This window comes from Bombella sp. ESL0380 (assembly GCF_009725805.1).
GTDB lineage: Bacteria > Pseudomonadota > Alphaproteobacteria > Acetobacterales > Acetobacteraceae > Bombella > Bombella apis.
Genome location: NZ_WNIH01000008.1, coordinates 1 through 57671, shown reverse-complemented (window position 1 = coordinate 57671; position 57671 = coordinate 1). Strand labels below are relative to the sequence as shown.

The 57671-nt window shown below is 61.0% G+C and carries 41 protein-coding genes and 1 CRISPR repeat array (1 of these 42 running past the window's edge); of the genes, 21 read left to right on the top strand and 20 right to left on the bottom strand.

Annotated features, from left to right (window positions below; all coding sequences use genetic code 11):
- The 7 genes from GM608_RS08075 to GM608_RS08045 form a co-directional block, all read right to left on the bottom strand.
- A protein-coding gene (locus tag GM608_RS08075; RefSeq protein ID WP_333645362.1) for an aquaporin crosses the window boundary here: on the bottom strand, positions 1–763 show its 5' portion. 230 nt of this gene lie to the left of the window's left edge; 763 of the gene's 993 nt are visible here — the first part of the coding sequence; the start codon lies at positions 761–763; its stop codon lies beyond the left edge, outside the window.
- 83 nt (positions 764–846) lie between these two features.
- A complete protein-coding gene (radA, locus tag GM608_RS08070; protein ID WP_043559018.1) occupies positions 847–2253 on the bottom strand; it encodes a DNA repair protein RadA in 1407 nt (468 codons plus the stop codon).
- A gap of 1 nt (position 2254) precedes the next feature.
- Positions 2255–3091: an ABC transporter ATP-binding protein gene (locus GM608_RS08065; RefSeq protein ID WP_086431645.1), complete on the bottom strand. Its 837-nt coding sequence runs from the start codon at positions 3089–3091 to the stop codon at positions 2255–2257.
- Positions 3091–3876: an ABC transporter permease gene (locus GM608_RS08060; protein WP_043559016.1), complete on the bottom strand. Its 786-nt coding sequence runs from the start codon at positions 3874–3876 to the stop codon at positions 3091–3093. The genes GM608_RS08065 and GM608_RS08060 overlap by 1 nt, the downstream gene beginning before the upstream one ends.
- Positions 3877–3901: 25 nt before the next feature.
- Positions 3902–5032, bottom strand: coding sequence for a hypothetical protein (locus GM608_RS08055; protein WP_249109791.1), 1131 nt, complete (start codon positions 5030–5032; stop codon positions 3902–3904).
- 153 nt (positions 5033–5185) lie between these two features.
- Complete coding sequence (locus tag GM608_RS08050) at positions 5186–6532, bottom strand: UDP-glucose/GDP-mannose dehydrogenase family protein (RefSeq protein ID WP_249109794.1); 1347 nt, start codon at positions 6530–6532, stop codon at positions 5186–5188.
- Positions 6533–6620: 88 nt separating this feature from the next.
- Complete coding sequence (locus tag GM608_RS08045; protein WP_143539847.1) at positions 6621–8261, bottom strand: hypothetical protein; 1641 nt, start codon at positions 8259–8261, stop codon at positions 6621–6623.
- 289 nt (positions 8262–8550) lie between these two features.
- Here GM608_RS08045 and pstS point away from each other — a divergent pair, with 289 nt between their 5' ends.
- Positions 8551–9609 (top strand): phosphate ABC transporter substrate-binding protein PstS, encoded by a 1059-nt coding sequence (pstS, locus tag GM608_RS08040; protein WP_408863045.1) that lies wholly within the window; start codon positions 8551–8553, stop codon positions 9607–9609.
- Here the strand turns inward: pstS and GM608_RS08035 are convergent.
- Positions 9560–10114, bottom strand: coding sequence for a DUF2721 domain-containing protein (locus GM608_RS08035; RefSeq protein WP_227431483.1), 555 nt, complete (start codon positions 10112–10114; stop codon positions 9560–9562). The genes pstS and GM608_RS08035 overlap by 50 nt on opposite strands.
- A 232-nt stretch (positions 10115–10346) precedes the next feature.
- On the opposite strand from GM608_RS08035, the gene GM608_RS08030 reads away from it, so the two are divergent.
- The 5 genes from GM608_RS08030 (at position 10347) to mdoH (ending at position 17101) form a co-directional block, all read left to right on the top strand.
- Positions 10347–11135 carry a creatininase family protein gene (locus GM608_RS08030; RefSeq protein ID WP_086431643.1) on the top strand — a complete coding sequence of 263 codons (789 nt, stop codon included), beginning with the start codon at positions 10347–10349 and terminating at the stop codon, positions 11133–11135.
- Positions 11132–12412: a YncE family protein gene (locus GM608_RS08025; protein ID WP_227449731.1), complete on the top strand. Its 1281-nt coding sequence runs from the start codon at positions 11132–11134 to the stop codon at positions 12410–12412. The genes GM608_RS08030 and GM608_RS08025 overlap by 4 nt, the downstream gene beginning before the upstream one ends.
- A gap of 227 nt (positions 12413–12639) precedes the next feature.
- Entirely contained in the window at positions 12640–13644 is a 1005-nt protein-coding gene (locus GM608_RS08020) for a hypothetical protein (protein WP_333645361.1), read from the top strand.
- Between the two features lie 35 nt (positions 13645–13679).
- Complete coding sequence (locus GM608_RS08015; RefSeq protein WP_181005218.1) at positions 13680–14795, top strand: polysaccharide biosynthesis/export family protein; 1116 nt, start codon at positions 13680–13682, stop codon at positions 14793–14795.
- Positions 14792–17101: a glucans biosynthesis glucosyltransferase MdoH gene (gene mdoH, locus GM608_RS08010; protein WP_193599859.1), complete on the top strand. Its 2310-nt coding sequence runs from the start codon at positions 14792–14794 to the stop codon at positions 17099–17101. The genes GM608_RS08015 and mdoH overlap by 4 nt, the downstream gene beginning before the upstream one ends.
- A gap of 4 nt (positions 17102–17105) precedes the next feature.
- On the opposite strand, the gene GM608_RS08005 is transcribed toward mdoH, so the two are convergent.
- On the bottom strand, positions 17106–17759 hold the full coding sequence (locus tag GM608_RS08005) for an RDD family protein (protein WP_333645360.1): 654 nt from the start codon (positions 17757–17759) through the stop codon (positions 17106–17108).
- Between the two features lie 158 nt (positions 17760–17917).
- Here GM608_RS08005 and GM608_RS08000 point away from each other — a divergent pair, with 158 nt between their 5' ends.
- The 8 genes from GM608_RS08000 to GM608_RS07965 all read left to right on the top strand — a co-directional run bounded on the left by GM608_RS08000 (position 17918) and on the right by GM608_RS07965 (position 35070).
- The gene (locus tag GM608_RS08000) at positions 17918–20131 is read left to right on the top strand and encodes a protein-disulfide reductase DsbD domain-containing protein (RefSeq protein WP_333645359.1); all 2214 of its coding nucleotides are present in this window, start codon (positions 17918–17920) and stop codon (positions 20129–20131) included.
- 103 nt (positions 20132–20234) lie between these two features.
- Positions 20235–21194 (top strand): glycosyltransferase, encoded by a 960-nt coding sequence (locus GM608_RS07995; RefSeq protein WP_333645358.1) that lies wholly within the window; start codon positions 20235–20237, stop codon positions 21192–21194.
- A gap of 97 nt (positions 21195–21291) precedes the next feature.
- Positions 21292–22869, top strand: coding sequence for a class I adenylate-forming enzyme family protein (locus GM608_RS07990; RefSeq protein WP_248630753.1), 1578 nt, complete (start codon positions 21292–21294; stop codon positions 22867–22869).
- Between the two features lie 57 nt (positions 22870–22926).
- Positions 22927–29439, top strand: a complete 6513-nt coding sequence (locus tag GM608_RS07985) for a type I polyketide synthase (RefSeq protein ID WP_333645357.1) — start codon at positions 22927–22929, stop codon at positions 29437–29439.
- Positions 29436–31259 carry an AMP-binding protein gene (locus GM608_RS07980; RefSeq protein WP_154981044.1) on the top strand — a complete coding sequence of 608 codons (1824 nt, stop codon included), beginning with the start codon at positions 29436–29438 and terminating at the stop codon, positions 31257–31259. Before GM608_RS07985 ends, GM608_RS07980 begins: the two co-directional genes overlap by 4 nt.
- A 70-nt stretch (positions 31260–31329) precedes the next feature.
- Complete coding sequence (locus GM608_RS07975; RefSeq protein ID WP_043558991.1) at positions 31330–32499, top strand: autotransporter strand-loop-strand O-heptosyltransferase; 1170 nt, start codon at positions 31330–31332, stop codon at positions 32497–32499.
- The gene (locus GM608_RS07970) at positions 32496–34016 is read left to right on the top strand and encodes an autotransporter strand-loop-strand O-heptosyltransferase (protein WP_052348966.1); all 1521 of its coding nucleotides are present in this window, start codon (positions 32496–32498) and stop codon (positions 34014–34016) included. The genes GM608_RS07975 and GM608_RS07970 overlap by 4 nt, the downstream gene beginning before the upstream one ends.
- 109 nt (positions 34017–34125) lie before the next feature.
- Positions 34126–35070 (top strand): rhodanese-related sulfurtransferase, encoded by a 945-nt coding sequence (locus GM608_RS07965; RefSeq protein WP_333645356.1) that lies wholly within the window; start codon positions 34126–34128, stop codon positions 35068–35070.
- A 68-nt stretch (positions 35071–35138) separates the two neighbouring features.
- Here the strand turns inward: GM608_RS07965 and GM608_RS07960 are convergent, their stop codons facing one another.
- From GM608_RS07960 to uvrA, 4 genes are all read right to left on the bottom strand, one after another.
- Positions 35139–37304, bottom strand: a complete 2166-nt coding sequence (locus GM608_RS07960) for a TonB-dependent receptor domain-containing protein (protein ID WP_192848754.1) — start codon at positions 37302–37304, stop codon at positions 35139–35141.
- Positions 37305–37543: 239 nt separating this feature from the next.
- Positions 37544–38068, bottom strand: a complete 525-nt coding sequence (locus GM608_RS07955) for a DUF2946 domain-containing protein (protein WP_333645354.1) — start codon at positions 38066–38068, stop codon at positions 37544–37546.
- Positions 38069–38071: 3 nt separating this feature from the next.
- Entirely contained in the window at positions 38072–38410 is a 339-nt protein-coding gene (locus tag GM608_RS07950) for a multidrug efflux SMR transporter (protein WP_043558985.1), read from the bottom strand.
- A gap of 14 nt (positions 38411–38424) precedes the next feature.
- Complete coding sequence (gene uvrA, locus GM608_RS07945) at positions 38425–41361, bottom strand: excinuclease ABC subunit UvrA (protein WP_081562379.1); 2937 nt, start codon at positions 41359–41361, stop codon at positions 38425–38427.
- A 137-nt stretch (positions 41362–41498) separates the two neighbouring features.
- Here uvrA and ssb point away from each other — a divergent pair, with 137 nt between their 5' ends.
- Complete coding sequence (gene ssb, locus GM608_RS07940) at positions 41499–42065, top strand: single-stranded DNA-binding protein (protein ID WP_043558983.1); 567 nt, start codon at positions 41499–41501, stop codon at positions 42063–42065.
- A gap of 84 nt (positions 42066–42149) precedes the next feature.
- Positions 42150–42803, top strand: a complete 654-nt coding sequence (locus GM608_RS07935) for a hypothetical protein (protein ID WP_219811875.1) — start codon at positions 42150–42152, stop codon at positions 42801–42803.
- Here GM608_RS07935 and GM608_RS07930 read toward each other — a convergent pair whose 3' ends face one another.
- Complete coding sequence (locus GM608_RS07930) at positions 42804–43586, bottom strand: DUF421 domain-containing protein (RefSeq protein ID WP_081562378.1); 783 nt, start codon at positions 43584–43586, stop codon at positions 42804–42806. It lies immediately after the preceding gene.
- Between the two features lie 281 nt (positions 43587–43867).
- Between GM608_RS07930 and GM608_RS07925 the strand changes: the two genes are divergently transcribed.
- Both GM608_RS07925 and GM608_RS07920 read left to right on the top strand, forming a co-directional pair.
- Entirely contained in the window at positions 43868–44539 is a 672-nt protein-coding gene (locus GM608_RS07925) for an HAD family phosphatase (RefSeq protein WP_052348991.1), read from the top strand.
- 72 nt (positions 44540–44611) lie between these two features.
- Positions 44612–46075 (top strand): mannitol dehydrogenase family protein, encoded by a 1464-nt coding sequence (locus GM608_RS07920; RefSeq protein WP_081562377.1) that lies wholly within the window; start codon positions 44612–44614, stop codon positions 46073–46075.
- Between the two features lie 246 nt (positions 46076–46321).
- Positions 46322–47265: direct repeats of the CRISPR family, unit length 29 nt; unit sequence CTGTTCCCCGCCTACGCGGGGATGAACCG.
- A 48-nt stretch (positions 47266–47313) separates the two neighbouring features.
- Here GM608_RS07920 and GM608_RS07915 read toward each other — a convergent pair.
- The 3 genes from GM608_RS07915 to GM608_RS07905 all read right to left on the bottom strand — a co-directional run bounded on the left by GM608_RS07915 (position 47314) and on the right by GM608_RS07905 (position 50423).
- A complete protein-coding gene (locus tag GM608_RS07915) occupies positions 47314–48606 on the bottom strand; it encodes an alpha/beta hydrolase-fold protein (RefSeq protein WP_333645353.1) in 1293 nt (430 codons plus the stop codon).
- Positions 48607–48821: 215 nt separating this feature from the next.
- Positions 48822–49724: a dihydrodipicolinate synthase family protein gene (locus tag GM608_RS07910; RefSeq protein WP_333645352.1), complete on the bottom strand. Its 903-nt coding sequence runs from the start codon at positions 49722–49724 to the stop codon at positions 48822–48824.
- An 84-nt stretch (positions 49725–49808) separates the two neighbouring features.
- Positions 49809–50423, bottom strand: a complete 615-nt coding sequence (locus GM608_RS07905; RefSeq protein WP_333645351.1) for an AraC family transcriptional regulator — start codon at positions 50421–50423, stop codon at positions 49809–49811.
- 240 nt (positions 50424–50663) lie between these two features.
- Between GM608_RS07905 and GM608_RS07900 the strand changes: the two genes are divergently transcribed.
- The 3 genes from GM608_RS07900 (at position 50664) to GM608_RS07890 (ending at position 54164) form a co-directional block, all read left to right on the top strand.
- A complete protein-coding gene (locus GM608_RS07900; protein WP_086431560.1) occupies positions 50664–51257 on the top strand; it encodes a TetR/AcrR family transcriptional regulator in 594 nt (197 codons plus the stop codon).
- A gap of 221 nt (positions 51258–51478) precedes the next feature.
- Positions 51479–52639, top strand: a complete 1161-nt coding sequence (locus tag GM608_RS07895) for an iron-containing alcohol dehydrogenase (RefSeq protein WP_081562922.1) — start codon at positions 51479–51481, stop codon at positions 52637–52639.
- Between the two features lie 133 nt (positions 52640–52772).
- A complete protein-coding gene (locus tag GM608_RS07890) occupies positions 52773–54164 on the top strand; it encodes an NAD-dependent succinate-semialdehyde dehydrogenase (RefSeq protein WP_333645350.1) in 1392 nt (463 codons plus the stop codon).
- Between the two features lie 79 nt (positions 54165–54243).
- On the opposite strand, the gene GM608_RS07885 is transcribed toward GM608_RS07890, so the two are convergent.
- The 3 genes from GM608_RS07885 to GM608_RS07875 all read right to left on the bottom strand — a co-directional run bounded on the left by GM608_RS07885 (position 54244) and on the right by GM608_RS07875 (position 57660).
- Positions 54244–54792, bottom strand: a complete 549-nt coding sequence (locus tag GM608_RS07885; protein ID WP_192848720.1) for a cytochrome b — start codon at positions 54790–54792, stop codon at positions 54244–54246.
- Between the two features lie 3 nt (positions 54793–54795).
- Positions 54796–55890, bottom strand: coding sequence for a catalase (locus GM608_RS07880; protein ID WP_333645349.1), 1095 nt, complete (start codon positions 55888–55890; stop codon positions 54796–54798).
- Positions 55891–56025: 135 nt separating this feature from the next.
- On the bottom strand, positions 56026–57660 hold the full coding sequence (locus tag GM608_RS07875) for an efflux transporter outer membrane subunit (protein WP_333645395.1): 1635 nt from the start codon (positions 57658–57660) through the stop codon (positions 56026–56028).
- Positions 57661–57671: the final 11 nt, after the last annotated feature.

Here is a 57671-nt window from a genome sequence, read left to right as displayed (position 1 = left end):
GGGCCAGTGTCCGCATGAAATTCGTGCTGTTGCCGGAGAACCCGGCGATCAACGGGTTGGTGACGGCAAAATAGAAGGCGCAGATCCATGTCGTCAGATGCTGCAATTTCGGGCGTGAGGCCGTGAAATAGATGATCATGATCAGTCCCGCCGTGGCGATGGCTTCCATCAGGGCGGCAAGGCCGAGGCCGTAATTGCTGGAAGGGAATGTTCCGGCATAATTGATCTGGCTGACCATGGGCTGCCAGAAAGGCAGCAGCAGGCTGATCCCCAGGCAGGAAATGAGTGTCCCGCTGAAGGCCCCGACAAGTTGTGCCCCGAGATAACCCAGCGCATCTGGCCAACGGATTTTCTTCGTCAGGAAGAAGGCCAGCGTCACGGAGGGGTTGAGATGTGCACCGCTGACCTTGCCGAAGGGGGACAGTGTGGCGACTGTCCCTGCCAGCCCGAAGAACAGGCCGATCAGGACAGAGCGGATGATGGGATGCGGGGCCAGCATGGCCGCAAAGGGGGACCGGTCTGACGCCAGGATGGTGGTCGTGCTGATGCCGATGGTCAGCATGATGGCCGTGGCGATGGCCTCCATGGCATACAGTTTCCAGTGGAGGGGCTGGTCAGGGTGAGGTTTGCCAGCCAAGGGGCGGTCCACCAGTTCCCGGTGGGAAAACCGGATATGAGGCAGGTGGATATGGGGAAAGCGGACGTGGTGGGCGGCAAAACGCTTTTTATCGTCCGGCTGCGGAGGGGGAGAAGAGATGGTCATACGGCCTCTCTTGTGAACAGATGGAGGAATTACCCATCATGTTTCAGAATTGCTGGCGGGCCGGTCAAGACAATAAAGATGATTTAATCTTTTCCAGCCGGGGAAAAGCGGCGGACGAGGTCGCTCAGATGTCCCGTTTCAGCAATGGTGAGGGCGTGAGGGGCTTTGGGGCGGGCGTTGGCGGTACCTACATGGCGGGGGATGACTGCCTGCCGGAAGCCCAGCTTGGCAATTTCTTTCAGCCTGATGCCTGTCTGGCTGACCTGCCGGACTTCTCCGGAAAGACCGATCTCGCCAAAATAGGCTTCATCAGGGGCAGTGGGCTGGCCCGTGGCGGCGGAGATCAGGGCTGCGGCTACGGCAAGGTCGGCAGCCGGTTCGGTGACCTTCAGCCCGCCGGTGATGTTGAGGTGGACATCCAGGCTGCCTAGTTTCAGTCCGCAGCGCGCCTCCAGCACGGCCAGAACCATGTTCAGTCGGGAGCTGTCCCAGCCCAGTACGGCACGGCGGGCGGCTCCATCACCACTTTTGGCAGAAAGCAGGACCTGCACCTCCAGCAGGATGGGGCGTGTTCCCTCCAGCCCGGCAAAAACGGCAGAACCGGCAATATTGCCATGCCGTTCGGCCAGAAACAGGGCGGAAGGGTTGGGTACTTCCCGCAGGCCGGTATCGGTCATGGCGAAGACGCCGATCTCGTCCGTGGCTCCGAAACGGTTCTTGGCTGCCCGGAGAATGCGGAATTGATGGCCCCGGTCACCTTCAAAATACAGCACGGCATCGACCATATGTTCCAGCACACGGGGGCCGGCAAGGGCTCCTTCTTTCGTGACATGGCCGATGAGAATGAGGACAAACCCCAGTGTCTTGGCCAGACGGATCAGCTCGAAGGCACAGCTGCGGACCTGCGAGACCGAGCCGGGGGCACTGGCCACGCCTTCCAGCCACATGGTCTGGATGGAGTCGATGACGACGACCTGAAAAGCCCGTCTTTCTTCCAGCGAGGCCGTGATGTCATTGACATTGATGGAGGCGGCCAGCTCCAGCTGGTCCAGCGCCTTGGGGTCACGGTCCAGTTCCAGCCGCCGTGCCCGCAGGCGGATCTGGTCGATGGCCTCTTCCCCGGAGACATAGAGGACATTGTGCTGCGCTCTGGCGAGAGCGCAGGTCATCTGGAGCATGAGGGTGGATTTGCCGATGCCCGGGTCTCCGCCCACCAGCACGACCGAGCCGGGCACAAGCCCGCTGCCCAGCACCCGGTTCAGCTCCGCCATGTTCGTGTCCAGCCGGGCCGGAGGGGTGGCCTTGCCATCCAGCCGTGTCGTTTTCAGGCCCGCACCTTTTCGTGTGGTGGCGCTACGGCTGGGGGTGGCGGTTCTGGTTTCTTCCTCCAGAGTGTTCCACTCGCCGCACTGTTCGCAGCGGCCTGTCCATTTGGGGTATTGGGCCTGGCAGTTCTGGCAGACGAACAGGCTGGCAGGTTTCCGGGCCATGTCAGCGTTTTTCCGCAGGGTTGGCCGTCATGCCACTGGTGGGGATCGGGCCGTCCAGCCGCCCGTGGGTGAACTGATCGACAATCGGATTGCCACTGTGCATCAGCGTATTGGCCGGCCCCTGCCAGATGATCTTCCCCCCGTAGAGCATGGCGGCATGGTCGCCGATGCGGGTGACGGAGGTCATGTCATGGGTGATGGTCAGCGCCGTGGCCCCCCGCTGGGTGACGCAGCTGCTGATGAGACCATCGATTACGGCGGACATGATGGGGTCCAGCCCGGTCGTGGGTTCATCGAAGAAGAGGATGTCCGGTTGTCCGGCCAGGGCACGGGCCAGTCCGACACGTTTCTGCATGCCGCCGGAGAGCTCCGCCGGGTTGAGCGGAGCCACATGCGGTCCCAGCCCGACCTGTTCCAGCAGGCGCAGGGCTTCCTTCTCCTGCGTGGCCCGATCACGGCGCCGGCCATGGCTCTTGGCAGTGAGACCGAAAAGGACGTTGTCCATCACGCTCATGCTGTCAAACAGCGCAGCATTCTGGAACAGCATTCCGATCCGTTTCAGCAGGGTTCCACGTCGGCTGCGCGAGGCACCGATGATGTTCTCGCCATCAATCTCGATGGTGCCTTCATCAGGCTCGATCAATCCCAGGATGCAGCGTAACAGCAGGGACTTTCCGTTGCCGGATCCTCCGATGATGACTGTGGATTTCCCGGCTGGCACATCCAGATCAATCCCGTTGAGGATTGTCCGGTCTCCGAAGGATTTTCTCAGGCCACGGATGCGGAGGCGGGGCTGGCCAGACGGTGCTGCCGTCTGGGAAGAGGAGGAAGACGTCATCATGCGGTAAAGAAGAGATCCGTCAGCAGGTAGTCAAAGGCGAGAATCAGGATGGAGGAGGCGACGACGGTTGCTGTCGCCGCCCGGCCGACACCCTCGGCTCCACCCCGGCTGTTGTAGCCTTCGTAACAGCCCAGCAGGGTGATGAGAAATCCAAAGACAGCCGCCTTCAGCAGTCCGACCAGTACGTCATGGCTGTGCAGGGAGGCATGGGTGGCATGAATGTAGAGTGCGGGGCTGAAGCCAAGCTTCCCCACTGCAACGATGAAGCCCCCGGCAACGCCCAGGATGTCGGCGATCAGGACGAGGAACGGCAGGGCCAGGATACCTGCCACCAGGCGGGGCGTGACGAGATATTTGATTGGATCGGTTGCCAGTGTGTTCAGGGCGTCAATCTGGTCTGTGACCCTCATGGAGCCGATCTGTGCCGCAATGGCTGCCCCGATGCGGCCAGCCACCATGAGGCCTGCCAGAACTGGCCCCAGCTCTTTCGTGATGGACATGACCACGATGCCACCGACGGCATTCTGGGCATGGTACTGGCTGAAGCCGCTATAGGACTGCAAAGCGATGACGGCACCGGAAAATATGGCTGTCAGGGCCACGACAGGTAGCGAGAGAAAGCCGATCTCGACTAGGCAGGACAGAATGACCTGCCCGTAAACGGGCAGGCGGAAAATGCCTCCCAGCCCCCGCAGGGCGAACAGGCTGAGGGCCCCGGCATGGTGCAGGCCTCCCAGTATGCCACGGCCAAGAAAGATGAAGGGAAGGGATAGAGCTCTCACACGGTCTGCCTTTGTTCTCTGCCGGTCACCGCGATGGTGTGTTCTGCGGCCCTGCCGGGGTGCCTGCCTGCGGCGCCTGTGGGGCAGGCTGGGATGTAGCTGATGCCGGTGGTACGGGGGTGGGGGCCTGTGGAACGGGGCTGGACGCAGGGGGTGTTGCTGCCGGTGTGGCGGGGGGCGCAACAGCGGGCACTGCGGGCCGGACGGGTGTCCCCGCCGTCTGTCCGGCTGCTGTTCCAGCAGGAGGGGTGGATGTTCCGGCAGCCTGCTTCGGTACATGGGGAACGGCAGGATTGTTCAGCCCCTGTGCCTGGCCATCCGGCTGGGGGGGCTGGGCGGCAGGTGCCGGTCCTGCGGCCTGTTTTGCCGGGGTGGCCTCTGGCGGGCTGGCGTGGGTGATGTGCTTTGTTCCCCCATCCTGCACGGTGCCTGTCACCTTGCTGAGCGTGACGCTGGCAGCATCGCTGGTGGTGATGCTGGCATTGTTGACCGTGGCCATGATGGAGGCATCTGCCTGCTGGGAGGCATTCAGTGTCAGGCTGTCAATCTGCCCTTCGGTAATGGAAAGATGGCTGCTGTCGGACATCTGGGCCGAAAAGGCGGAGAGAAGGGCGGTATCCACCTCAAGGTGGCTCCCCCCTGTGGCATTGAGCTGTGCTGCACGGTTCAGCTGGTGGATGTGGGCCTGTGTCGTGCCGGAGATGGACATGTCCAGCGATTCCACACGGTCCACCTGAAGGGATGCATCATCCAGATTGCTTTCCAGCGTGGTGAGTGTGCCACTGATGGTGATGTGGGCCTGTGGGCTGTCATGCAATGTCAGCGCCGTGTCGCTGGAGAGGTGCAGGGTCAGCCGTCCGCCTTTTGGGCAGTTGTGCAGGGCGAGGCGGATATGGCTTTCCGTCCCGTCCCGGGTTGTCTGGATATCCGGGGTGAGGCCGGTAGCCTCTTCGACCACCACGCTGTCTTTCAGGGCGGCATCAGCCCGGATATGGACCTGCGCACAGGGCACGCTGAGGTCCAGCTCGTCCGCATGGAGGGGAGTGCGCACATCGGCTGCCAGAGCGCTGCTGGCCATCAGGGTTCCACCCAGCATGGCACCAAGGCACATGCCGCGCCCGAGCAACAGGGAAAGACAGGTCTGGACGTTACGCATGTTCACTCAGGAACTCCCGGCTACAAGAGATGGCAGGATTGTACCGCCTGCGGAAACGGACAGGGCGCAGGCCCTGTCAGCCTGCCCCCGTTCATGATTCCGTCATTGATGGCTACCATTATAGGCAGCCTGACCGCATGAGGATAGCCCGCTTTATGGGCAGGTATGTGGCGGCAGGGGGGCGCTGCCCAGACAGTGATAATGGAAGCCGGCTTCCAGCCATTCATCTTTCCGCCATATCTGCCGGTAGTCCAGCACGAGCCTGCCACGCATCCGGGGGGCGAGCTGGCCCGGGGTGAGAGCGGCAAAGGTGGGCCATTCTGTCAGGACCAGCAGCATGTCAGCCCCCTCGGCGGCCTGAAGAGGGGTGGCGGTGTAGGTGATGCCTTTTGGCAGCAGGGTGCAGGCTGTCTCCATGCCCTGCGGGTCATGGGCCCGCAGCGTGGCACCGGCCTCGTGCAGCAGGGGGAGGATGGTCAGGGCTGGGGCCTGCCGCATGTCGTCCGTATGGGCCTTGAAGGTGAGCCCCAGTACGGCGATGGTACAGCGTGTGATGTCACCCCCGGCCAGAGCAAGGATGCGCTCGGCAAGGCGGCGTTTGCGGGCCTCATTGGCTGCGATGGTGGTTTCGATGAGCTGCGTGGGGGTTCCGGCCTGTCGTGCGGAGGTTGCCAGAGCCTGCGTATCCTTGGGGAAGCAGGAACCACCATAGCCTGGCCCGGGTGTGAGAAAATGGGGGCCGATGCGGGGGTCCATCCCCATGCCACGGGTTACGTCGGCAATCTGGCCGCCTGTGGCTTCGCAGAGATCGGCCATCTCGTTGGCGAAAGTGACCTTCATGGCGAGGAAGGCATTGGCGGCGTATTTTGTCAGTTCCGCACTTTCCAGTCCCATGAAGAGCAGACGGCCCGCTGGCCCGGACAGGGGGGCGTAAAGTGTTTCCAGCAGGGTGCGGGCGGTGGAGGGGGCCCCCAGCTGTTCTTCCAGCCCGATGATGACGCGGTCCGGCTGCATGAAGTCGGCAATGGCGTGGCCTTCCCGCAGGAATTCGGGATTGGAGGCGATGTGAAAGGTCAGGTCGGGCCGGGCCTGCCGCACGATGGCGGCGACCTGCCGCCCTGTCCCGACCGGGACGGTGGATTTCGTGACGATCAGCAGGCCGTCAGGGGCATGGGTGGCAATGGCCCGTGCGGCGGCATGGACGTAACTCAGGTCAGCATGGCCGCTGCCCCGGCGGGTGGGTGTTCCCACAGCGATGAAGACGGCCCGGCTTTTCTGGAGGGCGGTGGCCAGATCACCAGAAAAGGCCAGCCGTCCCGCCTGCCGCTGTGCGGCAACCAGCTCTTCAAGCCCGGGTTCATAGATGGGCATGGTTCCGGTTTTCAGGCGGTCCAACCGTGCAGGATCATGCTCGATGACAGTTACATTCGCCCCGAAGGCCGCCAGGCAGGCCCCTGATACCAGCCCGACGTAACCGCCGCCAATCATGGTGATGTGCATGGGGTCTCCTTCGGGCTGGAAAGAATGGAACGATCATTCTGTTTCTGTCAGGTGCAGGCGGTGCTGGCTAGGGGAAACACATCACTCCTCAATTGAAGGGCTGGTAGCGGAGGGACATCAGGACCATGTCGGCGTCGCTTTTGGGTTTGCCCCCCACGCCGGAGAAGGCCTGCACATGGGTGTGGGAATACTGCCCCCCCACCAGCAGGGTGCCATAATCACCCTTGGCGGCCGTGTACCAGAACCCCCCGGTTGCCTGCGCCACTGTGCGGATGTTGCCGGAGGCAGCACAGTTGGTGGCGAGTTCTGTAAAGCAGCCCCGCATGTCGAAACCACGGTTGCCATAGCCGTAATGGCTGCCATCTTCATCAAAGGAACGGCGGCTGAGGACAGTTTCTGCCCCGGCATAGGAATAGAGTTTCAGGGTCTTGAGAGGGTTGCCATAGAGGCCGAGCAGCAGGTTGGCTTCCGGCAGAGGTGTGACGGCACCGTTACGCCCGTAGGTATAATCCGGCATGTTGGACGTGCCGTAGCGGCCCAGGCCCGTGCCGACAAGGCCGGAGGCCTGGAAATACAGTTTCCTGTTGATGAGGGGCAGGACCATGCCGCCCCCGCCTCCACCGGCGATGCGGGTATGGTTGCTTCCTCCTCCCAGCGTGCTGGTCCGGTCCCGGAAGAAGCGCATGACGCCAGTAAGTTCGTAATGGCCCCAGCCGGGGTCGGCAGCGATCTTGGCGATGAGGTCCGGTGCCGGGTCGGTCGTGTAGTAGGTGGAAGGGTTGTTGACGTTCGTGCCGGTCAGCCGGTCGGTTGTGGTGCAGTGTCTGGCAGCGTTGGAGCAGGGAGATACACCAGCCGGGACGGCACTGGGGTTTTCGATGGATAGGCCAGCAGCGTAACGTTCCTCCTTGCCGAAGGTTTTGACAGCACGGAACTGGGCGTTGCGTGTCCAGTTGAAGCCGGGGACGTATTGGGCCTCGATGACCATGGGGGTCTGTTCGTCACGGGCCAGCAGGCCCTTGTTGTAGAGCGTGATGAGAGACCAGCTCTGTCCACCCAGCAGGTACCAGCCATCTTCGTGGTTCTTCAGTTCACCATAAACGACACGGGCACGCAGGACGTAGGAGTTCGACTGGCGGGAGTTGGATGATGAGCCGGAACCCTGGAAATCCGTCTCCACATAGGCATCGGCTACCAGTTTCCGGGTCAGCATCCCTTCTGCCAGCAGGGCCAGCCGGCTCTGCCGCTCTGTCTGGTGGAATTCGCTCATGTGGGAGGCAGGCTGGTTATGCCAGGGAATGCCGTTATAGGCACTGGCAATATCGGCAGCACTGTTGCGGGAGCGCCAGACGCCTGCGGCCTCCAGATATCCCCCCAGAGTCAGGCGGATACCGCCAATCTGGAGCTGCCCCCGGCGCAGCGGGCTGTAAAGGTCTGGATGGGCGGGTGGAATGGCTGTCAGCTCGCCATAGGGGGTACTGGCCGTGCGGGAAGGGGTCAGGATGGCATTGTCACCAAGGCCGAATACATCGTCATGCCTGGTCCGGGAGGACGCCAGATGCCCCGCTGCGGCTGCCGGGCCAAGCAGCCTTTCCCGGGGGGCATAAGGGTCGGCCTCAATCAGTTCTCTCTGGCGGGCCAGTTCAGCACGGACACGCCGATTCTCGGCAGCCTGTTTCTGCTTCATGGCTTCGAGCTGGGCCTGCATGGCGTGTATCTGTTTTTCCATCAGGGCAATTGCATCATTGGTGCCGGCGGCATGGGCAGATGATGCGAAGTGTGATGCACTGTATGACAGAAATATTACTGTCATAAAACTGTAATGAAAGGGATTTATATTACATTTTTTTGTCAGTTTCACGAAAATCTCCCGCAGTCATCACATGGCTTCATGTCTATTTACTCATTTTTTTGTGTCAAAAAAGACTTTTCTTTGTCTTGTGGTATATTTTTATTGTCTGAAGCGTCGGCGAAGCTATAACGGCAGACAGGTGATCATTGCGTGTGCCGAGGGATTTATGCGTCCGACAGATAAACGTCTTCTCCGCTGGAAGAACTGCGGCAGGGCCTTCATGCTGGTGCTGCCCATTTCGTCAGCCCTGGCCGGGGTGGCCCGTGCGGAGGATGTGGAGATAACGGGCGCAGGGTCCAGCTTTGCTGCCCCCATCTATCAGAGCTGGAGCGTTCCGGCGGGAGAACAGGCAGGGCTTCAGGTCAATTATCAGACGGTCGGTTCCAGCGCCGGGCAGGATCAGGTCGTGGAACGTACGGTGGATTTTGGAGCATCCGACAAGCCGATGAGCCCGAACCGTCTGGCAGAGACGCATCTCTACCAGTTTCCGACCGTCATGAGTGGTGTGGTGCTGGTGGTCAATCTGCCCGGTGTTCCCGCCGGGGCATTGCGGCTGGACGGTCCGACACTGGCAGCCCTGTATGATGGTCGCATCACGGATTGGGACGACCCCCGCATCCAAGCTCTCAATCCCGGGGTGACGTTGCCGGATATGGGAGTTGTGGCCGTGCATCGGGCCGATGGTGCCGGGACGACCTATGTGTTCACATCCTACCTTTCCCGGACATCACCGGAGTGGGAGGCCCGTATCGGTGCAGGGACCCTTGTGGAGTGGGCTGGCGGTGCTGGAGCACGGGGCAATGACGGCATTGCCGCCCTTGTCCGTCAGACGGAAGGGAGCATCGGCTATGTGGAATATGCCTACGCCGCACAGAACCATCTGGGCATCGTGCAGATGAAGAATCATGATGGGCGGTTCGTGCTGCCATCCCTGAAGGGCTTCATTGACGCTGCCTCCGCAGCGGAATGGAAAGCGGAGGACCATTTTGCCGTCAATCTGCTGGACCAGCCCGGGGCGGAGAGTTGGCCCATCGTGTCAGCCACCTATGTTCTGGTGCCGGAAGATGCCGTGGACCGGCCCGAGGGGCAGGGTGTGAAGCGCTTCTTCAGCTGGGGGTTTGCCCATGGGGCAGAGATCAATGCCCGGCTGGGCTATGTGGGGCTGCCAAGCTCGGTCAGTGATGCCGTTTTGCGTGGCTGGCCTTCGAGCGCAGCAGGGAAGTAAGCAGGGAGACCTGCCCTTCATGCCGCAGGCCATGCCAGCTGAGGAGCGTATCGGCCAGAAAGGCCAGCAGGGCTGCCACGGTGCAGCCCAGTGCAGTGCCGAAGAGGGCCAGCAGCCAGAGTGATGTCGTGGCATCTCCCAGTGAGCCGACAAAGAGGGCGATGGCCGCACCGCAGGTCATGGCCCCGCCCAGCCCGTTGAGGATAATGGCAAGGTCCAGCACGACAATGCGGCGTGTCAGGCGTTTCTGGCGGGTTTTCAGCCGTTGCGGCGTGTCGTAGCTGTACTGGTGGTCCTGTTCGGAAGGAGGGGCGGCCAGCAGACGGTTGACATTGTCCAGATGGTCCGAGACACGGGCCAGCCTTGTATTGAAGATGTTGATCAGCGTGCCGATGCCGGAGAGCATGAAGACGGGGGTCAGGGCCATCTGGATGATGTGGGCGGCGTCGTCGATATTGTTCATCTGGGTAAGAAAGGGCAGGGTGTTCAGCAGGGGCACGGTCATGACGGTTCTGGTGGTTGTACGCCGGGACAGTATGCCGGATGAAGTCCGCTCAGGCCATGGGCCTGTGCAGGACCCGTATCCGGAACACCGGGGCCATGGGGGTGGGGTGATAATGCACAAGGGGCGCTGGATGAGCAACAGAACTGTGAAGGTGGTGGCCGGGTATCCGTGCTGGCCCCGGCTGCGACCGCTGGTCCTGCTGGCCTGCCTGGCCGGGCTGGTGGCTCCGGCCATGGCAGAAGAGCCGGAGGGGGTGTCTCCGGCCTGTCCGCCTGCGGTCCGGCAGGTGGAGCTGGCCTGCCAGAGCTGGACGGAGATTGACGCCGGCCTTAAAGCCGGGACCAGAACGGTCATTATCCCGGTTGGTGGTACGGAGCAGAGCGGGCCTTACATGGCAGTGGGCAAGCATGATGTGCGGGCCCGTGTTCTGGCGGACAGGATTGCCCGCAGGGTAGGGCAAACCCTGGTGGCCCCCGTGCTGGCCTATGTGCCGGAAGGCTCGACCCGGCCCCGCACAGGCCACATGCGGTTTGCCGGGACACTCTCCATTCCACCAGCCGTTTTTGCCGGGCTGGTGGAAGGAGCGGCGGAAAGCCTGAGGGCGCAGGGCTTCACCACCATTGTGCTGCTGGGGGACCATGGTGGTTATCAGGCCCAGCTGGCTGCTCTGGCACAGAGGCTGAACAGGCGCTGGGCTGGTGAAGGGGCGGCAAGGGTGCTGTATGTCGGAGCCTATTATGACGTCGTGGCCGGACAGTACGCAGATTACCTGCGCCGACAGGGCCATGGTGTGGCTTTGGGGAAACATGCCGACATAAGCGATACATCCCTCATGTTGGCCGTGGATCCGTCCCTTGTGCGGGAGGGGCTTCTGAGGCAGGCTGGAAAACCGGATTCTGCCGATGGTGTCTATGGTGGTGACCCGCGGCAGGCAACGGCTGAACTTGGCCGGGTCGGCACAGCCATGCAGGTGCAGGCCGCCGTTGAGGCCATTTCGTCTTTCAACAGGAGACACCCATGAGGCTCAAAATTTCGTTTCTGGCAATGGGGGCATTACTGGCTGCGGGGGCAGCGCAGGCCCAGCAGACGGCCAACCATCCTGACCCGCAGGATGAACCGATTGCTGCCGATTCGCCAAAGCCTTTTCCGGATGGTGATCCATCCGCCACGGCAAAGGCGCCACCTGCACCATCTGGTGCCGTGACGGAGCAGGCGCTGGTCGTACAGACCATTCCGGGCATGCCGCCCGTGCCGGACATTCACAACATTTACAGTGAAGCCAGCGGCCCGGACAAACTGTCCCCCGTCGTGGCGCATGATCTGGAGCGGATCTATGTGCCCAACCTGCGTGGCAACAGTGTCTCCGTGATCGACCCGAAGACCTACAAGGTCGTGGATACGTTCCCGGTGGGGCGGTCCCCCCAGCACGTCGTCCCCTCATGGGACCTGCGGACCCTGTGGGTGACCAACAACAGCGAGGGCCACACGGATGGCTCCCTGACACCGATCGACCCGCTGACAGGCAAGCCCGGCAAGGCCATTGCCGTGGATGACCCCTACAATATGTATTTCACACCGGACGGGCAGAATGCCATCGTTGTGGCAGAAGCCCATCGCCGTCTGGATTTCCGTGATCCGCACAGCATGGTGCTGAAAGGGTCTGTCGAGGCTCCGCTCTGTGAGGGCATCAATCATGCTGCCTTCTCGGCAGATGGGCGTTATGCGATCTTCACCTGCGAATTCGGGCGCTATCTGGCCAAGGTGGATACGGTCAACCGTACCCTTCTGGGGATGCTGAAACTCTCCAAGGGGGGGATGCCGCAGGATGTTCTCGCCGCACCGGATGGGCATAAATTCTATGTGGCCGACATGCATGCTGATGGCGTGTTCATCATTGATGGCGACAGCTTCAGGGAGACGGGTTTCATTCCCACGGGGCTGGGGACGCATGGGCTGTATCCGAGCCGTGATGCAAAGCTGCTTTATGTTGCCAACCGTGGGTCCCACATGGTGCATGGGCCACGCCACAGCAAGGGCAGTGTGTCCGTCGTGGATATGGCAACGGACAAGGTGTTGAAGACCTGGCCCATTCCCGGTGGTGGCAGCCCGGACATGGGCAATGTCAGTGCGGATGGCAGAACACTCTGGCTCTCCGGCCGTTTTGATGATGTCGTCTATGCCATTGATACGGAAAGCGGTGCCATGAAACAGATTCCTGTCGGGGCAGAACCGCATGGTCTGACAGTCTGGCCCCAGCCGGGTCGCTACAGCATTGGCCATACGGGCATCATGCGTTGAGAAACCAGACAGGGGTTACTCCCTCTCATGGAGCTTTTTCAGGAAAAGGAGGCTTTGGCCTCCTTTTTTTGTGTCTGGCTGCGGAGGGGGAGGAGAAAATGGTTTCTGTAAAGTTAATGTATTGTTAAAATAAGAAGGGGCGCATTGCGTCCAGTCATTATGGGATGCTCATCTCGACAGATGGTCTGCATGATTGTGTTTTCCTGACGGAAACGAAAGGAAGTGCCGTGCGTTTTCTCCTGCTGGTTCCCCTGCTGGTAACGCTGGCCTATTATGCGTTCCTCTCGCCAGTTCTTTACAGAACACAGACCGTCCTTGTCGTGGAGAAGCCCGATAGCAGGGGGAGTGGCGGGGGAGTTTTTACAGGCTCGGATGGCCGGAATGAGGGGAATTATCTCTTCCAGGCTTTCGTGCTGTCCTATGAGGAATTCAGGGCCCTCAGGGCGAACGTGAATCTTGCAGAGGCGTATGATTTCACAGATCCCGTCCAGAGTTTCGGGGGCGTTCTGTCGCTGTTTTCGCACGATGATCATGCTCTCTACCGCTATTATGACCGTTACATCGTGGATATTGATGTCGGGAAGAAGAATGGCCTCGTACAAATTACCCTCCGGGCCCCTTCTGCGGCTCTCGCCGAACGTCTGACAGGGCAGATACTTGGCGATGCCCGGGCCCGGCTGGCTCGCCTGAATGTCGAGCCGGATGATCTGTTGCTGCATGAGCATGAGGCCTCCATCAACAGGATCAGGCAGGTCATGGCTCATGATGAGCAGGTGATTGCCGACAATATCCTGTCTTCCGGCATTTATGAGGGCAGCGGCTTTTACGATACGGTGTTGAAGACGCAGTTCCGGCTGATGGCGGACCAGGCAGCCCTGAAGGGCAGGCAGGCGGCCCTTCAGGAGGATGTGGACCATGCCGCACAAGCCATGCACAGGGAGGTGATGGCCTATGAGGGCGAGCAGGAGGTTCTGCGCCAACGGAGCGTGACACCACGGCATGTCATTCTGGAAAATGATCGTCTGATTCGTGAGGTCAGGTCCCTTTCCAGTATTCTGGATGCCGAAATGGCCGCCTGTGAGACTGTCAGGACAAATGCCATCATGGGGCATTACTTCCTGAAAACCGTCAGCGGGCCTGTTGTGGAGGACACGCCTCTCAGACCGGCCTTCTGGTGGAGTAGCGCCATTGCGCTGGTCGCAGGGCTGGTCCTGTATGTTGCTCTGGCTTGATGATGAGGGGCCCGTTTTTCTGTTCTCTGGCGTTCATGGCCCTGCTGGTGCCGGTTCTGGCAGGGTGTGACCTGCCCAGTGGCGGCCCAGGCGTGAAGGAGCTGACAGCCCAGCCCCAGAGGCAGGACAGCAGGCGGCTTTTTTCTGGCCTTGTGATGCAGGACATTACCCTGAGAGAGGCCACGATCATGGCCGGGCAGATGCGGGAGGCAGAAAAGCTGCGGGTCCGGCAGGCCATATGGGCCATTGATGCGGGGCACAGCACCCGGGATCCAGTCATCCATGTGGGGGATGATCTCAGCGTGTCCATTCTTTCGTTTGCTGGAGGGGGAGACACGCCAGCCATCATGAAGCTGGGGCATTTTCCCGTATTGCGGGATGGCATGGTCACCCTGCCTTATGTGGGGGCTGTCCGGGTGGTGTCCCTGACCTATGCCAGCATCCAGCAGAAGCTGTCCCGCCTTTATGCGGCACAGCGTGTGTTCAGCCATCCGTCAGTCATCGTGCAGGAGGAAGCACCGGATGGCCGGTGGGAAGCTGATTCCGTACTTGTACTGGGTGAAGTGAAGACACCCGGGGAGGTGCGGTGGCAGCCTGGCGGGCTGATGTTGGCCCATGTTCTGGCGGAAGCCATGGGGGGAGGCCCGCCTGTGCCCGCCGGAGGGCCCAGTGATGGGCAGCCTGTGTCTGTTCGGCCTGAAACTGTGGTGTCTGTTGTCAGACATGGGCAGGTGGTTGGAGCTCTGCCGCTGGATGATGGGCTGGTGAATGACATTCATCTGGCCCCACATGACCGGGTGATCGTGAAGAAGGAGGCCTCCATCAGAATTCCGGTTCTGGGTGGGGGAGCATCACGGCCGGGTATCTATTCTTTCGGAACATGTCCGACACTGGCGGACATTCTGGCCATATCAGGCGGCCTGCAACGGGACGCCGCCTCCAGCCGGGCCATTTTCGTGCTGCGACGGGATCATGACACGCCTCATCTGTTGAAAATCCGTTTTGACCGGACCTACGGCCTGTTTGTCGCACAGAGTTTCCTGCTGGAGGATGGTGATGTCGTCTATGTCGCCGAGTCATCATGGGTGCCTTATTTCAAGGTTTTTTCCCTCATGCTTCAGGCGGGGGTTCTGGCCTCCATTGCCCGATGAACGGGCAGGAGGAAGAAGGGGCGATACCGTTTGATTTTTCTCCCTACAGGGACATTCTGGGAGGCGTGGATGGGGAGATCACGTCATTCGAGACCCTCAACCGGTTTCTGGAGCGGGAGGAAACTGATGGCGGTGCATCGGGCGATGGATTCAGACGGCTGCCTCTCCAGATCATGCGGTTTGATACGGACTGGAAGAAGATCATCCGCCATCTGGTCTGGCAGGCATGTCCCAAAGGGGGGCAGAGACAGCCGGGTTGGGTAAGAATCATGGCCCGACGGCGGCGGAAAATGCTGCTTGTCTCCCTGCTGGTGGCCGGTTTCATGTTCAGCCTGGCCAGTGGGACCCTGTTTCCCGATCTGGACGACCATGAAATCCTGCCATGCCTTTATGCGGCCCTGTATCTGCTGTTCACCTTTCTTGCGACATATGCCTTCGTGAAGATGGTTGTCGGTTACCGGCTGGCCCGCCGGGGGGCAGCGGGGAATCCTTGCCATCCGGCACACAGGGCCAGGGAGCCGGGGCCGGAAGAGCGCTGTGCCATTCTGTACCCCGTCCATCATGAGGAGATGCACCGGGTCGGGGCGGGCATGGCATCCCTGATCGAGACACTCAGCCAGGATGTGCCAGAGAAGCTCCACCATTATGACCTGTATCTGCTGTCGGACAGTACGGACGTACGACATGTCCTGACCGAACAGGCCACCCTCTATCATTTGAGGCAGCGTTATCCGGGTGTGACAGTCCGGTACCGGCGCAGGGCACACAATGCCAATGCCAAACTGGGCAACATCACGGACTTTCTTCGCCGGTGGGGACGGGATTATGCCTGTTTCTACGTGATGGATGCTGATTCCATCGTGTCGGGGGCCTGTGTCCATCAGTGTCTGGAAATGATGGCAGGCAACCCGCATGTCGGCATCATCCAGACCAGCCCGCTGCCTGTCCTGCGGCAATCCTTTTTCGGGCGGCTCATGCAGTTCAGCAGCCACCTCCAGGGAGCTGTCTTTCCCCAGGCGGTGGAGGCTCTTTCCATGGGGCATGGCAGCTATATCGGGCACAATGCCATCATACGGACGGATGCCTTCATCAAGCATTGCCTGTTGCCGGATTTTCCGGGGGAAAGGCCATGGGGCGGCAGGCCGCTCTCACACGATACTGCCGAGGCCGCCATGATGGGGCGGGCAGGCCATGAAGTCTGGTTTCTTGCGGATGTCAGGGGCAGTTATGAGGAGCTCCCGGCCAATCTTTCGGGCTTTCTGGCCCGTGAGAACAGATGGATGCAGGGCAATTTCCAGAATGTCCGCTTTCTGTCGGCAGACAGGGTTCAGGGGGTGCACAGGGAAACCCTGCTGATGGGGGCACTGGCCTATTTCATGGCGCCGCTCAGTGTTCTGTTCATGGTGTCATCCGTTTATACGCTGGCCCATCTGGAGGCGGGCATGGGGGCAGAGGGAACGGGGGAGCTGGAGAGTGTGAGGCTGGCCTTTGCCGGACTGTTCGTGCTGGCCATGATCTTCCTGCTGTCGCCAAGGCTGATTGCCCTGGCCGTTGCCATGCGGCGTCCTGTGGCCAGGCAGTATGGTGGTCGTGGCAGATTATTGCTCAGTTTCCTGCTGGAGATGCTGTTTGCCTTTCTGCTCAATCCGGTTCTCATGTGCTTCATCGTGAAGTTCCTGCTGGCCTGTTTCAGGCGGTCATCCGTCCGCTGGGCAGGGCAGCAGAGAGATGATGCCCCACTGACATTCCGGAGTTGCCTGCAGGATTACGGATGGTGTTCTGCCCTTGGTCTGGCGGGGGCCTGGGGGCTGGTGCAGGTGCTGGAGAAGCAGTTTGCTTACGGCGCTACCCTGCTGGATCATCTTTCAGAGGGAGTTCTGTCAGGGGAGGCGCTACTGGTCTGGTTTCTGCCGGTGATTGCCGGTCTCGTTCTGGCGCCTTTCACAGCATACCTGACCAGCCGGACATCAGCACTGGTCAATCGTTGCAGGTGGTTCCTCATCCCGGAAGAAGAGTCGGAACCCGCTGTCATCCGCTGCCTGAAGGCAGCTCTCGTGTGGCTTGGGAGCTGCTTTCCACCAGCGGATGGTGCCATCCTTCGCCATGCCTTGGAGAGTCCCCTGTTCTATGTGTCCCATTATCGGCAGATCCGTCATCGGCGGGCCGTGGCGGAAAGGCTTCTGCCAGCCATCAGGGCCGGGCATGAGCTGGACAGGCGCAGCCTGCTGCTTGCCCTGAATGAACGGGCGTGTTTCGTGGCGCTGGTGAAAGCCCATTTCCGGGCCCAGGGCTATTATGGCCTGTAGTCTTTCAGGGAGTGGCCGGTTTCTGCAGGGATGCGGGCGTCACGGTGCTGATGTTGTTCAGAATGGACGGGAAGAGCAGGTTTCCAACCATGGTGAGCGGGATTGAGACCAGAAACCACAGGATGGTGATTGTGACCGTGCGGGCGACGCTACTTTTCAGGGAGCGGACGACCGTGCCCATTTCTTCGTCCCAGAAAGTCGTTCCGGTGCGTCTGTAGCGTATGTAATGCATGAGGCCTGCCAGCGGTGACAGGACATCCATGCCCCCCATATAGGCGGCAACATAGATGAGATAGTTGCGTTTCAGGCAGGTGGAAAGATCGAGGGGGCGGCCATTGGTACGGTAGGGTTTGATGCCGAGGAGGCGCTTGCCCAGCGTATTGCCGAACCAGGTGCAGACAAGGGCATCCAGCACCATGGAGAGGGGAAAGATGAGCAGCAGGCTGGCGATGAGGGTATCCCAGCGTGGCATCATGGGGCTGAAGGATGCACTGCCGATTTTCTGCAATGTGGGAAATATGTCTTCCAGCTGGTGGATGGAACCATAGACTGGCAGCATGAGAAGGCTTCCGTAGATGTCCAGATCAATGCTGCGGGCTATCAGGCGGTTCCACGGGCCTGCTTTGGGATGGTCGGATGGGGCGGGATGTGTGGTCATGGCCTATCATGGTCTGTGAAAGAGTGAACTGGGGACGGTAGACAGCAATTATGTCTTTAAGACGGATATGGGCCAATGCTATGGGCCAGTGCTGCCTGCCCGGGGTACGGGGACAGGTTCCGGGGCTGTCTGGCAATCATGAAAGGGAGGGTAAGCGGATGGCGCGGCATATTGGCAGGATGATGATGGCTGTGTTTGCCATGGTGAGCGGGATGGTCTTTCTGGCCTCTCCTGTTCGGGCGGCGGAGAGCACACCGGTCGTGACCAGCCATACAACGGCTACCCTTGTCAGTGCGGTGGATGCTGTTGGGCAGGAGGAGAGTCAGGCTGACGGGGGCACGCTGCGGGTCGGGCTGAGGCTCCAGCTGAAGCCCGGCTGGCACACATACTGGCAGAATCCCGGTGATGCCGGTGAGGCGCCGCATGTCCATGTCATGGTGAGTGGCAGCCGGTCCGGCGGGACGGACACGGTCGCATGGCCCGTGCCGGAGCGCATTCCAGAGGGCGGGTTGATGGCCTATGCCTACCAGGGGGATGTGCTGCTGCCTGTGCGGGTTCCCCTCCAGGGGCGGGGGGCAGGTGCGGTGCAGGTCACGGCCCGTGCAGACTGGCTGGTCTGTGCGGATGTCTGCGTGCCCGAAAAAGGCGTCTTTTCCCTTGCATTGCCTGCTGTTGCCTCGGATGTCGTGCCGGATGCTGCCGAGGCAGCCCTGTTCCGTCGGGCTGATGCGGCCATGCCCCAGCCTTCCCCCTTTGAGGCCCGTCTTGGCCTCGATGGTCTGCTGACCCTGCATGGAGCTGGCCTTTCGCCCGATACGGTGCGGCAGGCCTGGTTTCTGCCACAGGAGGGCGGCGTGATCGCCCAGAATGCGCCGCAGCCCCTGTCTGTCCAGACCGGGCAGCTGGCTCTGACACTGAAGCCGGATTCCTACGCCCATCCGCCTTTCTGGCAGAAACCGCTGGCTGGTGTTGTCGTGCTGGTGGATGCTGCTGGCAGCCGGTCGGCCCTTCAGGTAACGGCGGTTCCAGTGTCTGGCGCCAGTCCGGCTGTTCCCGTCGTGGCTGCCACCGGGAACAGGGAACGGCCCGTCTGGAGCAGCCTGCTCTCGGCTTTTCTGGGGGGTGTCATTCTCAATCTCATGCCTTGCGTGTTTCCCGTGCTGGCCATGAAGATCCTCTCCTTTGCCCATATGGGGGGAGCTGGCTGGCGGACACGCTGGCGGAGTGCAGCCTTTTACACTCTGGGCATCATGGGCTGCTTTGCCCTTCTTGGTGCCCTGATGATGGCCCTGCGTTATGGAGGCTCTTCCGTGGGGTGGGGGTTCCAGTTCCAGTCTTCCGCTTTTGTTGTGGGGGTTGGCTGGCTGCTGTTTGTCATGGCGCTCAATCTGCTGGGTGTGTTCCAGATAACGGGGGGGCGCCTGGCCGGGCGGGCCGGGCAGATGGCCGCAGGGCATGGTCCGGCCAGTGATCTTCTGGCGGGCCTGTTGGCGGTGATCGTGGCCACGCCCTGTACGGCACCTTTCATGGGGGTCGCCATTGCTGTAGCACTGGGTGGGCCGATCTGGTCTGGCCTGCTGATCTTTCTCTCCATGGGGCTGGGGCTGGCAGCACCTTATGGCGTGCTGGCACTTGTGCCGGGACTGGCCCAGCGTCTGCCACGCCCCGGTGGCTGGATGGAACGTCTGAAACAGCTGCTGGCTTTTCCTTTGCTGGCCAGTTGCGTGTGGCTGCTCTGGGTGGCGGTGCTTCAGCGTGGGGGAGATGCAGTACTGCTGATGGCCGGAGGGGCCGTGCTTCTGGGGCTGGGGAGCTGGCTGTACGGGCTGGCGCAGCAGCGGGCCATGCTGGGGCAGGCACCCCGTTTCGTGCTGGGCTGCCGCCTGCTGGCCTTGCTGTGCCTGCTGGTCTGTCTTGCCGGGCTGGGGCGCAGTGTGGTGATGGATGATGAGTCTGGCTCTCCCGTCGCAGCCACCGGAAAGACCGGAGCAGCGATACAGGGACAGGATGGCCCTACCATTGAACCGTTTTCGGCAGAGCGTCTGGCTGCTCTGAGGGCCGCAGGGCAGCCAGTTTTTGTGGACATGACAGCCTCCTGGTGTGTGACCTGCATGGTCAATGAGCACGTGGCGCTGGATGTTCCGTCTGTCCGGCGGGCATTCCGGCAGCATGGCGTGACCATCCTGCGGGGCGACTGGACCCGCCGGGACGAGCGGATCACGGCGTTTCTTAGGGCCCATGATCGTGATGGGGTACCGCTATACCTGTATTATCCTTCTGGGGGAGCGGAGCAGGTGTTACCACAGATTCTTACACCCGGCCTTGTATTGGATGTGCTTTCACCTGCCGGGAAGCGTGGAAAGGAGGAATGATTCCAGAGGTATGATATTTACTTTTCATTAGTAAATTGTAAATATTCCAGTCATTCTCTACCCGTAGTGGGCAGGGTGCAGTGGTGGGCTGGGAGATTGACTGGTGGCGGGGCGAATCATTTTTCTGAACTGCTTCCCACGGGATCTCGTTTCTGGCGGCATCAAGACAGTCTACCGCCACGCTTTCCTGCTCCGTCAGGCGGGATTTCAGGCGCAGGTCCTGCAGTCTGAAGGCTTGCCGTCATGGTTGGGGCAGGAGATGCTGCCGCTGGTCTGCAGGGATGTGAAGGACCTTGCAGAAGAGGATATGGTCGTTTTTCCCGAAGTGCTGGATGGATGGTATGCGGACATGATCCGCCAGCCCATGGCCGGGAAGAAGATCATCTTCTGTCAGAATCCCTATTATTTCTTCACATACAGGCCATCAGTTGAAACATTGAGGGACTGGGGCGTGACGCAGGTTCTGGCTCCGGGGATGGAGGCAGCGCATCTGATCCAGCGGGTGCTGGGACTGGAGGCTGTTCCTGTCACATCACCCGTGGTGGATGGAGCTGTGTTCAGGCCACGGCAGAAAAAACTCCAGATCCTTTGTGCTGAGTGGAAATGGCCCCATCAGGGAGGGATACCAGCCTATGTCTGCCTGTTCCGTGACATGCTGTCGTTGAAGTATCCCCAGTTTTCCAACGTTCCGTGGATCCCTCTGAAAAAGAAGGGTGAGGCGGAGGTGGCGGCCCTCATGGGTGAGTCCGCTGTCTGTCTTGCTCTGGGACGGATGGAGGCTCTTGGCATCACGGCGTTGGAGGCCATGGCGGCAGGCTGCCTTGTCGTGGGGTATCATGGTGGTGGTGGGCGCGAGTACGCTACGCCGCAGAACGGGTTCTGGCATTCCCCGGAGGATATGGAAGGCATCGTGGACTCCCTGGCCATGGCGCTGGAGGGATATGTTTCCGGCAGTTCCGCTCTGCTGAAGATGGTGGAACAGGGGCGGTGTACGGCCCGGGCCTATGCGCCAGAGAGGGTCAGTGCGCAGATACGGCAGGTCTATGGATGTCTCTGCGGATGAGACTGCTGCTGGGGGCAGGAAAAAGCTGTACGGCAGGGATGTTTTCGTCACTCGTTAACGATATAAAAGACATTCATTAATCTATGGCGTCTTCTGGTTGTCAGAGAGACATGGATGGCGGCGGGTTTTCCGACAGGCCGCCTGGGAGGGTGAGACGATGCTGGACCGCTTTGTAGCTTACAATGCCCGGATGACAGGAGACGAGGTGGCGTTTGGCAGCCTGTCCCGGAAGCGGTCCTATGCCCTGCTGGAGGCAACGGTCAGCCGTCTGGCCCATGCGCTGGAGGGGCTGCGCTCCCTCAATCTTCGTCGTGTGGCCGTGCAGTGCCCCGATACATGGCGGCACTGGGCACTGACCCTGGCGCTTGGCCGGCTGGGGCTTGTATCTGCTTCCCTGTCCAATGGGGATGTTTCGGAGGAGGAGCTGGCCACCCTGCGCCCGGACCTCATCATCCTCCACGGTCCGGGCGGCCTGCTTCCCGGTGAGGGGCGTCTGGTCCTCGGTGAGGACTGGTTCAGCCGTGCCCTCGCCAATGTGGAGGATGATGATGCGTCCTGTTACTACCCGCCTGTCCCTGTGGAGCGGTCGGCCCCATGCCGTGCTGCCCTGGCCAGCGGGACAGGCCGGGAGCCACATCTGCTGGAGCTGAGCTTCGGTGAGGTGGAGGAGCAGCTGCACCGGATCATCTATCATGACATGGTGGAGTATTTTACCCGCATGGGCAGGGGCCAGAGCCGTATGGTGGGCAAGCCACAGCTGCTCTGCACGGTTGGCCCGCAATCCTTGAGCGGGTTTCTCATGATGGGGGCCGCCCTTGCAGGTGGCACCACGCTGCGGAGCAGCGATGCCCAGAATATCGGGACGGAAGTCATGCAGGCGCCTGCCCTCATGATCGTCATGACGCCGGTTCATCTCAGGCATCTTTTGCGTGCCCTGCCACCACAGGGGCGGCCCATGAGCCATATCTATCTCAGCATCGTGGGGGGCAGGCTGTCCGACAGTCTTCTGAAGGAGACCACAGAACGTTTCACGCCGCATGTTCAGGTTGTGTACGGGACGGATGAAAGCGGCCTGGTGGCGGCCATGCCTGCCGATCAGCGCAGGAGTGAGGATGATGTCGGTGCTCCCCTGCCGTGGGTGGATGTCGAGATCGTGGATGCCGGGGGCAACAGGGTACCGGCAGGAGAGGTGGGTGAGATCCGCATCCGTGGCGGTGGTGTTGTCCGGGGCTATGTGGATGACAACCCGGCAGCGGAACAGCGCTTCCGGGATGGCTGGTTTTACCCGGGAGACCGGGGCTTCATGTCAGCCAGAGGTGGGTTGCACCTGCGGGGGCGAATGGATGCGCTGGTAAATGCCGGTGGCGCCAAGTTCGACCTGGAGGTGGTGGAAGACATCCTGCGCTCCGAAACACGGATCAGGGACGTGGGTGTTTTCATGATGACGGACGGGCAGGGGCAGGAACGGTTTTATGCGGCCATCGTGTCTCATGAGTCGTTTGATGAGCAGGCCCTGTCTGCCCGCCTGCGGAAGCGTTACCCTGCACTGCCGCCGGTCGTCATGATCTGGGTGCCGGAAATCCCACGCACACAGGAGGGCCACGTGGACAGACGCAGGCTGGAAGCGACGCTGAAGGACTATATCCAGCGTGGGCTGCACAGAGGGCAGGCCTGACCTTTTCATGATGCAGGATAGCTGCTGGACCAACCGGGAACAGGAAACAGATCATTCATGAGCCAGACATACACTTCCGATGAAATCGCCATCATTGGTGTTGGCTGTATTCTGCCAGCCGGGCTGGGGGACAGGGATGCCCTCTGGCAGTTTCTGCTGGAGCGTCGGGATGGCTGCGTGCCTGTTCCTGATGACCGCTGGGGGCGCAGACGGTTCTATGACCCGGTTGACCAGACCCCGGGCAAGACGACCATGCAGTATGGTCATTTCGTAAGGCCGGAAGACCATCAGTTCGAGCCCCTGTTTTTTGGCATTTCTCCCCGTGAGGGGATGGTGATGGACATCCAGCAGCGTGTTCTGCTCGATGTGAGCTGGCGTGCCATGGAGAATGCCGGTGTGATTCCCCGTACGCTCGAGGGCAGCAGGACGGGTGTTTTCATGGGCAGCTTCACACAGGACCAGCTCGTCCAGTGTGGCAGCCCTTTCATGCAGTCGCAGATTCGTGACCAGTTTGCGGCGGTGTCTTCCTGCATGACCATGTATGCGGCCCGTCTTGCCCATGTGTTCGGGTTGCAGGGGCCAGCCATTGCCATGGATACAGCCTGTTCATCCTCGCTGGTGGCCATGCATCAGGCCTGCAACAGTCTGCGTCTTGGTGAGTGTGACGTGGCTCTGGCAGGTGGCGTGAACTTCATGGTGATCCCGCAGACGGCCATGCTCATGACCAAGGGCCATTTTCTGGCCAAGGATGGCCTGTCAAAATCTTTTGCGGCAGATGCGGATGGCTATGGGCGTGGTGAGGGCTGCGTGGTCCTCATGCTCAAGCGCCTGAAGGATGCCATGCGGGATGGGGATGACATACGGGGTGTCGTGTGCAGCTCCGGTGTGAACCAGGATGGCCGGACTCCGGTTCTGACCATGCCGGATGCCGGGGCGCAGGAGGCGTTGATCCGGGATGTGCTGCGTCGGGCGAATGTGGCAGCGCGGGATGTGGCCTATGTCGAGGCACATGGCACGGGGACGCCTGTTGGCGATCCGATCGAGGCCAAGGCCATTGCACGGGCCATCGGGCAGTACCAGCCGGAGGGAAGCAGCATTCTCGTTGGCTCGGTAAAGGCCAACCTGGGGCATATGGAAGCGGCAGCTGGTGCTGTGGCTGTTCTCAAGACCATGCTGTGTCTGGAACATGGCATGGTGCCCGGACAGGCGAACCTGAAGGAGCTGAACCCTGCCATTCCGTTCGAGGAGTATCGCGTACAGGTGGCGCAGGGAGAGGCCACGGCTCTGCCTGAGCGGGAAAAGCTGTATGCGGTTGTCAATTCCTTCGGTTATGGCGGGACGAATGCCGTGGCCCTGCTGCGCCGCCCGACCGAGGCGGAGCGGAAGGTGGCCCAGCGTCGGGCCGTGCGGGATCATCGGCTGAAAGGCGTTCGTCCGGTGGGTTTCATGCAGCGTGTGCCGCTGCTGCTCAGTACGTTTGCGGAGCCCTCGCTGGGCTATATGGCCAAAGCGTATGCCGAACGGCTGGAAGGTGGGCAGGCCGGGCATGGCCTGTGGGAGGCTCTCTGTTTCTCGGCAGCCCGGTACAGGGCACGGTTCCGGCAGCGGGCGGTGATCCTCCCGGCCCGGGGAGAGGATGAGATCCCCCAGGCCCATGAGGCCTTGCAGGCTTTGGCCGAAGGGCGGACCCATCCGGCCCTGTTCACGGGCAAGGCTGTTGTGGATGAGGCTGTAAAACCGGTTTTCCTTTTTTCCGGCATGGGGCCGCAATGGTGGGGGATGGGCCGTCATCTCCTGCGCAAGGGGCCGCCGGAGGTCCGTGCGCTGGCCCGGCGCTGTGATGAACTGTTCATGAAGATGGCAGGGTGGTCCCTGCGGGCTGAACTGCTGAAGCCGGAACAGAAATCCCGTATTCAGGAGACGGAAGTTGCCCAGCCTGCCATTTTCCTTGTGCAGATATGTCTGGCAGCTTTCTTTGCCCGGCATGGCGTAACGCCGGGCGCCATTGTCGGCCATAGCGTGGGAGAGGTGGCAGCGGCGCATGTCAGTGGGGCACTGACGCTGGAAGACGCCGTGACAGTCATTTATCACCGCAGCCGCCTTCAGGCGACGTTGGCAGGCCGGGGCACCATGCTGGCTGTCGGCATGGGCCGCAGCCTGCTGGAAGAACGGCTGGAGGCCTTCGGTGGCAGGCTCTCTGTGGCTGCCATCAATAGCAGTGAGTCCTGCACGGTGGCTGGCCCCCGTGATGACCTTGCCGTGCTGGAGGCAGACTGCCAGAGGGAAGGCGTGTTTGCCCGGTTCCTGAAGGTGGATGTGCCCTATCACAGTCCTGACATGGCTGCGATCGAGGCAGAGATGTTGTCCTCCCTGGCCCATCTCCAGCCCAGTGCTCCAGCGATTCCGCTCTATTCCACCGTTACGGGCAGGTTGTGGGACGATGGGGCGCTGCATGATGGTGCCTACTGGTACGCCAATGCCCGGGAGCCGGTCCTGTTCCATGAGGCCATACGGGCTTTGCTGCATGATGGTCACGTCATTTTCCTTGAGCTTGCGGCCCACCCGGTGCTGGGGGCATCCGTGACAGGCTGTGCTGGGGAGGGACGTCACGAGGTGGCTGTCATTCCGACATTGCGGCGCATGCAGGATGATGCAGAAGGGCTGTTGCGGGCCCTTGTCCGCCTGACACTCAGCGGGGCAGAGCCGGACTGGCGACATGTCCTGCGGCCGGAGCGGATGGAGCTGCCCTTCTACCGGTGGGAAGAAGGGGGAAAAATGTGGCTGGAGACCGAGGCCTCCCGCCGTGACCGCCTGGATACGCAGGTCCACCCCGTTCTCGGCGCGCCCAGTCTGCTGGAAAGCCGTGCCTGGAGGGCTGATATCGGCGTGGCCTCCATGGAATGGCTGATGGACCACAAGGTCCACGGTATGGCGCTCTTCCCGGCGGCTGCTTATGTCGAGGCTGCTCTTGCGGCTCATGCCCAGCTGGAGGCCAAAGCTCCGGCCGTGATCGAGGACATCACGATCAGCACACCGCTGGTCGTGCAGGAGGGGCAGGCGCCGGTTGTCATGTGGCGGTTTGACATGGCGACCCGCCGTCTCGTTTTTGACAGCGAGACCGTGGCCTGGAATGGGGACTGGCAGACACATGGGCAGGCCACCATCCTTCAGGCGGCTCCATGGTGTGCAGCATCGGAAAAGAACAGGAATTTTGATTTCGCAGCCCTGTGTGCGGGAACGGCCCATTTTGAAGGGAAAGAGGTTTACGAGGCTTTTGCCGCCATGGGGCTGGATTATGGACCAACCTTCCAGACCCTGCGGCACCTGTATCGTGGTGAAGGGTATTCCGTGGCGGAGATTGCCCTTGAGGATGGGCAGGCCGCCACGCTGGAGGAGTATCATCTGCACCCGGCACTGCTGGATGGTGCCATGCATGCTCTCATCGGGGCTTTCCCGTTTGAGGAGCAGAAGGACGTGTACGTTCCGGCGTCCATCGAGCGTATCAGCTATATGGGGCAGAAGGTCTCCCGGGCCCATGTGATGGTGACGCCAACCCGGCGGACCTGCCGCAAGATCGTGGCCGATCTGCGGCTTTTCACACCGGAGGGTGAGCTGCTCTGCGAGGTGATGGGCCTGTGCTGTCGCCGTGTGGCCCGTGGCGGGCATGAGGCGTCATCTGCGGCACGGCTGGTCTATGCGCCAAACTGGATGAGTGCGGAGCGACAGGTGCTGCTGAGCGAACCGCTGGCCATCACTCTGCTGGGTGAAGGTAATGGGCTGGTAGCCGGATTGGCAGACCTGCTGGAGGATAATGGTGCCGAGCTGACCGTCAGCTCCCGTCTGGATGGGGCTGATCTGGCGGAGCAGCTGGATCAGGAACCGTTCCTCGCCAGACAGCGGGCGTTGGTGCTGTTCCCGCATGGCGGGGATGATTACCAGCAGTGCCTTGATGATATGGCCGCCTGCGTGGCGCTGTTCCAGCGTGTGCCGACACGGGCACGCAAGCGGCGCCTGCCGGTCATCATCGTGACCCGTGGCGCTTATGGCAGGGATGGGCAGGCGCAGGCGCTCCAGCGGGCCTTCCATGGTCTGTTTCGTGGTGCTGCTGCTGAGCGTGTTCTGGACCTCGCCGTACGGTGTGTTGATGTTCCTGCCGAGGGCACAGAGGCCTTTCTGGAGGATATTGCGGCCGAACTCGTTCTTGAGGACACATCGGAGGATACGGTCTGGCTGCGTCAGGCTGATGGCGGGGCTGGCCATGGGGCGGCTCCAGCCGGGGAGATGGTGGAACGCATGGTCCAGCGGCTGGTATCTCCGCCACTGGAGCCCGATCCCCAGCCTGTTCCGCTGGAGCAGATCATGGGGGGACAGGATGATGGTACCGTCGGTGTCCGCCTCGAGGCCAGCCGGTCTGGGACACTGGATGGTGTCACATGGCAGGCTTTTGCCGTGCCGGAGCCGGGTCCGGGCGAAGTCAGGCTCCGTACCCGCATGGCCAGCCTCAACTTCAAGGATGTGCTGAAAGCCATGTCTCTCCTGCCGGAGAGCGTGACGGAAGGGACCTTCAGCGGCGATGCGCTCGGGCTGGAATGTGTGGTTGAGGTCGAGGCGGTTGGAGATGGGGTTGAGGACATGAAGCCGGGCGACATGCTCGCACTTGTCTATCCCGACAGTTTTGCATCCCGCCGCATCGTGAAGGCCAGTGAACTGGCCTATTGTGCCCTGCCCCTGTCGGAAGAGGCCCTGCCGTTCTCGCTGGAGCAGATTGCCGGTCTGCCGCTGGTGTTCGTGACAGCCTATTATACGCTGGTCCACCTGGCCCAGCTCCAGGAAGGGGAGAGTGTTCTCATCCATGCCGGGGCTGGTGGCGTGGGGCAGGCCGCCATCCAGATTGCCCAGCTGAAAAAGGCGGTGATCTATAGCACGGCAGGCAGCCAGGAGAAGCGGGATTATCTGCGTCAGCAGGGCTGTGCGGGTGTCTGGGACTCCCGGACGCTGGAATTCGTGGATGGCATCCGTGAGGCCACCAATGGCCGGGGGGTCGACGTGGTGCTGAATTCCCTGCCCGGTGAGGCGATGATCCACAGCCTGCGGCTCGTGGCGCCGATGGGGCGTTTTCTGGAGATCGGCAAGCGGGACATCGTGGAGCATCGGGCGTTGGAGCTGATGCCTTTCAATGAAAATCTGGCCTATTTCTCCTTCGACATGGATCGGATGATGCCGCACAGGAAACTGTATGGCGTCATGGACGAAATCCTGCTGCTGGCCCGTCAGGGGAAATTCTCCTTCCCGCAGACACGCATCTTCCCGGCCGCAGAAGCGTCCGAGGCCTTCCGCTACCTCATGTCATCCCGGCACATAGGCAAGATCATGCTCTCCTATGAGGACATGAGCGGCCTCAAGGCCCGCCCGCTGCCGCAGGTTCAGCCGGGATTCAGCCGCAGGGGGGCGTATCTGATCACTGGTGGCATGGGCGGATTTGGCCTCAAGACAGCAGAATATCTTCTGTCCCAGGGGGCAGGGGTGCTGCATCTGGCAGGGCGGTCCCTGCCGAAAGACCCGGAGCGTAAACAGGCCATCGCAATGCTGAAGAAGCTGGCCGAAAGTGTTGGCGGTGCGGTGGTGACCCATCGTCTGGATGTGACGGATCAGGAGGCTGTGCGTCGTCTGGTCAGGAAACTGGCCCGGGATGATGTGCCGCTGCGGGGTGTCTTCCATGCCGCCGGTGTGGTGGATGACCAGCTTCTCAGCAGGATGGATGCGGCGAATGTCGCCCATGTCATGGCACCCAAGGTATTGGGGGCCCAGGCGCTGGATGATGCCACCCGTGGGCTGGAGCTGGACCATTTCGTGCTGTACTCCTCCTTTACGGCAGAGATCGGCAATCTGGGGCAGAGCAGCTACATGGCAGCCAACAGCTACCTCAATGCCTTGGCTGAAAACCGGCGCCAGCAGGGGCTGCCCGCCATGGCGGTGGGCTGGGGAGCCATTGGGGATGTGGGGATGCTGACCGAGAGTGATGCTGCCGGTCGCATGTTTGATGTCGCTGGCATCAGAACCATGATGGCGGCGGACTCTCTGGCGTATCTGCCGGTGCTCTATGGCGTGGACCGCAGTGACGTGTCTCTGGTGGACCTCAACTGGGCGCAGGTGTTCGGGGCGCTGGCCTGGCTGAAAACTTCGGCACGCTTTACGCTGTTGCAGCAGGAAAGCCTCAAGGGAGGCATGTCGGGCTCGGTCCAGCTGCTGATGAGCATGCCGGAAAATGAGCGTCTGGATTATGTCCTGTTCCGTCTGAAACAGCAGCTTGGCTCCGTGTTGCAGGTTGAGCCGGAGACGATCGAGGACAGTGCCCGCCTTTCCGAGCTGGGGATTGACTCCCTCGCCGGCGTGGAACTTCAGACAGCCATCCGGTCGGAGTTTGGGGTGGATGTGTCCCTCGTGCTGCTGGCCCGTAACGAAACCATTCTCGAAATGGCCCGCAGCCTGCTGCGTCAGGCGGTAGTGATGGCCCAGCAGGGGGGCACGGTTGCTCTGGAAGGGGCACAGGCCGTCGGAGGGGAAGCATGATTCCCTGGACATGCCATATTGTCCGCCAGTCCGGTTATGTGGTCGAGTATTACGACAATGGGTTCAGCATACTGGACAGGTACGAAAGCAGACTGGATGAGATGCTGAGCTTCCGGGCGGAGGAGCGGCCTGATGAGCTTCAGTGCGTTGCACTGGACCAGACGCTGGAGGTTGCTGCGTCCCTGACATTCCGGCAGGCGCATGAGTGGGCATGCCGGGTGGCGGGACTGGTGAGCCGTTTCGTGCCGGAGCGGGGGCTGGTCCTGCTCTGTTTTGAGAATGAGGCGGCAGTTGTGGCGGGGTTTTTTGGCTGTGTTTATGCCAATACCGTGCCTGTGCTGGGTGTGTATCCCAGCATGGTGGGCAGTGTGGACCGCCTGTTTGACATTCTGGAGGATTCCGGTGCGGTCGCCGTTCTGGGGCCACGGGAGACCCTGATGGGGTTTCGGCGGCAGGCGGCGGGCCGTGCCCGCAAGGTGAAGTGGATTCCTGTTGAAGGAGCTGAAAGTGCCGAGCCGCTCCAGCGCCGCCATGCGGCAGACCTGGATGATACGGCGCTTGTGCAATATACGTCCGGCTCCATAGGGCGGCCCCGTGGTGTGAAGGTCACGCACCGCAATCTGGGGACGAACCTGCATCTGCTGGCCATCCGCAGTGACTTCTGGCTCAGCCGGCGTGGGCTGGTCTGGCTGCCTCTGTCGCACGATATGGGATTGGTAAGTCTCATGTTCGGCGTGGCGATGGGAGGCACGACATGGCTGATGAAACCGGAGCATTTCATCACCCGTCCGGAGCGCTGGGTGCAGGCGATGGACCGGTACCGTCTCAATTTCTCCATCGGTCCCAACTTTGCCTATGAGCTTCTGGCCCGGCATGTCCCGGATTCCGCCCTGGAAGGGCTGGACCTTTCCTGCTGGACACAGTCCGTCATCGGTGCGGAGATGATCGAACGGGGAACGGTGGAGCGGTTCTTCAGCCGGTATGGGCCGCTCGGGGTGAAGCCGTCCATTCTGCGGCCGGGTTATGGCATGGCTGAGACAACCCTCATGATCACCGGTGACAGCCGGGACGGTGAGGGCGTGTCTTTTGCCACGTTTTCCCGTGCCGGGCTGGCAGAAGGGCGGGTCGGCCCGCCCCGTGATGAGCATGACGAGCGTGTTCTCGCAGATTGTGGCCGTGTGATTGAGGAACACGCCGTTCTTGTCGTGGACCCGGAGACGGGAGACAGCCTGCCGGATGGTCGGGTGGGCGAGCTATGGCTGAGTGGCCCCTGCGTGACACCGGGGTATCTGAACCGGGAGCAGGAAAACAGGGAACGTTTCGTCACGGGGGCGGATGGTCGCACCTGGTTCCGCAGCCGGGATTCAGGCTTTCTCGTGAAGGGGCATCTGTTCGTGACAGGTCGCATGGAGAACAGCCTCCCTATTGGTGACCACCGCTATGACCCGGATGATCTGGCACAGGCTGTCCGGCAGGCCTGTCCTGTCTTTACCAGCCGGAGTGTGGCGGTTTTCCGGCATGAGGGCGTGTTGTGCGTCATGGGGGAGCTGTCCCTGGCACAGGCAAGGCAGGTGGCAGGGTACGAGAGGCTTCTGGCCGACATGGCCCAGGCCATAGGGCGGGTCTGCCCGGTCCGGCAGCTGCGCTGTGTTCTGGTGCGGCAGGGCGGCGTGTTTCGCACGCCAAGTGGCAAGATACGTCTTGCGGCTACAGCCGGGGCTTTTGCAGCGGGGCGTCTGCCCATCGTGGCAGAGCAGCTTTTTGGTCAGGAGGCACTGGAGAGGGTCGAGATTCTGGCCTGGGGAAAGACGCCGCTGTGATTGGTTATGATGGTGACGGGTGGAGAGGCGCCCGGGGGAGAAGGAAAGGCATGTATGCGAGTGTGTGGCCATGAGTGATAATGACAGGGTCGTTCTGACACAGGTTGGCCCCGAGGGCATCCGGTATGATTTCATGGATGGCTGTCGTGTCTGGGTGCCGGAGGGGGCCCGCTGGACGGTCAGCCTGCGTGATGTGGATACGGATACTGTCCTGTTCTTTCAGGAGATCAACGGGTCCGGCATGGTGCAGAGCCTCAAGCGTTACTATGTCCGGTTCGAGATCACCGTCTGCAAGGATGGCAGCGAGGTCTTTACCCATGTCTGCGACCTGAAGGACCGTGAAGTGCTCATCGTGATGCAGCTGGGCGGGCTGGGAGACCATATTGCCTGGGTAGGACAGGCCGCCGCCTTTGTGGAGGAGCATGGCTGCCGGGCAAGCTTTCTTGTGAACGGGGCTCTGATTTCCCTTTTTGAGGATGCTTATCCCCATATCCGCTTCATTGATGAAGAGGACGTGGGCGACAGGCAATATTACGCACGGTATAGGGTTCTGGTTTTCTTCGGGGACAGGGAATTCACCTGTCAGCCCAACGATTATCGGCAGACGGGTCTTTCCCATATGGGGGCTTACATTCTGGGACTGCCACCGCAGGACAGGAAACCACGTATTGTGGTGGATCCGGGCGGGCGCCCGATGGAGGAGCCCTATGTCTGCATCGGGGCGCAGGCTTCGGGTCTGAGCAAATACTGGAATAATCCCCGTGGCTGGTATGATCTGATCCGCTTTCTCAAGGAGAAGGGATACAAGGTGGTCTGCATTGACAAAGACCGTGTGGCAGGCCCTGTCACGGCGGTGCGGACCATTCCTCATGGTGCTCAGGACGAAACAGGTCCCCGCCCGCTGACAGAACGGGCCCGCTGGCTGAAACATGCCGAGTTTTTTGTGGGGACATCCTCCGGTCTGTCATGGCTGGCCTGGGCAGCCGGAGCCCGGGTGGTCATGATCAGTGGTTATACAGAGCCATATAACGAGTTTTATACGCCATACCGTGTCATCAACAGGCATGTCTGCAATGGTTGTGCCAATGATGTGAACATTGACCTGCAAGCGGAGGATCCTTTCTTCTGTCCTCATCATAAAGGCACGGAGAGGATGTTTGAGTGTTCACGCGGGATTTCCTTTACGCAGGTCAAAAAGGCCATTGAGCGGATTCCGGGTTTTGGAGAGCTGTCAGAATGACTGAAAAGAAAACGGAACGTGTTCTTCAGGATATCGTCGCTCTCAAGGCCCCTTCCTCGGCATCACGTCTGCCCTTTACGGAGGAGACGGCAGGTTCTGGCCTGGAGGAGCAGGGGGAACAACAGTCTGTTGTCTCCTCTCTTTCCGCTGCGGAGCTGCCATCCGTCCCATCCGGGGCAGGTGATGCGGGATCGTTGAAGGAAAAGGACGATGGCATCGAGAGGCTGCCCCATCTGCCTTTTCCTGCGCCTGCCATGGAGCCGACGCAGGGAGGTGACCACGGCCTTCGGTATGATTTCAACTTCGGCGTCCGGGTGAAGGTGCCGGAGGGTGAGCAGTGGCGGCTGCGTTTCTGGGACATGGATACGGATACCTGCCTGTATGACGGCAAGGTTGGTGGGGAATATGTTTCCTCCCGCAAAAAGTATTTCATGAACGTGCTGATCGAACTGTTCGATGGTGAAACGCTTGTCTGGACGCACGAATATGATGCACGGGGCAAGAAGGTCGCTGTCCTCATGCCGACAGGCACTCTGGGGGATCCGCTGGGCTGGGTCCCTTATGCCGACCGGTTCGGGCGTGATCATGACTGTGAAATGACCATCGTGACCAGTGAGGTGATCATCGACCTCATGGGGCCGGCCTATCCGCATGTCCGCTTCCTGAAGGAAGAGGAATTTGCGGATGTGAAGGACGAATTCTACGCCACCTATTACATCGGGCTGTTCTTTCATGATGTGGAACAGGCCTGGCAGCCGCGGGACTTCCGTGCCGTTGGCCTGCACAGGACAGCGGGGTGGATTCTTGGCGTGGATCCAACAGAGATCCGCCCCAAGGTGGTCATCGAGAAGGCTGATACCCGCCCGATCGAGGAGCCTTATGTCGTGGTGGCCGTGCAGGCTTCCTGTGCCTGCAAGATGTGGCAGAATCCATTCGGGTGGCTGGATACGGTCCAGTATCTGAAGAGGATGGGGTATCGGGTCATCTGTATCGACAAGGACCCGGTGGTCGGGCACAATATTACTTGGAACCACATACCCAATGGCGTGGAGGATGAAACAGGGGAGCGCCCGCTGGCAGAACGGGCCCGCTGGCTGAAACATGCCGAGTTTTTTGTCGGTCTGTCCTCCGGCCTGTCATGGCTGGCCTGGGCTACCGGTACGCCTGTCATCATGATCAGTGGTTTTACGGACCCGATCAACGAGTTCCATACGCCGTACCGGGTGTTCAGCAACCATGGCTGCAACAGTTGCTGGCACGATATCCGGACGCCCTTCCAGCATGACGATCATCTGTTCTGCCCCCGGCACAAAGGGACGGACAAGGCGTTTGAATGTACACGCAACATCAGCACATCGTATGTACTGTCCGTCATCAAGAAGCTGTGCAGGGATCATGGCTATGTGCCACCGGCTGTGGCCGCCGGGGAACCCTGGCCTGATGATGCAGAACGGGTCGCCATGGTGAAGGGAAATCTGCATTACGAGCACAGGCATGAGGTGTACTGGGAGCTTTGAGCCTTCCAGTGGCGGCCCGGCAGCGTCTCCTGTCTGCCGGAGGGTGCCATCTGCTGGTCAGCCTGCTAGAAGGGCGGTCAGGTTCCTTCTTTGCGAGAATGGTTGACTGATGACAGATACATCCCTGCCGGTCTGCGTGGCCGCCCTCTATCATTTCACGGCGTTTGAGGATCACAAGTCCCTGCGCCAGCCCCTTCTGGAGCTGTGCCAGAAGGAGGGCGTGAAAGGCAGCCTGCTGCTGGCCCGTGAGGGCATCAATGGCACGATCGCCGGGCCTGATGCAGGCATCGATGCCGTACTGGCCTACATCGACAGCCTGCCGGGCTGTGCCGGGTTCGATTACAAGAAGTCCCGGGCGAAGACGATGCCCTTCCTGCGGATGAAAGTGCGGCTGAAGAAAGAGATCGTCACGATGGGGCAGCCGGACATTGACCCCCATGTCTGCGTTGGCCGTTATGTCGAGCCGAAGGACTGGAATGCCCTGATCTCTGACCCTGATACGGTCGTGATGGACACACGCAACGACTATGAGGTGGCCATCGGCACCTTCCGGGGTGCCGTGGACCCGAACCTGAAGACATTCCGTGCCTTCCCGGAGTGGTTCCGCAACTGGCGGAAAGAGGTGGAGGCACAGGGCCGCACACCGAAGATCGCCATGTTCTGCACGGGGGGCATACGGTGCGAAAAATCTACCGCCTTTGCCCGGCAGGAAGGGGTGGAGGATGTGTACCATCTGAAAGGCGGCATCCTGAAATATCTGGAAGAGATTCCAGAGGAAGAAAGCCTGTGGGATGGCGAATGTTTCGTGTTCGACCAGCGTGTGTCGGTCGGGCATGGGCTGAAACTGGGCAGGTATGACCTCTGCCATGCCTGCCGTGCGCCCATCAGTGCGGAAGACAAGGAGTCGCTCCAGTATGAGGAAGGCGTGAGCTGCCCGCATTGTTACGGGCAGAGAACGGATGCCCAGCGGCAGCGTTACCGTGAACGCCAGCGTCAGGCGCAGCTGGCGGCAGAACGGGGACAGGCCCATCTGGGGGATGAGGCGCAGGGCTGACCGGCTTTTCAGCCCCGGTCTGCCGTGGAAAAGGCGTCCCCCGAAACGGGGTGACGCCTCCATCTTGTTCAGAAATGTTCCCGCAGGGTCAGGTTGACGGACCGGCCCATGCCCAGAACAGCCCCGGGAGGGCTGCCCGCCGTGCTGACGGCCCGGCCCCCCAGCGGCAGGGCGTAACGCTGGTTCAGCAGGTTGTCGAGGCTCACATCCAGCTGAAGATAGCGGGACCAGTGATACCCGGCTCCGAGATTGAACAGCGCATAGCCGGGTGTCCGGGGCTCGTTGCGGACCCAGTCCACCGTATGTTTGGCTTTGACAAGCACGACTTCCGCCATGCCGTGCCACGGGCCGAAATGCTCATGCAGGCGGATGGTCCCGTTGAGCGGCATCTGCTGGTACAGTCCCGAATGGGTCTTGAAGTCCTGCCCCCGCACCCAGTTCAGAGTGGCGGAGAGTTCCCCCGTGCCCCAGTGTGTATTGTCCCACAGGGTCGTCCGGCCAGAGGCGTTGATGCCGTAGCTCTGGGCATTGTGGTTGGCGAACTGGAGCAGGTTGAAACCCCGTGACAGGGCACCGATGCGCACGACGTTCATGTAATTGTGCGTGTAGGTGTAGAAAGGCTGGATCATGGCCTCCCACTGGTGGTCATCCGCATCGTGGAAGCGGAATGTCACGCTGGTGGTGTTGGCGACTTCAGGTTTCAGGTTCAGGTTGCCGACATAGCCGTTGCCATCACCAAACCAGTTGATCATCCGGGCCGTCATGCTGTCCCGGCTCCAGCCATAGCGTTCATACAGGTTGGGGGAGCGTGTCTTGCGGGCATAGCCGCCCTCAATGTTCAGATAGGCACTGGCCTTGTAGCGCACCAAGGCTGTGACATCGAAATTGTCATCCGTGCGGCCCCGGCGGGCACTGTTGAAGGCACGTGCGGCCGCCTGATTGGTGCTGCCCATGTTCATGCCAGACATACCCATGCCGGACATGCCCATATCCGACATGTGGCCCATGCTCATCATGTTCATGCCAGACATTCCTCCCATTCCCATGTCATTCATGGAGGAGAGGCCCTGATAGGGAGAGACCGGGCCGGTATTCATCATGATGACGTCGCTGCGCATGCCGAGTTCGGTGGAGAGGCGGGGCGTCCATTGGGCATTCCACTGGATGAAATGGCCAAGATGGTCCCGATGGGCACCGTTCAGGCTGTGGAACGTGCCCGGCCCCATCATCATGCTGCCCATGACGGGCGGCCACCAGTCATTGAGGCCATCATGACTGAAGGCACTGCCGATCTTGAGCTGATGGCGTCGCCCAAGCGGCATGGTGGCGACCAGACTGTAGCCTGCCGTCCGGCCATCGCTGTTCATGGGCATGCCGGTCGTGGCGCTGTGGCCGCCCTTGTCGGCCAGCATGTTCATGGCATGGGTCACACGCTGCCAGTAGCCCCGGGCCTCCAGCGTCCCCCAGCCGAAGGTGCCCACATATTTCCCGTTCACGAAGGTGGAGCGGTTGTTGGTCTCGTCCATGTACTGGTTGGGGAAACCCTCGTAGGGCGTGTCCTGCTGTCCGAATGTCAGGCTGAAGAGATGGTTCTTCAGTTTCAGGCCCGCCGTCACATCATGATTGAAGCTGAGATAGCTGCTGGAGAGAACCCGTCCGCCACGCCCTCCGGCGGTGTAATCGCTGGCATGGGTGTAGGAGCCGCTGTAGCGCAGGCTGAGCATGTCATTGGCAACCGTGATGGAACCACCGGCACCGGAGCCGCCGCCATTGCTGCGCCAGTCTTCTCTTCCATCGCCTGTCACGAGGATGTTGCCTTCCCGGGCGAACTGCGGGTCTTTCCGTTCCACGGAGATGGTGCCCCCCGTGCTGTCTCCGCCGAGGCTGACAGGCGTGATCCCGGCAATGGCCACGCTGTGGGACACTTCATCAAGGCTGATCTGCGAGAGGGCAGGATTCATGTGGTTGGGGCAGTCCGCCATCAGGGGCATTCCGTCCACGAATGTGGCGACCCGGTCATCCGCCATGCCGTTGAGAACGGGCAGGCTGGCGATGCCGCCCGTTCTGTAGCTGCTGTAACCCGGTACGTCCCGGAACAGGGCCGCTGTGTCGGCTGCCTGCGTGAAAGGGCGCCGGATGGCTGTGACGCTGATCTCTTCAGCCGGTCGGTTGCTGGAGGAGGCTGGGGCTTGGCCAGGCTTCAGGGAGGTGGGGACCTGCCGGATGGGCGACATCTGCGGCCTGTCCGGGGGGCTGGTCGTGGTCCCATGGCCGGGGAGGGAGGAGCCGGAGGCTGGCAGGGTCTGGGCGGTGGCCTGTCCGGCTGGCAGGATCACACCTCCCAGAAACAGGGTGGTCAGGGCCGGACGCACGATACGTCCACCCGTGCAACGGGGAAAAATAGACAAGAGTCATCCATTCTGAAGAAAACATGCGGAAAGGCCGACACGCAGCCTTCTTCAGGCCGGGTCGGTCAGGCGGATGCGTGGCTCAGGATGGTGACAGGTGGCCCACGGCTCGGTGGCCGCTGGCGGGTCGGTTCTGGCGGTGCCTGTGCGGGAGGAACCGCCTGCCATATCTGGCGGGCCAGCCGGGTGCAGCTCAGCAGGACGGCAAGGATGGTCAGTGCGAGCAGGACATGGTCCAGCAGGGGGCAGAGGGGACAGTCCAGCCCGTGATGGTGGTGCCCGCCAGAATGATGATGGTTCATCAGCAGGGGAGCTGATGGTGCTGTCGGGCTGTGGGGATGGCAGTGCGCCTGTGGTTCCACACCCTGCCCCATGGTGGCGACAGGTTCAGCCTCTGGCTGGTGGGGGGCGATGTCGATGCCTGTCAGCCGCAGGATGGCGGCCCGGGGGCTTTCATCGGGCAGGCTGGCGGCCGTGAGAAGGGTCTGTGCCCCGAATCCCAGCAGCATGACCAGTACCATGAGGAGGCGCAGCGGCGTCCAGCGGAACAGGGCAGAGGTCATCAGGCCGTGGGTGGAGAGAGCCTTCATGGGTCAGTGCCGGACTCCACCGGAGAGACAGGCCAGCAGCGTGCCCAGCATGATCAGCCCCACGCCCAGATAGGCCGTCAGGGACAGGGGCTGACGGAAGATGGTCACGCCGATGAGGACGATGCAGACGATCCCCACCCCGCACCAGACGGCATAGGCGATGCCAAGAGGGACGCATTTGAGGGCCTGTGCCAGACAGAAGAAGGCCGCTCCATAGAGCAGGAGCGAGCCGATGGTGGGCAGGGGCCTGCGGAACCCGTTGGAGATGTTGAGCAGGCTGGTTGCCAGAACCTCCAGCAGGATGGCCCCGAACAGGAAGAGCCAGGCAAGAAAAGGCGTCATGGCGACATCCTATATCAGGATTTCTTTTTTCTGCCACCTTCCCTGCCGGTACCCTGCTGCGGCGTGGCTGGTGCCGGGCCTGTTTTCCCGGCGGCCAGCATGGGGGCGAGGAACTGCCCGGTATGGCTTTTCTTGCAGGCGGCAATGTCTTCTGGCGTGCCGGTGGCGACAACCTGCCCACCGCCTGCACCGCCTTCCGGCCCGATATCGATCACCCAGTCCGCCGTCTTGATGAGATCAAGGTTGTGCTCGATGACCAGCACCGTATTGCCCTGTTCCACAAGGGCATGAAGGACATTCAGCAGCTTGTGGACGTCTTCGGTATGCAGGCCGGTGGTGGGTTCATCCAGCACGTAGAGGGTCCGGCCCGTGGCACGGCGGGCAAGTTCCTTGGCGAGCTTCACACGCTGGGCCTCACCACCGGAGAGGGTGGTGGCCTGCTGGCCGAGGGCTACATAGCCCAGCCCCACCTGCTGGAGGATGGAGAGACGGTCCGCAATGCGGGGCACGGCACTGAAGAACGGCACGGCCTCGTCCACTGTCATGGCCAGAACGTCGGCAATGGATTTGCCCTTGAACTTGATCTCCAGCGTTTCCCGGTTGTAGCGGGCCCCTTTGCAGGTATCGCAGGTGACGAACACATCCGGCAGGAAGTGCATCTCGATCTTCAGCACGCCGTCACCCTGGCAGGCCTCGCAGCGCCCTCCCTTGACGTTGAAGGAGAAACGTCCCGGCTTGTAGCCCCGTGCCTTGGCCTCCGGCAGTTCGGCGAACCAGTCCCGGATGGGGGCGAAGAGGTCCGTATAGGTGGCGGGGTTGGAGCGGGGTGTCCGCCCGATGGGGGACTGGTCGATCTCGATGATCTTGTCGAGCTGCTCGGTGCCTTCCAGCCGTCCATAAGGGAGGGGGACGGCAGCGGACTTCATGATCTGCCGGGCCAGCCCCTTGTAGAAGGTGTCGGTGATGAGCGTGGACTTGCCGCTGCCGGAAACTCCCGTCACGGCGATGAAGGTGCCGAGCGGGAACTTCACGCTGACATTCTTGAGGTTGTTTCCCTTTGCCCCGTGGATGCTCACCCAGCGTCTGCTCTTGCGGCGGGTGGCGGGGACGGGGATGCCCCGGCGGCCAGCCAGCCATGCGCCCGTCAGACTGTCGGGATTCTGGGCGACCTCTTCCGGCGTGCCGCAGGCGATGACGTGCCCGCCCTGTGTTCCGGCTCCCGGCCCCATGTCGATGAGGTAGTCCGCCTGCCGGATGGCATCCTCGTCATGTTCCACGACAAGGACGGTATTGCCGAGATTCCTCAGCCGCTCCAGCATGGTGAGCAGGCGGGCATTGTCCCGCTGGTGCAGCCCGATGGAGGGCTCATCCAGCACGTAGAGGACGCCCGTCAGGCCGGAGCCGATCTGCGAAGCCAGCCGGATGCGCTGGCTCTCCCCGCCGGAGAGCGTGCCGGAACTGCGGGAGAGGGTGAGATAGTCCAGCCCCACACGGTCGAGGAAATGCAGCCGCTCGGTGATTTCCTTGAGGATGCGCCGGGCGATCTCGGCCCGCTGGGGTGTCAGGCTGGCCTCCACGGTGCTGAACCAGGCAAGGGCCTCGCTGATGGTCAGGTCAGAGGCCTCGGCAATGTTGCTGTCATTGACCTTCACGCAGAGGGCTTCCGGCCGCAGGCGGGCACCGTGACAGGCCGGGCAGGGCATGGCGGACTGGTACCGGCCCAGGGCCTCCCGGACATGGACGCTGCTGCTCTGCGCCAGACGGCGTTGCAGATGGCTGATGATGCCTTCGAAAGGCCGGTGGATGGTGTGTGTCTTCCCCTTGCCATCCTGATAGGGGATGCTGACGGCTTCCGGCCCGCCATGCAGGAGGAACTGGCGTGAACTGTCCTTCAGCCTGTTCCATGGGGTGTCCAGCGTTTCCTCGCAATGGCGGGCCAGGGCGGCGAGGGTCTGGTCAAAGAGCGGGTCCTGCTCATTCCGCCACGGGGCAATGGCGCCTTCCCGCAGGGTCAGGCTGTCATCGGGGATGATGAGGTTGGGGTCGAAATGCGTTTCCGTACCCAGCCCGTCACAGGTCGGGCAGGCTCCCATCGGGGCGTTGAAGGAGAAGAGGCGGGGTTCCACACTTTCCAGCATGAAGCCGGATTCCGGGCAGGAATAGCGTGAGGAGAAGGAAGCCTTCAGCGGCTCACGGTCTTCCCCGCTGCGGAGGACTTCCTCGACAGAGGCTAGGCCGTCCGAGAGGTCCAGGGCGGTTTCAAAACTGTCGGCCAGCCGGGTTTCCACACCGTCCTTCAGCACCACACGGTCCACCACGACATCCACGTTGTGGCGTGTCTTGCGGTTCAGCTTCGGGGCGTCGCCGATCTCGTAGAGCGTGCCATCAATGCGTACACGGGCGAAGCCACGGCGGGTCAGCTCGGCCAGTTCCTTCGCACAGTCGCCCTTGCGGTCCCGCACGACCGGGGCCAGCAGCATGAGCCGTGTGCCGGCGGGCATGGCCATCACACGGTCCACCATCTGGCTGATGCTCTGGGCCTCGATGGGCAGGCCGGTAGCCGGGGAGTAGGGAACACCCGCCCGTGCCCAGAGCAGGCGCATGTAGTCGTGAATTTCGGTGATCGTGCCGACCGTCGAGCGTGGATTGCGGGAGGTTGTTTTCTGCTCAATGGAAATGGCCGGGGAGAGGCCCTCGATGGAATCAACATCCGGCTTGCCCATCAGTTCCAGAAACTGGCGGGCATAGGCGGAGAGGCTCTCCACATAGCGACGTTGCCCTTCGGCATAGATGGTGTCGAAGGCGAGGGAGGACTTGCCGGAGCCGGAAAGGCCCGTCAGCACGGTCAGCCTGTCCCGGGGGATGGTGACGTTGACGTTCCGCAGGTTGTGCGTACGGGCACCACGGACGATGATGTGGCTTGTGCTGGCAGGGCGGGCTGTGTCTGTCACGCTATGTCCTCATTACGGCCTTTGTGGCAGGTATGGATGCACGGGCGGTCCATCTGTGCAATATAGGCAATATGGGTACACGGTGCCAGAATCGAACCGTGGCAATGAAAAGTTCTTGAGAGAAGTGGAAAAAACGCATGGCAGGTAGCGTAAACAAGGTCATTCTGGTGGGAAATCTTGGGCGTGACCCGGAGGTCCGGAACACCCAGTCCGGCAGCAAGATCGTCAATCTGGCTATCGCTACCAGCGATACGTGGAACGACCGCAATACAGGAGAGCGGCGTGACCGTACGGAATGGCACCGTGTCGTCATTTTCAACGAGCGTGTCGGTGATGTGGCGGAACGTTATCTGCGCAAGGGCCGCAAGGTTTATATCGAAGGCGAGCTGCGTACCCGCAAGTGGACGGACCAGCAGGGCGTGGAGAAATACACGACCGAGGTTGTGATCGATCGCTTCCGTGGCAATCTTGTCCTGCTGGACAGCCAGCGTGGCGGTGGTGACGGTGGCGGCTATGGTGATGATGGTTATGACGGTGGTTATGGTGATGGCGGCAGCAACTGGGCTGGTGGCGGGTCCGCTCCGGCGGGCCGTGGCGGTGCCGGTGGTCGTGGTCAGCAGGGTGGCAACTTCGGTGGCGGTGCTGGCTGGGACAGTTCTTCCGGGCAGGGTGATCAGGCACTGGATGACGAGATTCCGTTCTGACCCTGTCCTTTCATGAGGCACGGTCCGGTGGGTGCCATCGGGTCGTGCAGGACAGGCAGGCAGCAGGCAGGGAACGGGTGGGACATGGGCGGAACGGGGAGCAGGCGTGCCGTAAGGTGGCGGGTGCAGGCTGGTGCCGTGCTGGTTGCGGCGGGAGGCCTGTTGGCTGGGTGTGCGGCAACGCCCCCGCAGCATCCCAATAATATCTGCGACATTTTTCAGGAAAAACGCAGCTGGTATCACACAGCCATGCGGCAGGAGGCCAAATGGCACATTCCTGCATCCGTTCCCATGGCCATCATGAATCAGGAATCAAGTTTCCGGGCCAATGCACGGACCAGACGGACCTACATACTCTGGATCATTCCGTGGGGGCATATCAGTACGGCTTACGGCTATGCCCAGGCCAAGAACGAGATATGGCGTGATTACCAGCGGCAGACTGGCGCCGGTGGCAGCCGGACAGATTATGCCGACGCTCTCAATTTCATGAACTGGTATATCACCAACAGCCGGAAGGTGGATGGCATCCCCGTCACGGACGCCACGAGGCAGTATCTGGCTTATCATGAGGGATGGACGGGGTATCGTCGCCGGACTTACGCCAGCAAGGGCTGGCTGGTGACGGTGGCCCGCAAGGTGGGCCACCGTGCCCGGCAGTATCAGCAGCAGTATGATGCCTGTCGGGACAGGCTCAAGGGCGGCTGGTGGGAAAATTTCTGGGACTGGCTGTTCTGATCAGCCGCCCTTCTGCGGGCTTGTCAGGCCGTTGGCCAGGGCCGCTGCCGCACCGGGGCTGTGAGGAGCCTTTTTTGGTGCACCATCCCGGTCATCATGCCGTGTGTGCGGGATGACGTTACCATCCATGAGCACGTAACGGAACTGGCCATCCTTGATCTCTGCCAGGAAGATGTCCTCCAGTTTTTCGATGTTCCGCTTTTTCATGTCTTCCATAAGGGCTTCTTCGGAGAGGCCAACATCTTCAAGGTCATCAGCACGGACAACCCCGTCATAATAGACGATCAGTGCAGGGAGTTTTTTCTTGTCCGTGATGGCAGTAATGGCGCCGCTCGGCTCGATCTGGGCAAAGTAAACATCATCAAAGGAATAAATACCCTGGATGTTGAGCTGGGAGGCAATGTTGAGCATGTCGATCTTGTTGTTCTTGTCACGGATGTTCTCCATAAGGAAGCGGCCATCCTTGATGATCGGAATCTGCCTGCCGATGGTCACGTTTCTGAACATGTTGATTTTTCTGCAGAAGCGTGTCAGGGTGAGCAGGATACCAACCCCGATGAGCAGGGCGATGACATATTCATGGAAGGATATGTTGGTCGTATAAAGGACGCCGCCAACGAGTCCGCCGAGGATGAAGTTGCCGACGAGGTCGATGGCGTTCATCTGGGAGACCTGGCTGCGGCCAGAGATGTTGAGATAAGCAATGATGATGGCGAAGCCGGTGACCAGCTTCAGGAACATCCAGATGTTGAGAGCCAGATTCGGAAAGAGTTGGTGAAGCATCGGGGAGAACCTTGCTATGGGGAAGAGGGGGCAGCGGGTGTCCCCCTGCTGCCGTGTAAGGGAGATGCACCTTTGTATGCAAGGCTATAAGGGGCATTAATATCTTTTCAAGATGTTGCGATCTTTTTCCTGCCTGTTACCCTTGAGGAAACAGAACAGACATCGAATTTTTCGGAGACCGAATCAGGTCAGGCAAACAAGGAGTATTCATGAGCAAGCACACGAATTTTCCGATCCCCGATCAGGCCCCTGCTGCGGTGCTGCCCACGGGGCGCCTTGATATGATCCTTTTTGACTGTGACGGTGTGCTGGTAGGGGGGGAGCATCTCTCCACAGCGCTCATGTCCGAAGATGCCCGCAGCCATGGCTGGGACATCAGTGATGAAGAAGGCAACAAGCTCTTCGGTGGTGGTGAGCTGGCCAAGATTGGTGAGATGATCGCCGAGAAGACAGGTGACAAGCTCCCGGACAACTGGGACATGATCATGCAGGACCGCATTGTGGAGATGATGCGGAAGAAGGCGAAGGAAGTGCCCGGTGCCACGAAGATGCTGCGTGATGTCGTCAACGAGATTCGCCTGCCGATCCGTGTTGGTTCCAACTCTTCCGAGGCAGAGATGGAGGCCAAATTTTCCAGCACAGGGTTGGACAAGATTCTGAAGGAAGAGCGCATCCATTCCGGCCGTGACCTGAACATGCCCAAGCCTCGCCCGGATATCTACCTGCACGGGGCGAAGCAGGAAGGGGTTGATCCGGCGCATTGCCTGGTGCTGGAAGATTCGGATGCCGGGGTCGAGGCTGCCCGCCGCGCCGGCATGGCCTGCGTGCTGCTGCGTGACCTTGACAAGCCTGCCCCGTCCTGGCCGGGCCTGCTGCGTATTGCCCATCTTGATGAGTTCGTGCCGCTGCTCAAGAAAATCATCGCTGCACAGGAAGAGCATCGCAAGGGCTGAGACATCCTTGCCTGCTGGAGGCCGGAGCCACGCTCCCGCCCGTTTTGTTCATGATCCTGCTGGAGACCTGTTATGCTGACATATGACAGCCTGAAATCCCTGCCGCAGAAGGTGGCTGGTCCTGCTTATGACGTCCGCAAGGTGACGTCAGGCATTGTGCATTTCGGGGTGGGCAATTTCTTCCGAGCCCATCTGGGATACTATGTGGACCGTGTTCTGGCCCTGCCGGACCAGCAGCATTGGGGCATCACAGGTGTCGGGTTGCGCTCCGGTGGGAACTCCGACAGGAAGGCCGAAGAGTTTCGGGCACAGGAGGGGCTGTACTCCCTGACGGAGATTGCCGCTGATGGCAAGGCGGAGATCCGTGTCATGGGATGTTTGAGGGATTATCTCCAGGCGCCTGATGAGCCGGAGACGGTTCTCGCCCTTCTGGCGGACAAGGCCACGAAGATCGTCTCCATGACCATTACGGAAGGCGGCTACAATATTGACGAGACAACAGGGGAGTTCCGTACGTCTCTGCCTGCCGTGCAGGAGGACCTTGCCAACCCGAAAAAGCCCAGCACCATCTTCGGTTTTGTGGTGGAAGGGCTGCGCCGCCGCCGTGAGGCGGGTCATGGTGGTTTGACTGTCATGTCCTGCGACAATCTGCGGCATAATGGCGATGTGTCCCGCAAGGCGTTTGTCGGGTATGCCCGGGCTGTGGATGCGGACCTTGCCGAGTGGATCGATCAGAACGTGACCTTCCCCAATGCGATGGTGGACCGCATCACGCCGTCTGTCTCTGATGAGGGTAAAGCCAAGCTGAATGAGCGCAGCGGATTGGACGATCTCCAGCCGCTTCTGTCTGAGGATTTCATCCAGTGGGTGATTGAGGATAAATTTGCGGCAGGTCGTCCCGCCTTTGATAAGGTCGGGGTGGAGTTTACCGATCAGGTCAGTGCCTATGAACATGCCAAGATCCGTATGCTCAATTCCAGCCATCTCATTCTCAGTGCTGCGGGCATGTTGCTGAATCTGGAACTTGTGGACCAGGTTCTGGGTGAACCACGTGTGCATAAGTTTGTGGATTCTGTTCTGGAAAAGGATGTGATCCCCACACTGAAGGCTCCGCCGGGTGTGGACCTGCATAAATATAAGGCGACACTTCTGACCCGCTTCTCCAACGCTGCCATGGCAGACCAGGTAGCCCGTATTGCCTCGGATGCAACATCCAAGGCGCAGGTGTTCTGGACGGAAACAGTGCGTGCCGTGCTGGAGGGTGGCCGGGAGCGGACCCGTATCGTGTACTGCATGGCCCTCCTGCTGGAGCTGCTGCGGGGCAGGAATGAAAAAGGCGAGAAAATTGCGCTTCAGGAGCCGTTCCTGACGGCAGAACAGTTGAACATTGCTGCCTCTGATGATTTTGAGGCTTCCATCGGTCTGCCTGCTTTCGACAGCTGGCGTGATCTTCTGACTCCAGAGATTAAGCAGGAGATTGTGCGTGATCGGGAGCTGATCCGTCAGAAGGGTGTTCTGGCCAGCCTGCCCGTGTGATGAGGCGATGATCCGTTGAAAATTGATTGTGTGTAGAGAAAGGGAGGCTCCGGCCTCCCTTTTTCATGTTTGCTGTCAATCTTGTGGATAAAATTTTCTGGAGTGGTTTTTGGCTGTTCAGCGTCTCAACTTTCTTCTGTAAGGGCCGGAGAGGACTTGCCTCGGCGAGGTCATTAAAATTATATTTAATTCGGTAAGTTCTTTGACAATTAAAAAAGACTTATAATACAAATGGTTGCAGGAAGTCTGTTCCCCGCCTACGCGGGGATGAACCGTACACGACCGAGGTGGTGATCACTCAGTACCGCTGTTCCCCGCCTACGCGGGGATGAACCGCATCCGAGATGAGATTGCGAACGTGGTGGGTGCTGTTCCCCGCCTACGCGGGGATGAACCGATAGCAGTAACCCGCCAAATCAAGGTCGGACACTGTTCCCCGCCTACGCGGGGATGAACCGCATTACTTACTTTGTGAGGCCCGGAATACCGGCTGTTCCCCGCCTACGCGGGGATGAACCGGCGGCCGTGCCGAATGGTGGAGAACTGCTGGACTGTTCCCCGCCTACGCGGGGATGAACCGCACCGAAAGGGCCGCTGCGACACCCGCCACGCCTGTTCCCCGCCTACGCGGGGATGAACCGCCGCAACCCTCCCTGCCCTGCGAACGGAGGCGCTGTTCCCCGCCTACGCGGGGATGAACCGCAATACCGTACAGAAACACGGCGCTGATACGCCTGTTCCCCGCCTACGCGGGGATGAACCGATACATTGGCGGCTCCCTTCTTCTGGTTCTGGCTGTTCCCCGCCTACGCGGGGATGAACCGTGCGCCATCTCACGAAACGCAACGAGACCATTCTGTTCCCCGCCTACGCGGGGATGAACCGGCATAAAAAAACCGCCTCATGGGCGGCTGGTACTGTTCCCCGCCTACGCGGGGATGAACCGCACCCAGCGGGAGCCAGCAGCGGGCGGCCGGACTGTTCCCCGCCTACGCGGGGATGAACCGGTGCTCGGGGGATAGGGTAGTGCCCTCCGGCGCTGTTCCCCGCCTACGCGGGGATGAACCGCCTCCACGACCGACGGCAGCATCCAGACCGGTCTGTTCCCCGCCTACGCGGGGATGAACCGTGGCGGCTACCACCACATCCCCTGCTGCCCTGCTGTTCCCCGCCTACGCGGGGACAAACTCGGTGCCAGACCGCCATCACTGGCCTGTACCGAACTGTTCGCCGGTGGGTCATGGGGTGGTTGGTGGCATATGTGGTCGCCAGAGCCATTCCAGAGCTTCGGGAAGGGTCTGTTCGATGGTGGGGCCATCCACATGCCGGGCATTGCGGGCAAAGACAAATTGGTAATCATAGCCCTTGTCGGCCAGCACGCGGGCCATGTTTTCCCCAGCCAGCACCCAGTCATGCATGCCATCAGGCATGGACGGAACGGGGTAGAACAGGTCCTGGTCGCCTACTTCGTACCAGATGTGCAGCGGGGCCAGTGGTGCCGCCGGGATGAGCGCCGCACCGGGATGGGGGGGTACGGCTTCCGGTGTTCCGGCCCATGGGGAGTGAAGCTGCCATCCCCCGCCGGGCAGGGCGGGGTCGTGCGGCCATTGCTGGTTGACCAGCGAAGGAGAGTAGGCCAGCACCCGGTGATAGAGGTTGGGCCGGAACCAGGCCATGGCAAAGGCCGCTGCCCCACTGGAGCTGAACCCCATGGTGGCCCGTTCCTCCGGGTTGCGGGAGAGAGTGAGGCTGGCCTTCTTCTCCACAAGAGGGAGGACATGCGCCTCTACCCAGTCGGCATAAGCGCCGGACATGGTGTCATATTCCCGCCCCCGTTCACTGCCCTGGGCGTCGCCACCCCCGGCTCCAACGCCAATGACAATCATGGGAGGGATACGTTTTTCTTTCAGCAGCCCGTCCACCATGGCGAAAAGATCCCGTCCCGGATAGAGGCCATTATTGCTGCCATCACCAAAGATGAGAAAGGGAAGGGGGCGGTCGGTCGGCGTGTTGGGGGGGATATAGACATCCACCGTGCGGGTCCAAGGGGCCGGGTGAGCTCCGGGAACGGTCAGATTGGATGGATCGCCCGGCACGCTTGTGGAGACATGCACCATGCCTGCTTCCCCTGTGCTGGTGGTGCAGGGGGCTGGGTCATCCCGTACAGTGCCGGGGCTGTAGCCACTGGTCGGGGATGAGGCCAGCGTGAAGCTGATGATCCGCCCCTCCGGGAGCTGTATGTTCTGCCACTGTGCAGGGAGTGTGTGGGAGGTGCCAAGAATGTAGTTGCCTGTTTTATCCACAGGCGGCAGGGCGTTGTCGGGCAGGTCAATGGCTTCAGGATAAAGTGGATCATGTGGATCATGTATCGGCATGGCGCCAGAGCCACTCAGGCCGGATGTGTCGATGAAGAAAGGTTTGTGTGGTGCGGTTGTATTGGCCTGTGGGGGCTGGAGGGCTTTCAGGGGGACGCAGTCAGCAGAGGCAGCCTGTGCCAGGGTGGGGGCTGAAATACCCAGTATCAGACTCATGAGCCCGGTGCAGAGGCTGTACCGGAAAAAATGGATTTTGGTGCTCCATCGGAGCGGTGAAGGGCTTGAGGCAGAAAAATGCATGGCAAACATCACGGAAGAAGAAATATGGGACACATCGTGTCAGACGCTACCATAATTTGCCTCATCTCCAAGCCCTGCTGTCCCGGAAATGATGGGCCTTGACCCAGGGATCAGAGGCCCATCCTGCTGGATCAGCCCGGCTGGTGGGTGTCGATCAGCGCGGCAAGTTTTTTTGCATCCTGCGGGGACACGCCCTGGAGCGGACGGGGGAGCGCACCGGGTCCAGCCAGCCCCATGATCGTCGCCGCAGAGGCGATCACACGCAGGGAGCCACCATAACGGGCACTCATCTCCCAGAAGGGGGCGAAGATGGCCTCGATGCGGGTTACATCTTCTCTCTGGCCAGTCAGGGCCGCATCCGTCAGCTGGCGGGCCAGATGGGGGAACAGGCCACCCCATTCGGAGTACCAGATGCGGGCGCCCTGCATCAGGGCACCGGCGGCGGTCGGATCACCGCTGATGCCGGGGGAGGTGCTGTCAGGCAGGGCAGGCAGCAGGCGTTTCATCCGGGCGGCAGCCTCTTCTGCCGTGGGGGAGCCGCTGGGGAGCTTGATGGAACGGACCTGCGGCAGCTGGCAGATGCGCTGCATCAGGGTATCGGAGAAATGGAACTGTGTCGTGCCGGGGGTGTCATAGACGACCAGCGGCACGGACACATGGCGGCTCACCGTTTCATACAGGGTGAAGACCTCTTCGTCCCGCAGGGGGAAGTAACTCATCGGGGGCAGCAGCAGGGCTTTGACACCGGCTTTCTGGGCATCTTCGGCCAGCAGCAGCGTGTCCCGCAGGTTGATGGCCCCGATGCTGACAAGAACCGGCGTCGTGCCAGCGTGGCTGACAGCCAGTCGGGCGATCTTTTCCCGTTCGTTCCGGGTCAGGAAGGCATAGCTGCCGGTGGAACCGAGGGCACCGATGGAATCGACTTTTGCCTCGACCAGCCGGGCGATCAGTGCGGCGAAGCGGGCCTCATCGGGTGCGTCCTGGTGCATGGGGGTGATGGGGAAGGCACTCAGCCCCGTGAAGGAAAATGTCATGGTCTGTCCTTTCCGTGTACGGTCCCGGCCATGATGGCGGGAAAAAGGCTGCGCCGTATAGAAGGAATGTGACAGGCCGTGGTTTCAGCGGGGCAGGGGGCCTGCCCGGTACCGGCCCGGTGTCGTGCCGAATGTCCGGCGGAAGAGGCGGCCCATGTGGCTCTGGTCGGCAAAGCCTGCCTCCATGGCGGCTTGAAGGCTGCTGACACCGGCCCGCAGCTGCGTTTTCACATGGTTGAGCTGCTGGAGCAGGCGGAATGTCTGTGGTGATAAGCCGTAATGACGTTGGAAACGGCGGGAATAGGCCTCCCGGCTCATGTTGGCCTGTTGGGCAAGACTCTGGATGGACGTCGTGAGCGACATGTCCTGCATGGGCAGGGGAAGGCGCGGTGGGGCGGCCAGATGGACATGGGACGGACGGTCACCAAGGCAGTGCTGGATGAGGGCGGCGCAGTCTGCCTGGTCCAGAGGGAGACCGGGTGTGAGATAGAGGTTCAGGCAGAGTGTCTGCCCGACACGGGCTGGATCGGCATCCTGCGAAACGTGGGGCGTACCCGCAGGAATGAGCAGGGCCTGCCCCGCCGTGAGGTGGACGGGCTGGCCAGCGATGAGAAAATGGCGACAGCCGGAGAGGATGAAGGCCAGCTGGTCTTCCTGATGGAAATGCAGCGGCAAGGCGAGCGTGGTGCCCCGGGCCATGCTCATTTCTTTCACGTCAGGATGGCCTGCCCGCCAGTAGTGCCACGGGGGGCCGGGAGGCATCAGGGAGGAGGAAAGAGGGAGCATGATGTGGTGCCGGGGCGTCGTCTGGTCCTTGATAGGGGGGGCAGGATAACCTGCCTTCCGGGGGAGCGTCCATCTGATCTGGAGGGCACCAAAAATAGAATGACCGGTCTATTCTTTGTGGACAGAACAGGTCTTTCCTGATAGGATTACAGCATGACAGTTGCAGAAAAGCATGAGCAGGCCCGTCGGCGTATTCTGGAATCTGCCCGCCCTCTCATTGGGCTGCGGGGGTTTTCTGCCGTGGGGCTGAGCCAGATTCTGGAGGCAGCTGGTATCCCCAAAGGCTCGTTCTATCATTATTTCGAGTCGAAAGAGCATTTCGGGGCTGCCCTTCTGGAGCTTTACAACGAGCAGTATCTGGTCAAGCTGGAAGCTCTCATTGCGCAGACGGGCAGGACCGGGTTTGAGAAACTGTCTCTGTATTGCCAGTGCTGGGTGGATGCCCAGCAGGATGGCTGCCTCAATGAGAAATGTCTTGTCGTCAAGCTGGCGGCGGAGGTGTCCGATCTTTCGGAGAGGATGCGGCTGATCCTTGCCGAAGGCACGACCCGGATCGTGGACTGTCTGGCCCGTATCGTCGAGGAGGGGCAGAAGGATGGTTCCATCACGAAGGCGCTGCCCGCCCGGTATCTGGCGTCTGCCGTGTATCAGACGTGGCTCGGAGCCACTCTGTTGGTCAAGGTCACGCACCAGCAGGCTCCGTTCGAGGAGGCTTTCGAGGCGACCCGTCATCTTGTGACAGTCTGAATCATCCCGGTTTCCTGTCTTTTTTCGAAGCAGGAAAGTTTTTTCGGGAAGGGTCTTTCATTTTCGAGATGACCGGTCTATTTGTTGAGTGTTCCCGATGAAGGCTCAGGGCCGATTCCCTAAAGGCTTTGGGACCAGGGAGAGAATGGTATCTCACATGGCCGTTAAAGATGACCGGTCTATTATGTGATCTGGTCTGAAAGAGCGGCAAGGAGGACAGCATGGATAATTTTGAATTCTATAACCCGACAAAAATCCTTTTTGGCAAAGGGATGATTGCCAGGCTGGATGAGCAGATCGACCAGCAGGCCCGGGTTCTTGTCCTCTATGGTGGTGCCAGCGCCGAGAAGAGCGGTACGCTGGGTGAAGTCCGCAAGGCATTGGGGCAGCGGACATTCTGCGAATTCGGCGGGATTGAAGCCAACCCGACTTACGAGACGCTCATGAAGGCTGTCGAGGTCGCCCGCAAGGAGAAGGTGAATTTCCTTCTGGCTGTTGGTGGCGGTTCCGTCATGGATGGCACGAAATTCGTTGCTGCTGCCGTGCCGTATCAGGGCGAACCGTGGGAAATCCTGCTGAAGCAGGGTGAGACGGTCCAGCAGGCCCTGCCGCTGGGAACGGTCGTGACACTGCCCGCTACCGGGTCGGAGATGAACAGCATTGCCGTGATCTCCCGCAAGGAGACGGGCGACAAGCTGGCTTTCTCGAACCCGCACGTCTTCCCGGTCTTTTCCATTCTGGACCCGACCCGCACTTTCAGCCTGCCGCCCCGGCAGGTGGCCAATGGTGTGGCGGATTCCTTCGTCCACGTGATGGAAGCGTACATGACCCTGCCGCAGGATGCGATGGTGCAGGACCGCTACGCTGAGGGCCTGCTGCTGAGCCTGCATGAGATTGGCCAGCGCATCACCAGTGCTCCTGCTGATGACTACGACCTGCGTGCCAACCTGATGTGGGTGGCAACACAGGCCCTGAATGGTCTCATCGGGGCTGGCGTGAAGCAGGACTGGGCCACCCATGCCATCGGCCATGAGCTGACGGCGAAATACGGGATCGACCATGCCCGCACGCTGGCCATCGTCTTCCCGGCCATGCTGAAGGAGCGTCGGGAGCAGAAGCGTGCCAAGCTGCTGCAATATGCCGCCCGTGTTCTGGGGCTGACGGAAGGCACGGAGGATGAGCGCATCGATGCCGCCATTGCCCGTATCGAAGCCTTCTTTGAAGGGCTGGAGATTCCGGTCCGTCTCTCTGCCTACGACATCGACCGTGCTGGTATTGATCCCATCATTGCCCAGCTGGAAGAGCATGGCATGACAACTCTTGGTGAACATCAGGACATTACGTCAGAAATCAGCCGCAAAGTTCTGGAAAGAAGTTTGTAAGGTTCCAATATCTGGTTGGGGTGCGGCAATGGTCCGTGTTGTCGCTCCCCAGCCGACCTTTGGGCAGTGATTCAACACTGTCCATATCACACCCAGGTTCCGCTGCAGGGACCCGGGAAGAACGAGGTGTATCATGGCATTTGCCACTGTTAATCCTTATACGAATGAAGTTGTCAAAGAGTTTCCGGAAGCAACGGAACAGGACGTTCAGGCCGCCCTGGCCCGGGGACATGAGGCTTACGAAGCATGGCGGGAAACCAGCTTTGAAGAGCGCGCCAAGCTCATGAAGAACATCGGTGCCCTGCTGCGCCGTGATGCGGAGAAGCTGGCCCGTCTGGCTGCGCTGGAGATGGGCAAGGTGCTGGCCGAAGGGAAGGCCGAGGCCATCCTGTCTGCCCAGATCTGCGAATATTATGCCGAGAACCTGGCAGAGCTGCTGAAGCCGGAAGACCTGAAGCTCTCCGACCCCAAGATGGGGCGTGCCAAGCTGGTGTATGAGCCGCAGGGCATCGTGCTGGCCATCGAACCCTGGAACTTCCCGTATTATCAGGTGCTGCGCATTGTGGCGCCACAGCTTTCTGCCGGTAATGCGGTCCTTCTGAAACATGCAGGCAACCTGCCGCAGTGTGCTGCTGCCTGCCAGGAGCTGGTTGAAGAAGCGGGCGCACCGAAGGGGCTGTTCCAGAATATCTACATGCCGCACAAATTCACGGAGATGGTGCTGGATGATCCCCGTACCTGTGGTGTGGCGTTGACAGGGTCCGAGCGGGCCGGGTCCATCGTGGCTGGTGCTGCTGGCAAGGCTCTCAAGAAGGCGACCATGGAGCTGGGGGGCAGCGATGCCTTCATCGTTCTGGATGATGCCGACCTTGAGAAGACCGTTAAATGGGCCGTGTTCGGCCGCCACTGGAACGCCGGTCAGGTCTGTGTCTCTGCCAAGCGCATCATTGTGGTGGACAGCCTTTATGACCGCTTTGTGGAACTGTACAAGAAGGGCATTGCCGAGCTGAGGGCCGGGGATCCTTTGGACCCGAACACCAATTTCGCTCCTCTTTCTTCCCAGCAGGCTGCGGATGATCTGCGTGAAATGGTGGAGAAAGCCGTCAAGCAGGGAGCGAAGGCTGAGACCATTCCTGTAGCCGTGCCTAACCAGGGGGCGTTTTTCCAGCCGGTTGTTCTGACGGAACTGGATGAGAACAATGAGGCCCGTCATTGGGAGTTCTTTGGCCCGGTTTCCCAGCTTTATCGTGCCAAGGATGAGAACGATGCCGTTCGCATCGCCAATGACTCTCCGTATGGTCTGGGTGGCGCCATCTTCTCCAGGGATGAAGCCCGGGCAGTTCGTGTGGCGTCCAGGATCCGTACCGGCATGGTGTTCATCAACCACCCGACCACGACCAAAGCGGAACTGCCTTTCGGCGGTATTGCCCGCTCCGGTTATGGGCGTGAACTTATGAGCCTTGGGATCAAGGAATTCGTGAACCACAAGCTCGTCAATGTCATGGACATTGACTCTCCGTTCTGAAGAACGGGCTGGCCCGTATCTTTGGTCATGAAAAAGGCGGCTCCATCATGGAGCCGCCTTTTTTCGTGTCTGGAGGTTTTTATCGCCCCAGCATGGAGCCCATGACACCGTCCCGCCGGATGATGCCGTGCAGCAGGGCCGCTCCGATATGGGCGAGAATGAGCAGGATCAGCCCATAGGCCAGAAGACTGTGCAGGCAGCGCAGGACACCCCACAGATGGGGATGGAAGCCCATGAGCGGCGGGATGTGGCAGCCCCCCCACAGGGTGATCGGGTATCCGCCAGCCGAGAGCATGGCCCAGCCGACCAGCGGCAGGGCGATCATGAAGCCATAAAGCAGGATATGGGAGAAATGGGCGGCCAGCTTCATGGGGCCGGGCATGTCCATTGGCAGGGCAGGTGTGTGGTTGGCAAACCGGTTGACAAGCCGGATGACCACCAGCAGCAGGAGCAGGAACCCCACCGTGCGATGCAGCGTGAAGAGACCGGCATAGTGGATGGTGGAGTCATGCGCCATGACCAGCCCGACAAAGAGCATGACGATGATGAGGACCGCCATCACCCAGTGCAGCAGGATGGAGAGGCGGGGGAAGGGCGTAGCATGGCCTGTATTCTGTGGAAAAGACATGGGTTACTGGCCCTTCTCGTCTTGTGTGAGGGTCGGACTGGCAACATCGCCCGGCGTGACCATGCTGGGTGCTTTGTGCTCGGCAGACCGGGTTGCATAGGACCTCATGTAGACTGACGAGCGCAGGGCCAGCAGCGGGTCGTCCGAGGCGTTGATTCCGTCAGGCAGGATGGTGGGGTCGAACACCATGGGGCCACAGGGGCTTTCATCCTCGCTGTAGGCCTTCGTGAAGGTCACCGTGCCGACCGTTACCTTCTGGTCCGCATTGTCCCATGGTTGGCTGGAGTCGTTGACCGGGTCTCCTTCACGGGCCACCGTGGCAACGATGTTCCAGCGGAGGGGCCGTTGATCCAGCGTCTGGACCAGCCGTTTGAAGAGATAGTTGCCATCATTGGCGCCACTGCCGTCAGCCGGGCTGAAGGGTTCCTGCGCCACGGCGGCCCAGCGGACGGCTGTCTTTTTTCCAGCTTCATCTGTCAGGATGAAGCTGTCGAGGCTGTTGTATGTGTCGTTGGTCAGGTCGGATGTCTGCTTGTGGGCTTTTGCCTGTTCAAAAGCCGTTTTCAGCCAGGGGCGCTGGGCTGCATAGGCCTGAACGGCCACAGGGTCGGGCCTGTGGGTGGCAGGGTCCAGCTTTGCGGCTCCGAAGAAAGCGTAAGCATCGGCAATATCCCGCATGGACTGGAGAGGGGCATCCACCAGCGCCAGCCGCCAGTCATCACCGGATGGGGAGCGTATCTGCATGGAAAGGCTGCGGGCCACGGCGGGATTGTCCGGCAGATACGGCAGTGGCGGAGCCAGTGAGAAACGCCCCATGACAGGCAGATGCTCGCCCCTGAAGATGCCGGAACGGGACAGGGCCCGTCCCTCTGGAGAGGGATCAAACCAGCCGGTGGTACACATGCCTTTGGCATGAGCACGGCGGAAGCCATCACCCGGAGCCCCAGCATTATGGAAGCGCTGCATGAAGTGGGAAGGAGATATGGCGGCCGGACTGAAAATGTCGGCCGTCCAGGCCAGCAGGCCACCCAGACAGAGTGGCGGCAGAATGACAGCCGCCCAGCGGGCCGGACTGCCCTTGCGGGGGGAATGCGCCATTGGATGCTCTCCTCAACAGGTGACGAAACTAATTCGTAGGCTGTATCAGATGTTACCAGTGACGGGAAGAAAAGTGGACGGGCCGCACCAGAAGACTCCACCCGCCGGACGGGGCGGGTGGAACCGTTCTTTGCCTCAGGGCATCGCCCCGATGGGAAGCGGCTTGAGGTGGGCATTGGTGCCACGACCTACGGCATCCGGGGCATCATGGGTCAGGTCCTCATGGGCCTCGGGATGTTCGGAGGCATTGACGTCACCAACCTGCTTGGGATGGTGCAGCCCCTCATACTGGAAGGCACCGACTGACAGCGTCTCGGCCATCGTGGGAAGGTTCTTGGAGTCCCACCCGCCGCCAAGGCTGCGGATCAGCGAAACATCAGCCTGATACAGCCTTGTGGCCACCTCCACCTGCGTGATGCGGCTGCGGAGGGTGTTTTCCTGGCTGAAAATGGCATCCAGATAGGTGCCCACACCGCCCTGATAGAGCGTCATGGTCATGTTCTGGGTTTCCAGATTGGCATTGACGGCCTTTTCCAGAGCCTGGTTTTCCAGATTCAGGCGGTTGGTGCGGGAGAGACCATCCTCCACTTCCCGGAAGGCGGAGAGGACGGTCGTGCGGTACTGGTCCCGTGTCTCCCGGTAGGCGGACCATGACCGCTGGAGTTCCGCCCGATGTACGCCGCCATCAAAGAGCGGAATGTTCATGCGGGCACCGTAGGTCCAGAGCGAGTTGGCCAGATTGGCCAGCTTGAAGCCGTTGGCCTCGAACCCGGCATCCGCATTGAGAGAGAAATGCGGGTAGAAGGCGGCACGGGCAATGCCGATGGCCCGGTTGGCCTGGGCCATCTCACGCTCCGCACTGGCAATGTCGGGCCGCCGCTGGAGCAGGCCCGAGGGCACGCCCGCCGGAATGTTGGGCTGGTGGAAGTCCAGCGCCTTGACGGGGTCGATGTGGAAGCTGGAGGGCGCACTGTTGGTCAGCACGGCGATGGCATGTTCCGTCACCTCACGGGCGGCCTGGATGTCATACAGGGCGGCCTGCGTGGTGTAGAGCTGGGCTTCTGCCCGGGCGAGGTCCAGCCGGGGGGCCGCCTTGTATTTCAGCTGGGTGCGGGTGACATCCAGTGCCCGGTTATAATAGGCGATGGACTGCTGGTAGATGGCGATCTGCGCATCATAACCACGCAGCTGGATGTAGTCGGTGGCCAGCTCGGCCTCCAGGCTCAGCCGTGCCATGGCGAAGCGGGCGGCCTCCTGCTGGGCGGCCTGCCGGTTCATGCGGACACGGTTGCGGATGGCGGACCAGATGTCCGGCTCCCACGAGGCCAGACCGGCATATTCTTCCTGCGTCTGGGTCAGCGTGGCCCCGTTGCGGAAGAGCCTGTCTGCTGACTGCTTGTTGTCCGACCCGCCTGCATCAAGGCTGAGATGCGGGAGCAGGTCCGCCCGGGCTTTGGCCACGAGGGAGCGGGCCTGAAGGAAACGCTCGGCGGCGGCCTGGAGGTCACCATTCTCGGCAATGGCCCGGTCTTCCAGCTCGTTCAGCAGCGGATCATGAAAGAGCGTCCACCAGTCGCTGGGGAGAGTGGCATCGGCGGGCTGCGCCACGGCGAAGGGGGCCTGCCCCTGCCAGCTGTCCGGCACGACAAAATGCGGCGGTTCGTAGCGTGGGGCGAGGTCGCAGGCACCGAGGCCCGTCAGGGCCAGCAGGCTGCCACCGAGGGCAGCCCGGCGGGCAAGACGGCCCAGCCTGCGGCGGGGCTTCTTCATGGAGGGAGAAC

What these genes read in the sequence shown, in the direction of transcription:
- pstS (WP_408863045.1), top strand. Translation starts at nt 8,551, where the DNA reads ATGCGTCCGACAGATAAACGTCTTCTCCGCTGGAAGAACTGCGGCAGG.
- GM608_RS07980 (WP_154981044.1), top strand. Translation starts at nt 29,436, where the DNA reads ATGATTCCCTGGACATGCCATATTGTCCGCCAGTCCGGTTATGTGGTC.
- GM608_RS08025 (WP_227449731.1), top strand. Translation starts at nt 11,132, where the DNA reads ATGAGGCTCAAAATTTCGTTTCTGGCAATGGGGGCATTACTGGCTGCG.
- GM608_RS08015 (WP_181005218.1), top strand. Translation starts at nt 13,680, where the DNA reads ATGGCCCTGCTGGTGCCGGTTCTGGCAGGGTGTGACCTGCCCAGTGGC.
- GM608_RS07890 (WP_333645350.1), top strand. Translation starts at nt 52,773, where the DNA reads ATGGCATTTGCCACTGTTAATCCTTATACGAATGAAGTTGTCAAAGAG.
- GM608_RS08005 (WP_333645360.1), bottom strand. Translation starts at nt 17,759, where the DNA reads ATGACCACACATCCCGCCCCATCCGACCATCCCAAAGCAGGCCCGTGG.
- radA (WP_043559018.1), bottom strand. Translation starts at nt 2,253, where the DNA reads ATGGCCCGGAAACCTGCCAGCCTGTTCGTCTGCCAGAACTGCCAGGCC.
- GM608_RS08000 (WP_333645359.1), top strand. Translation starts at nt 17,918, where the DNA reads ATGGCGCGGCATATTGGCAGGATGATGATGGCTGTGTTTGCCATGGTG.
- GM608_RS08045 (WP_143539847.1), bottom strand. Translation starts at nt 8,261, where the DNA reads ATGGAAAAACAGATACACGCCATGCAGGCCCAGCTCGAAGCCATGAAG.
- mdoH (WP_193599859.1), top strand. Translation starts at nt 14,792, where the DNA reads ATGAACGGGCAGGAGGAAGAAGGGGCGATACCGTTTGATTTTTCTCCC.
- GM608_RS07930 (WP_081562378.1), bottom strand. Translation starts at nt 43,586, where the DNA reads ATGCTTCACCAACTCTTTCCGAATCTGGCTCTCAACATCTGGATGTTC.
- GM608_RS07920 (WP_081562377.1), top strand. Translation starts at nt 44,612, where the DNA reads ATGCTGACATATGACAGCCTGAAATCCCTGCCGCAGAAGGTGGCTGGT.
- ssb (WP_043558983.1), top strand. Translation starts at nt 41,499, where the DNA reads ATGGCAGGTAGCGTAAACAAGGTCATTCTGGTGGGAAATCTTGGGCGT.
- GM608_RS08035 (WP_227431483.1), bottom strand. Translation starts at nt 10,114, where the DNA reads ATGACCGTGCCCCTGCTGAACACCCTGCCCTTTCTTACCCAGATGAAC.
- GM608_RS08065 (WP_086431645.1), bottom strand. Translation starts at nt 3,091, where the DNA reads ATGACGTCTTCCTCCTCTTCCCAGACGGCAGCACCGTCTGGCCAGCCC.
- GM608_RS07925 (WP_052348991.1), top strand. Translation starts at nt 43,868, where the DNA reads ATGATCCTTTTTGACTGTGACGGTGTGCTGGTAGGGGGGGAGCATCTC.
- GM608_RS07960 (WP_192848754.1), bottom strand. Translation starts at nt 37,304, where the DNA reads ATGTCGCCCATCCGGCAGGTCCCCACCTCCCTGAAGCCTGGCCAAGCC.
- GM608_RS07895 (WP_081562922.1), top strand. Translation starts at nt 51,479, where the DNA reads ATGGATAATTTTGAATTCTATAACCCGACAAAAATCCTTTTTGGCAAA.
- GM608_RS07965 (WP_333645356.1), top strand. Translation starts at nt 34,126, where the DNA reads ATGACAGATACATCCCTGCCGGTCTGCGTGGCCGCCCTCTATCATTTC.
- GM608_RS07875 (WP_333645395.1), bottom strand. Translation starts at nt 57,660, where the DNA reads ATGAAGAAGCCCCGCCGCAGGCTGGGCCGTCTTGCCCGCCGGGCTGCC.
- GM608_RS07950 (WP_043558985.1), bottom strand. Translation starts at nt 38,410, where the DNA reads ATGACGCCTTTTCTTGCCTGGCTCTTCCTGTTCGGGGCCATCCTGCTG.
- GM608_RS07910 (WP_333645352.1), bottom strand. Translation starts at nt 49,724, where the DNA reads ATGACATTTTCCTTCACGGGGCTGAGTGCCTTCCCCATCACCCCCATG.
- GM608_RS08055 (WP_249109791.1), bottom strand. Translation starts at nt 5,032, where the DNA reads ATGCGTAACGTCCAGACCTGTCTTTCCCTGTTGCTCGGGCGCGGCATG.
- GM608_RS07955 (WP_333645354.1), bottom strand. Translation starts at nt 38,068, where the DNA reads ATGAAGGCTCTCTCCACCCACGGCCTGATGACCTCTGCCCTGTTCCGC.
- GM608_RS07970 (WP_052348966.1), top strand. Translation starts at nt 32,496, where the DNA reads ATGACTGAAAAGAAAACGGAACGTGTTCTTCAGGATATCGTCGCTCTC.
- GM608_RS07985 (WP_333645357.1), top strand. Translation starts at nt 22,927, where the DNA reads ATGAGCCAGACATACACTTCCGATGAAATCGCCATCATTGGTGTTGGC.
- GM608_RS07880 (WP_333645349.1), bottom strand. Translation starts at nt 55,890, where the DNA reads ATGGCGCATTCCCCCCGCAAGGGCAGTCCGGCCCGCTGGGCGGCTGTC.
- GM608_RS07900 (WP_086431560.1), top strand. Translation starts at nt 50,664, where the DNA reads ATGACAGTTGCAGAAAAGCATGAGCAGGCCCGTCGGCGTATTCTGGAA.
- GM608_RS07975 (WP_043558991.1), top strand. Translation starts at nt 31,330, where the DNA reads ATGAGTGATAATGACAGGGTCGTTCTGACACAGGTTGGCCCCGAGGGC.
- GM608_RS08030 (WP_086431643.1), top strand. Translation starts at nt 10,347, where the DNA reads ATGGCAGAAGAGCCGGAGGGGGTGTCTCCGGCCTGTCCGCCTGCGGTC.
- GM608_RS07915 (WP_333645353.1), bottom strand. Translation starts at nt 48,606, where the DNA reads ATGAGTCTGATACTGGGTATTTCAGCCCCCACCCTGGCACAGGCTGCC.
- GM608_RS07885 (WP_192848720.1), bottom strand. Translation starts at nt 54,792, where the DNA reads ATGTCTTTTCCACAGAATACAGGCCATGCTACGCCCTTCCCCCGCCTC.
- GM608_RS07935 (WP_219811875.1), top strand. Translation starts at nt 42,150, where the DNA reads ATGGGCGGAACGGGGAGCAGGCGTGCCGTAAGGTGGCGGGTGCAGGCT.
- GM608_RS07905 (WP_333645351.1), bottom strand. Translation starts at nt 50,423, where the DNA reads ATGGCCCGGGGCACCACGCTCGCCTTGCCGCTGCATTTCCATCAGGAA.
- GM608_RS08050 (WP_249109794.1), bottom strand. Translation starts at nt 6,532, where the DNA reads ATGCACATCACCATGATTGGCGGCGGTTACGTCGGGCTGGTATCAGGG.